Annotated in this window: 42 protein-coding genes, 3 tRNA genes and 1 other RNA gene (2 of these 46 cut by a window edge); 14 read left to right on the top strand and 32 right to left on the bottom strand. The window is 70.5% G+C overall.

Annotated features, from left to right (window positions below; all coding sequences use genetic code 11):
• On the bottom strand, nt 1-80 hold the 5' end (the start) of the coding sequence (locus QSV35_RS17045) for a ZIP family metal transporter (RefSeq protein ID WP_286290025.1). The gene continues 727 nt to the left of window position 1, outside the view; 80 of the gene's 807 nt are visible here — the first part of the coding sequence; the start codon lies at nt 78-80; the stop codon falls past the left edge of the window.
• A 147-nt stretch (nt 81-227) separates the two neighbouring features.
• Between QSV35_RS17045 and QSV35_RS17040 the strand changes: the two genes are divergently transcribed.
• Nucleotides 228-659 (top strand): SRPBCC family protein, encoded by a 432-nt coding sequence (locus QSV35_RS17040; RefSeq protein WP_286290024.1) that lies wholly within the window; start codon nt 228-230, stop codon nt 657-659.
• Here the strand turns inward: QSV35_RS17040 and QSV35_RS17035 are convergent.
• Nucleotides 637-1,221, bottom strand: a complete 585-nt coding sequence (locus tag QSV35_RS17035) for an isochorismatase family protein (protein WP_286290023.1) — start codon at nt 1,219-1,221, stop codon at nt 637-639. The genes QSV35_RS17040 and QSV35_RS17035 overlap by 23 nt on opposite strands.
• A 36-nt stretch (nt 1,222-1,257) precedes the next feature.
• Between QSV35_RS17035 and QSV35_RS17030 the strand changes: the two genes are divergently transcribed.
• Nucleotides 1,258-2,247: an EamA family transporter gene (locus QSV35_RS17030; protein ID WP_286290022.1), complete on the top strand. Its 990-nt coding sequence runs from the start codon at nt 1,258-1,260 to the stop codon at nt 2,245-2,247.
• 40 nt (nt 2,248-2,287) lie between these two features.
• Here QSV35_RS17030 and QSV35_RS17025 read toward each other — a convergent pair whose 3' ends face one another.
• Nucleotides 2,288-5,455 (bottom strand): MFS transporter, encoded by a 3,168-nt coding sequence (locus QSV35_RS17025; RefSeq protein ID WP_286290021.1) that lies wholly within the window; start codon nt 5,453-5,455, stop codon nt 2,288-2,290.
• Nucleotides 5,456-5,568: 113 nt separating this feature from the next.
• Here QSV35_RS17025 and QSV35_RS17020 point away from each other — a divergent pair, with 113 nt between their 5' ends.
• Nucleotides 5,569-6,528, top strand: a complete 960-nt coding sequence (locus QSV35_RS17020) for a hypothetical protein (RefSeq protein WP_286290019.1) — start codon at nt 5,569-5,571, stop codon at nt 6,526-6,528.
• A gap of 65 nt (nt 6,529-6,593) precedes the next feature.
• On the opposite strand, the gene QSV35_RS17015 is transcribed toward QSV35_RS17020, so the two are convergent.
• Nucleotides 6,594-10,361, bottom strand: coding sequence for an AAA family ATPase (locus QSV35_RS17015; protein WP_286290018.1), 3,768 nt, complete (start codon nt 10,359-10,361; stop codon nt 6,594-6,596).
• A gap of 73 nt (nt 10,362-10,434) precedes the next feature.
• On the opposite strand from QSV35_RS17015, the gene QSV35_RS17010 reads away from it, so the two are divergent.
• Nucleotides 10,435-13,314, top strand: coding sequence for a helix-turn-helix transcriptional regulator (locus QSV35_RS17010; protein WP_286290017.1), 2,880 nt, complete (start codon nt 10,435-10,437; stop codon nt 13,312-13,314).
• Nucleotides 13,315-13,514: 200 nt separating this feature from the next.
• Here QSV35_RS17010 and QSV35_RS17005 read toward each other — a convergent pair.
• From QSV35_RS17005 to QSV35_RS16960, 10 genes are all read right to left on the bottom strand, one after another.
• Nucleotides 13,515-13,587 (bottom strand) — tRNA-Thr (locus tag QSV35_RS17005).
• Nucleotides 13,588-13,662: 75 nt separating this feature from the next.
• The gene (locus QSV35_RS17000) at nt 13,663-15,210 is read right to left on the bottom strand and encodes an alpha/beta hydrolase (RefSeq protein WP_286290016.1); all 1,548 of its coding nucleotides are present in this window, start codon (nt 15,208-15,210) and stop codon (nt 13,663-13,665) included.
• Nucleotides 15,207-16,367 carry a DNA polymerase III subunit delta' gene (locus QSV35_RS16995; protein ID WP_286290015.1) on the bottom strand — a complete coding sequence of 387 codons (1,161 nt, stop codon included), beginning with the start codon at nt 16,365-16,367 and terminating at the stop codon, nt 15,207-15,209. The genes QSV35_RS17000 and QSV35_RS16995 overlap by 4 nt, the downstream gene beginning before the upstream one ends.
• Before the next feature lie 24 nt (nt 16,368-16,391).
• On the bottom strand, nt 16,392-17,021 hold the full coding sequence (gene tmk, locus QSV35_RS16990) for a dTMP kinase (protein WP_286290014.1): 630 nt from the start codon (nt 17,019-17,021) through the stop codon (nt 16,392-16,394).
• Complete coding sequence (gene topA, locus QSV35_RS16985; RefSeq protein WP_286290013.1) at nt 17,018-19,738, bottom strand: type I DNA topoisomerase; 2,721 nt, start codon at nt 19,736-19,738, stop codon at nt 17,018-17,020. Before topA ends, tmk begins: the two co-directional genes overlap by 4 nt.
• A gap of 82 nt (nt 19,739-19,820) precedes the next feature.
• Nucleotides 19,821-20,156: a helicase gene (locus QSV35_RS16980; protein WP_286290012.1), complete on the bottom strand. Its 336-nt coding sequence runs from the start codon at nt 20,154-20,156 to the stop codon at nt 19,821-19,823.
• 3 nt (nt 20,157-20,159) lie between these two features.
• On the bottom strand, nt 20,160-20,612 hold the full coding sequence (locus tag QSV35_RS16975) for a TadE family type IV pilus minor pilin (RefSeq protein ID WP_286290011.1): 453 nt from the start codon (nt 20,610-20,612) through the stop codon (nt 20,160-20,162).
• A 7-nt stretch (nt 20,613-20,619) separates the two neighbouring features.
• Nucleotides 20,620-20,832 carry a DUF4244 domain-containing protein gene (locus tag QSV35_RS16970; protein WP_286290010.1) on the bottom strand — a complete coding sequence of 71 codons (213 nt, stop codon included), beginning with the start codon at nt 20,830-20,832 and terminating at the stop codon, nt 20,620-20,622.
• Nucleotides 20,833-20,987: 155 nt separating this feature from the next.
• The gene (locus tag QSV35_RS16965; protein ID WP_286290009.1) at nt 20,988-21,935 is read right to left on the bottom strand and encodes a pilus assembly protein TadB; all 948 of its coding nucleotides are present in this window, start codon (nt 21,933-21,935) and stop codon (nt 20,988-20,990) included.
• On the bottom strand, nt 21,923-23,083 hold the full coding sequence (locus tag QSV35_RS16960; protein WP_286290008.1) for a TadA family conjugal transfer-associated ATPase: 1,161 nt from the start codon (nt 23,081-23,083) through the stop codon (nt 21,923-21,925). Before QSV35_RS16960 ends, QSV35_RS16965 begins: the two co-directional genes overlap by 13 nt.
• Nucleotides 23,084-23,513: 430 nt before the next feature.
• Here QSV35_RS16960 and acs point away from each other — a divergent pair, with 430 nt between their 5' ends.
• The gene (gene acs, locus QSV35_RS16955) at nt 23,514-25,487 is read left to right on the top strand and encodes an acetate--CoA ligase (protein ID WP_286290007.1); all 1,974 of its coding nucleotides are present in this window, start codon (nt 23,514-23,516) and stop codon (nt 25,485-25,487) included.
• A 160-nt stretch (nt 25,488-25,647) separates the two neighbouring features.
• Here acs and QSV35_RS16950 read toward each other — a convergent pair whose 3' ends face one another.
• Nucleotides 25,648-26,118 carry a RidA family protein gene (locus QSV35_RS16950; protein ID WP_286290006.1) on the bottom strand — a complete coding sequence of 157 codons (471 nt, stop codon included), beginning with the start codon at nt 26,116-26,118 and terminating at the stop codon, nt 25,648-25,650.
• Nucleotides 26,119-26,120: 2 nt separating this feature from the next.
• The gene (locus tag QSV35_RS16945) at nt 26,121-26,336 is read right to left on the bottom strand and encodes a Sp36 family protein (protein ID WP_286290005.1); all 216 of its coding nucleotides are present in this window, start codon (nt 26,334-26,336) and stop codon (nt 26,121-26,123) included.
• Nucleotides 26,337-26,433: 97 nt separating this feature from the next.
• On the opposite strand from QSV35_RS16945, the gene QSV35_RS16940 reads away from it, so the two are divergent.
• The 5 genes from QSV35_RS16940 (at nt 26,434) to QSV35_RS16920 (ending at nt 33,467) form a co-directional block, all read left to right on the top strand.
• A complete protein-coding gene (locus QSV35_RS16940; RefSeq protein ID WP_286290004.1) occupies nt 26,434-29,142 on the top strand; it encodes a transglycosylase domain-containing protein in 2,709 nt (902 codons plus the stop codon).
• Nucleotides 29,142-30,071 carry a metallophosphoesterase gene (locus QSV35_RS16935; protein ID WP_286290003.1) on the top strand — a complete coding sequence of 310 codons (930 nt, stop codon included), beginning with the start codon at nt 29,142-29,144 and terminating at the stop codon, nt 30,069-30,071. Before QSV35_RS16940 ends, QSV35_RS16935 begins: the two co-directional genes overlap by 1 nt.
• A gap of 81 nt (nt 30,072-30,152) precedes the next feature.
• Nucleotides 30,153-32,492: a transglycosylase domain-containing protein gene (locus QSV35_RS16930; RefSeq protein WP_286290002.1), complete on the top strand. Its 2,340-nt coding sequence runs from the start codon at nt 30,153-30,155 to the stop codon at nt 32,490-32,492.
• A gap of 95 nt (nt 32,493-32,587) precedes the next feature.
• Nucleotides 32,588-32,661 (top strand) — tRNA-Pro (locus tag QSV35_RS16925).
• A 56-nt stretch (nt 32,662-32,717) separates the two neighbouring features.
• Nucleotides 32,718-33,467, top strand: a complete 750-nt coding sequence (locus QSV35_RS16920) for an HAD-IIB family hydrolase (protein WP_286290001.1) — start codon at nt 32,718-32,720, stop codon at nt 33,465-33,467.
• 94 nt (nt 33,468-33,561) lie between these two features.
• On the opposite strand, the gene QSV35_RS16915 is transcribed toward QSV35_RS16920, so the two are convergent.
• The 14 genes from QSV35_RS16915 to ffs form a co-directional block, all read right to left on the bottom strand.
• Complete coding sequence (locus QSV35_RS16915; protein ID WP_286289999.1) at nt 33,562-34,857, bottom strand: alpha-hydroxy acid oxidase; 1,296 nt, start codon at nt 34,855-34,857, stop codon at nt 33,562-33,564.
• Between the two features lie 11 nt (nt 34,858-34,868).
• The gene (locus tag QSV35_RS16910; protein WP_286289998.1) at nt 34,869-35,591 is read right to left on the bottom strand and encodes a FadR/GntR family transcriptional regulator; all 723 of its coding nucleotides are present in this window, start codon (nt 35,589-35,591) and stop codon (nt 34,869-34,871) included.
• Nucleotides 35,592-35,765: 174 nt separating this feature from the next.
• Nucleotides 35,766-36,398, bottom strand: coding sequence for a thymidine kinase (locus QSV35_RS16905; RefSeq protein WP_286289997.1), 633 nt, complete (start codon nt 36,396-36,398; stop codon nt 35,766-35,768).
• Nucleotides 36,399-36,419: 21 nt separating this feature from the next.
• Nucleotides 36,420-37,877, bottom strand: coding sequence for a malate dehydrogenase (quinone) (gene mqo, locus QSV35_RS16900; protein ID WP_286289996.1), 1,458 nt, complete (start codon nt 37,875-37,877; stop codon nt 36,420-36,422).
• A gap of 87 nt (nt 37,878-37,964) precedes the next feature.
• Nucleotides 37,965-39,035 carry an aspartate-semialdehyde dehydrogenase gene (locus tag QSV35_RS16895; protein ID WP_286289995.1) on the bottom strand — a complete coding sequence of 357 codons (1,071 nt, stop codon included), beginning with the start codon at nt 39,033-39,035 and terminating at the stop codon, nt 37,965-37,967.
• Between the two features lie 117 nt (nt 39,036-39,152).
• A complete protein-coding gene (locus QSV35_RS16890) occupies nt 39,153-40,436 on the bottom strand; it encodes an aspartate kinase (protein WP_286289994.1) in 1,284 nt (427 codons plus the stop codon).
• Between the two features lie 98 nt (nt 40,437-40,534).
• Nucleotides 40,535-41,473 carry a DMT family transporter gene (locus QSV35_RS16885; RefSeq protein WP_286289993.1) on the bottom strand — a complete coding sequence of 313 codons (939 nt, stop codon included), beginning with the start codon at nt 41,471-41,473 and terminating at the stop codon, nt 40,535-40,537.
• Complete coding sequence (recR, locus tag QSV35_RS16880; protein WP_286289992.1) at nt 41,470-42,063, bottom strand: recombination mediator RecR; 594 nt, start codon at nt 42,061-42,063, stop codon at nt 41,470-41,472. Before recR ends, QSV35_RS16885 begins: the two co-directional genes overlap by 4 nt.
• Nucleotides 42,063-44,420, bottom strand: a complete 2,358-nt coding sequence (locus QSV35_RS16875; protein WP_286289991.1) for a DNA polymerase III subunit gamma and tau — start codon at nt 44,418-44,420, stop codon at nt 42,063-42,065. Before QSV35_RS16875 ends, recR begins: the two co-directional genes overlap by 1 nt.
• A gap of 44 nt (nt 44,421-44,464) precedes the next feature.
• Nucleotides 44,465-46,978, bottom strand: a complete 2,514-nt coding sequence (locus tag QSV35_RS16870) for a glycoside hydrolase family 65 protein (protein ID WP_286289990.1) — start codon at nt 46,976-46,978, stop codon at nt 44,465-44,467.
• Nucleotides 46,979-47,000: 22 nt separating this feature from the next.
• Nucleotides 47,001-47,732 (bottom strand): HAD family hydrolase, encoded by a 732-nt coding sequence (locus QSV35_RS16865; RefSeq protein ID WP_286289989.1) that lies wholly within the window; start codon nt 47,730-47,732, stop codon nt 47,001-47,003.
• A 96-nt stretch (nt 47,733-47,828) separates the two neighbouring features.
• Complete coding sequence (locus QSV35_RS16860; protein WP_286289988.1) at nt 47,829-49,061, bottom strand: acetate/propionate family kinase; 1,233 nt, start codon at nt 49,059-49,061, stop codon at nt 47,829-47,831.
• Nucleotides 49,058-51,184: a phosphate acetyltransferase gene (gene pta, locus QSV35_RS16855; RefSeq protein ID WP_286289987.1), complete on the bottom strand. Its 2,127-nt coding sequence runs from the start codon at nt 51,182-51,184 to the stop codon at nt 49,058-49,060. Before pta ends, QSV35_RS16860 begins: the two co-directional genes overlap by 4 nt.
• 76 nt (nt 51,185-51,260) lie before the next feature.
• Nucleotides 51,261-51,357, bottom strand: an RNA gene (ffs, locus tag QSV35_RS16850) — signal recognition particle sRNA small type.
• An 84-nt stretch (nt 51,358-51,441) separates the two neighbouring features.
• On the opposite strand from ffs, the gene QSV35_RS16845 reads away from it, so the two are divergent.
• The 4 genes from QSV35_RS16845 (at nt 51,442) to QSV35_RS16830 (ending at nt 56,223) form a co-directional block, all read left to right on the top strand.
• A complete protein-coding gene (locus tag QSV35_RS16845; protein WP_286289986.1) occupies nt 51,442-52,437 on the top strand; it encodes an AAA family ATPase in 996 nt (331 codons plus the stop codon).
• Between the two features lie 17 nt (nt 52,438-52,454).
• Entirely contained in the window at nt 52,455-53,690 is a 1,236-nt protein-coding gene (locus tag QSV35_RS16840) for a DUF58 domain-containing protein (RefSeq protein ID WP_286289985.1), read from the top strand.
• Nucleotides 53,677-56,052 carry a transglutaminase TgpA family protein gene (locus QSV35_RS16835; RefSeq protein WP_286289984.1) on the top strand — a complete coding sequence of 792 codons (2,376 nt, stop codon included), beginning with the start codon at nt 53,677-53,679 and terminating at the stop codon, nt 56,050-56,052. Before QSV35_RS16840 ends, QSV35_RS16835 begins: the two co-directional genes overlap by 14 nt.
• Nucleotides 56,053-56,135: 83 nt before the next feature.
• Nucleotides 56,136-56,223 (top strand) — tRNA-Ser (locus QSV35_RS16830).
• Nucleotides 56,224-56,352: 129 nt separating this feature from the next.
• Here the strand turns inward: QSV35_RS16830 and QSV35_RS16825 are convergent.
• Nucleotides 56,353-56,769 (bottom strand): arsenate reductase ArsC, encoded by a 417-nt coding sequence (locus QSV35_RS16825; RefSeq protein ID WP_286289983.1) that lies wholly within the window; start codon nt 56,767-56,769, stop codon nt 56,353-56,355.
• Between the two features lie 316 nt (nt 56,770-57,085).
• Nucleotides 57,086-57,671 carry the end of an FAD-dependent oxidoreductase gene (locus tag QSV35_RS16820; protein WP_286289982.1) on the bottom strand. 728 nt of this gene lie beyond the right edge of the window, so 586 of the gene's 1,314 nt are visible here — the last part of the coding sequence; its start codon lies beyond the right edge, outside the window; the stop codon is at nt 57,086-57,088.

Genomic DNA, 57,671 nt, shown 5'->3' with positions numbered 1-57,671 from the left:
TTGATCCGTGCCAGCGGCATCCCCAGGACGATGGTGGCGCCGGCGAGGAAGCCGAGCAGCAGGACGGTGGGCAGGGGCATGACGAAGAGGCTCCTATCGGGTTAGGCGAGGCTAAGCATAGTCGCCGTCGCCATGTGCCTCCGACCGCGGTCACACAGGTTTACGCGCGGGCTCCGGGAGAGCACAATGAGCACGATCGCCACCACACCCGAGCCGGAGGAGACCCCATGCTGCACGACGAGAACACGGTCGTGATCGATCGTCCCGCCGAGGACGTGTACGACTTCCTCGTCGACGGCCTCAACGGCCCGGAATGGCGCACGGGAATCCGTTCGATCGCACTGCGGTCCGGCACGATCGGCGCCGTCGGCACCGAATACGCGCAGGAACTGGCGGGGCCCGGCGGGCGCAGCGTCGCAGGCGACTATCGGATCACCCGTGCCGACCGACCCTCGCGCATCGAGTTCGAGGTCATCGCGGGCCCGCTGCGTCCGAAGGGGACCTACACGCTCGACGCAGAAGGCGGCGGCACGAGCGTGACGTTCGCCCTGGACGCGCAGCCGTCGGGCTTCATGCGGCTGATGTCGGGCACCATCCGCAAGACGATGGCAGCCGAGGTGGGCGCGCTCGGCGCGCTCAAGCAGGTGCTGGAGAGCTGACGAGCTCCGCCCCCGCGTGCGCGAGCTCCGCGAGCGCGGCTTCGCTCGAGGCGGGTGCCACGCCCGCGACGAGATCCGTCAGGATGCGCACGTGCCTGCCGTGCGCGATCGCATCCAGCGCCGAGGCCCGCACGCAGTAATCGGTCGCGATGCCGGCGACGTCGACGTCCACGATGCCGTGCGCATCCAGGAGCTCCTCGACCTTCTCCCCCGCATCCGTCGTGCCTTCGAAGAGGGAGTATGCGGGCACGCCCTGCCCCTTCTTGACGTGGTGCGTCACGGCCGACGCGTCGAACCCGGGGTCGTATTCGGCACCCGGCGTGCCGGCCACGCAGTGGACCGGCCACGAGTCGACGAAGTCAGGGGCCTCGGAGAAGTGACCGCCGTTGTCGTTCGCGCCGTCGTGCCAGTCGCGTGACGCGATGATGAGGTCGTAGTCGCCGGCGTGGCCCGCGAGGAGACGCGTGAGGCCTTCCGCGACGGCGTCGCCGCCCTCGACGCCGAGCGCGCCGCCCTCGGTGAAGTCGTTCTGGACGTCGACGATGAACAGTGCCTTGCCCATGCCTCGAGCGTATGCCTCCCGTAGGCTGGTGCGGTCATGTTCGCAGCGAGCCTCGCCTTCGTCGGCGCCATCGTGTACGGCTCCGCGGATTTCTTCGGGGGGCTGGCCGCCAAGCGCCTGCGGTCGATCGTCGTCACCGCCGTCGCAGCGCTCTCCGGGCTCGTCGGCCTCATTGTCGCGTTCCTCTTCCTGAACGCGGTCGCGCCCGCCGACGCCGGCGCCTGGAACGCGGCCGACACGCTCTGGGGCGTTCTGTCCGGACTCATCGGCATCGTGTCGATCGTCCTCCTCTACGGGTGCCTCGCGATCGGCCCGATGAGCATCCTGTCGCCGCTCGCCGCGGTGCTGTCGGCGATCGTGCCGGTGCTGTGGGGCCTCCTGGTCGGCGGCGAGACCCTCGGCCCTCTCGGCTACGTCGGCCTCGGCGTCGCGCTCGTGGCGGTCGTGCTCGTCGGCTTCATCCCGGGCGAGAAGGTCGTGCGCCCGAGCCTGCGGGGACTTCTCATGGCGATCGGCTCGGGCATCGCGATCGGCGCCTTCATGATCACGATCGATCAGACGCACGCCTCGAGCGGCATCACGCCCCTCATCGCGAACCGCGCCACGAACGGCCTCGTCACCGCCCTCATCGTCATCGGCTCGATCGTCGTCGCCGTGCGCCGCGGCAGGCCGGTGGCATCCGTCTTCCCCGCCCAGGGGGCTCTCCTCGGCGCGACGCCGTCCGGACGTGCCGATCTCGAGCACGCGACCGAGTCGGGGCCTATCGCGGTGCTCGCCCCGCCTACCGTGGTCCCGGCGTCCGCGTGGTGGCTCGCGATCGCCTGCGGCGTGCTGGACGCCACCGCCAACACGGTCATGCTCGTCGCCCTGCACAGCGGCGACCTGTCGGTCGTGTCCGCACTCACCGCACTGTATCCGGCCGGCACGATCCTCCTGGCGGCGATCGTGCTGCGCGAACGGATCGCGCTCGTGCAGTGGATCGGACTCGCCCTGGCCATCTCCGCGGGCGTCCTTCTCGCCGTCTGACGACCAAGGGCGCGGTCTGCTGACCGTTCTGCGGACCGTCTCAGTCGGCCGCGAACAGCTCCCCGCCGGTCTGCTCGAGAAGCGCACGTGCCGCCGCACGGCCCGACTCCACGAGCGTGTCGTACTGATGGAACTCCAGGAGGCCGACCCCCATCGAACGCGGCGTGACGACCCATGCGCCGAGCTTCTGCGCCTCCGCGGCCCCGCCGCCCCCGATCATGAGGGTGCGCAGCATCGTCTCGCCGAGCGCCGGCACGCGGACCGGCCGTGGCGGCTCACCCGGCGCGGACGTGCGCTGCCCGCCGCTCATCGAGATGTTCACCGCGACGATCGGGCCCTCATCCCGCTCGGTGAGCGTGTCGACGGGGAGGTTGTCCAGCACGCCGCCGTCCACGAGCAGCCGGCCCTCGCTCGGGACCGGGGCGAACAGGATGGGGAGCCGGGAGGACGCCTTGATCGCATCCACCATGGGCCCGCTGCGGTGCACGACAGACATGCGCGTGAGGAGATCGGTGCTGACGCAGCGGAATCCGCGCGGAAGATCCTGGATGCGATGGTCGCCGTAGCTCCGCGCGAGGGAGCGCTGTGCTCGATGGCCGCGCGCGAGAGAATGCCGTGGCACTCCGTAGTCGCTGAGGATGTCCTCGCGGACGAACTCGCGGTAGATCGCGTCGCCGAGCTCCCCGGCGGTGCCACCCATGGCGTAGTACCCGGCGATGACGGCGCCCATGCTCGCTCCGGCGAGGCGATCGACGCGGATGCCGGCATCCTCGAACTCCAGCAGCACGCCGATGTGGGTGATGGCGCGCGCTCCCCCGCCGCCGCACACGAGCGCGACCGATCGTCCGCTCAGGCGATCCTCGAGCCCGCGGAGATCGTCCGCTCCGCTGACGCGCCACGCATCGACGGCGTCCGCCCAGGCGCTGCGCGCCGCGCGCGATGGCGAGCCGACGAGCACGAGCTCGGGACGGCCCGCCATCGGCCGGAGGGATGCCGGTGGGGCCTCCCCAGAGAGCCCCACCAGCACCACCGTGTCGGCTTCCCGCGCACAGCGGGAAGCCCATTCCTCGTCGTCCCCTGAAGCGACGAGGAAGACCAGCCGGTTCTCCGCCTCGGCGCGGTCGACCTGCTCGGCGGAGTGCGCACCGCGAAGAACAGCCACGCGCAGCCGGCCCGCCAGGCCGCGCTCGAGCGCAGCGGCGACCGCATCCACATGCCCCGCGGCGCCGATGCCTGCCGCGAGCACCGCCACGAGGCTCGGCCGCGTCGGCACCGGCGCGGTCGCAGGACTCGCGTCGGCGAGCTGGTGGGCGAGGGCCGTGACGAGCGCGGCGAGGGCCGCTGCATCCTCCCCGATCGCCTCCTCCAGGAGTGCGCGGGAGATCTCGAGGACCTCGCAGTCGCGCCGCGCGCGCACGGATGCCGAGCGGACACCCTGTGTGAACAGTGCCAGCTCCCCCACGACAGATCCCGGACCCAGCTCGCGCACGGCGCGGTCGCCGATGACGACCTCGGCGCGCCCGGCGAGGAGCACGAACATCGAGTCCGCGGCGTCACCGTGGCGCAGCAGCCATTCCCCCGCGGCGAGGGACCGCTGCGGAGCGCTCTCCAGGAGCCGTTCGCGCGTCGCGGACGGCAGCTGCGCGAACAGCGATTCCTCGGCAGGGCGCACGGTGCGCCGCAGCACGACGGGAGGCGACGACACCGCCTCGCCTGCGTGCGCCGGATCCGCCGCGACGAGGTCCGCAGCGCTGTCGTCGAAGTGGCGGATGCGACCCATGAACAGCGTGATGACGGCGGCCGCGGCGAACGCGATGATGCTCATCGTCCAGCCGTTGCGCAGGTCGTCCACCACCGTGAGCATGGTCGGCGTGCCGAGGATCACGACGAGGATCGCCACCCCGATCGTGCCGCCGATCTGGCGGGCGCTGGAGATGACGGCGGAGGCCGTGCCGTACTTGCCGCCCGGCTGCGATTCGAGCGTCGAGGCCGCGAGCAGCGGCAGCGTGGCGCCCACGCCGACGCCGCTGATGATCTGGCCGGTGAGCCACGGCCCCCAGAAGTCGGGCTCGGTGCCGACCATCGTGACGTACCAGACGTACCCCAGCGCCCATACGACGAATCCCGCGGCGATGATCCAGCGGTAGCCGACCCGCGCCGCGATGGGCTCGAGCACCGCGGCGACGATCGCAGCCACGACGGCGCCCGGAACGAGGGCGAGCCCCGCCTCAAGCACCGAGTACTGCCACACGTACTGCAGCCACAGGACGTTCGTCAGCATGTATCCGAAGAATCCGACGCCGGCGACGAGGGTCGCGATGTTGGCGACGAGGAACGGCCGGTTGCGCATCATCGCCATGTCCAGCACGGGCGCCGGATGCTTCGTCGAACTCAGGATGAAGGCGGCGAAGAGCAGGACCGCACCGCCCACGACGACCCACAGGATGACGCTGCCCGCGCCCCACTCGGAGCCCTTGATGATCGCAAGGGTCGTGAGCCCGAGCGCGCCGGAGAGGAGCGTCGCGCCGAGGAGGTCCGGCATCCGCCGCCGCCCCGGCGCCCGGCTGTTGACGAGCTGATGTCGCCCCAGCCACCACGCGACGATGCCGAGCGGGATGTTGATCCAGAACGCCCAGCGCCATCCGCCGGCCTCGACGAGCGCGCCGCCGATCGGCGGACCGAGCCCGGAGGCGACGGCGGCCGCGGCGGCCCAGAGTCCGACGGCTCGGGCGCGCTTGCCCGGCTCTGCGCCGTCGATGACGACGGCGAGGGATGCGGGGACGATCATCGCCGCGCCGAGCGCCTGCACGACGCGGGCGCCGATGAGGACGACGATGTCCGGAGCCAGCGCGCACACGGCCGACGACGCCGTGAACAGGACGATGCCGATGAGGTAGAGCCGACGGCGGCCCACGACATCCCCGAGCCGGCCGAAGACGATCATGAACGACGCGAAGACGATGTTGTAGGCGTTCAGCACCCAGGAGATGGTCGAGATCGACTCATCCGGGAACGATGAGCGGATGCTGGGGAACGCGATGTTGACGATCGTCGCGTCGAGGAAGGCGAGCAGCGCGCCGAAGGAGGCGACGAGCAGCACGGTCCGGCCCGGGATGCGGCCGCGGCGGACGGCCGCGCGGCGCGACGGCGCATCGCCCGGTCTGCGGTCCGACTCGGCAATGGCGTCCATCGGGGGCTGAATGGCCATGCCGCCAGGATGTGCGCACGGAGAATCCGGAAACCTCAGTGAACTCACGGATCTTTTCTGCGGAGCAGAGATGAATGCTGGAGTCATCGTTCGATGTCGCGAGGAGTTCCGCCATGTCCGTTCACCTGCGCCGGGTCATCCGCTCGCTCATCGCCGTCGCAGCCCTGACGCTCGCCTGCGTCGTCGCCCCGGCGGCCGCTGAGGCCGCGCCACCGCCGACGCCCACATCGATGACCGTCGTCGCACAGACGGATCCCGCGATCGCCGCGCAGCTGGCAGGCGTGCCGTCGCAGGCGCTTCCCAGCGTGCTCACCGCCGCCGGGAAGCCATTCCAGCTCGTGATCGCGCTGTGGATCGGGAGCACCCCGGCGTCGTACTCGACGGCGATGACGGTCAACCTCACCGCCTCGACGGGGCCCGGTCAGCTGAGCGTGACGCAGATCGTCATTCCGGCCGGCGCCACGGGCGCAACCGTCTCCGAGTCGTACTCGGCGGCCACGACGTCACTCCAGGTCACGGCGACCACGGGGACGAAGAAGGCGCCGCTCATCGCCACCACGGGCGCCTTCCCGGTCGAGAAGAACCTCGCAGTGTTCAGCGGCCAGTCCTCCTCGCTCACGGGCGGGACGGCGGGCGCGGACGGCGCGGGCTGCACGACGGTCACGCCGGCGCAGCCGATGTGCGGCATCCTCTCCCTGCCGAAGGGCGCCAACGGCAGCGTCGCACTCTCGCTGGGGCTGTGCCCGGCGGGGCAGCCGTGTTCGAAGGGCGCGCTCGTCACGCAGTTCATCGCGAACATGGACGGCCTGTACACCCGGACCGCCCCCGCGAAGATGACGATCATCTGCGACAAGTCGCTCTGCGGTCAGGCCGGCGTCAACAAGTTCAGCGCCGTGTGGTCGCAGTCGGCGACCGGTGCCCTCGCCGTCGTGCAGCCGTGCCCGTCGAAGGGCGTGATCGGCGCCTCCCAGAACTTCTGCACCGACTACGTCCAGAGCACCCGCGACAACGCGGGCGACCTGCTTCTCGTGGTGCTGTTCCTGAACGACCTGCGGGGCGCGGTGGGAGGCTGAGTGCCCACGACTCGCAACGGCCGCTGGGGCGATGCGCCCCGGCGGCCGTTGTCTGAGCGCCCGGCTCACGCCCTCACGCCGAGATCCGCCAGCACCAGGCGCGACTCCGCCCGGAGCGCGCCGTCGTCCGTTGCATCTGCCAGTGCCAGGCGCAATAGCGCCGGCTCATAGCCTCCATGCGTGCCCGCCGTGCGAGCGAGCCCATCGCGGGCGGCCGCGGCCGCCTGCGCATTGCGTCCCTCGATCACGAGGGCCTGGGCTCGGATGCGATAGAGACGGGCGAGCACCTCCGCCGCCTTGACCTCCGCCTCGACGATCGTCGCATCGATCAGCGCGAGCGCGGCCGCGGTCTCGCCCGCTTCGGCCAGCGCATCCGCGCGCGCGGCGTCGACGAGTGCGACCTCGCCCACCAGATCCAGGTTCGTGAGCACGGTGCGCGCTTCGTCGAAGAGCGGCCACGCTGTGGATGAGCCGTCCGCGCCTGCTTCGGCGCGCGCCAGCTCACGCAGGACGAGCCCCACGAGTTCTTCGTCGTCGACTCGGCGGGCAAGCCGCAGAGCGGTGCCGAGAACGGGACGCGCTTCGGCATGCCGGCGCTGCGTGACCAGCATCTCCCCGTGGTTGTACAGCGCGTTCGCCGCGTTCGCGTCGTCTCCGAGGCGGTGGAAGCTCTCCGCGGCCCGCGCGAACGCGTCGATCGCTTCGTTCCAGCTGCCCGAGTTGTAGGCGTCGATGGCGAGATTGTTCAGCGTCAGCGCCTGGCCGCTGAGGTCGCCCAACTCCTCGAACAGCGAGAGCGCGAGCTGCCCGTAGGGCCGGTCCTCGTCGAGGGTGGACGCTCCGTACGCAAGATGCAATCCGTTGAACGCATGGGCGAGCAGTTCGCGATCGCCTGCCGCCTCCGCCCACTCGACGCTGCGGCGGCCCCAGCGGATCGCTTCGTCGTCGCGACGCTGGATGTGCAGGCAGAAGCCGTAACGGATCGACAGACGTGCGCGTACCGCGTCCGCCGCGGCGCCCGTCATCCCGTCCAGGAGGTGCAGAGCCCTCGTCAGCTGGGCGAGGGCCGCCCGGTAGCGCCCCAGACGCAGGGTGATGCGGGCCTCCTTGTACACGACCTCTGCCGTCTCGACGACTCCGAGGCTCCGCGTGCGGCGCGCTCGCCGAAGCGCGCTGATCGCACCGGTGGCATCACCGGCCATGTCGAGGCTCTCGCCGAGGGAGAGGTACGCGGCAGAGCGTCTCGCGAGGTCGATCCCGGGCAGGTGCGCTGCGCTGTCCAGGGCGCGCTCGAAGAACGCGGCCGCCTGGCCATAGGCGTACTTCGCGCGCGCGTCGTCGCCGGCGCGCAGCGAGTACGCCCACGCCTTGTCGTGATGGCCGGCCTCGTGGAAGTGCAGGCTCAGCAGTTCGGGGGATGCATCCCGGTCCTCGAGAGTCGTCGCGACGCGCGCGTGCAGATCCCGCCGCAGGCGGAACGGCAGACCGGCGTAGGCCACGTCGCGCACCATCGCATGCCGGAACTCGAGGCCGGCGGCATCCGCCTGCGCGCCGGCCGGGACCTCCACCGGGCGGACGAACTCGTCCAGGCGTTCCGCGATCTGTTCGATCGTGACGGTCTCGGGGGTGAGGCTGACGAGGATGCCGGGGTCGAACCGCGCGCCGAGCACCGCGGCGAGGCGCAGGAGAGCGCGGTCGGATGACGCGAGCCGGTCGATGTCGACGAGCAGCACCGCCTCGACCGAGTCCGGCAGCTCGCTCGTCTCGGACGCGCGCGCGCCCGCGGCGAGCGACGTGAGGAACAGGGGGTTGCCTGCGGCCCGCTCCACCATCGCCTCGAGGGTGTGACGGCTCGGCCGCGCGCCGCCGGCGGCGGCCTCCAGCAGCTCCAGCGCGCTCTCCGGCGCGATCGCCGCAAGAGCGATCCTGAGGTCGACCGGCTCGGACAGCTGCGGGACGAAGCCCACGGGGATCTCGCGCCGCGTGAGGACCATGCACCAGGGATGCCGATGCGACTCCGCCTCGAGCCGATGCAGCAGCGCGCCGGATGCCTCGTCCATGAGATGCGTGTCCTCGAACACGAGCAGGGTCGGATCCGTGAGGAGCGCCGCGAGCAGGTCGACGGTGATCTCCTCGATGCGGCCGCGACGGAAGCGCTCTTCGAGTTCGTCCACCTCACGCGTCGAGGGGATCTCGACATCGAGCACCACACCCAGGAGCGCGAGCCACGGCTCGAGCCTCGGCGCGGCCTCCTGCACCGTGTCCTGGATCCGCGTCTTGATGTCCGCCTCGGCATCCTGTGCGCCGACGCCGAGTACGCCGCGCAGGAGCGCGCCGACCGTCGAGTAGGGCGTGTTGCTCTCGTAGCTGCCCGACGTCGCGGAGAACACCTGCACGGCATCCGGGACCACGAGCTCGGCGACCAGCCGCGACTTGCCGATGCCCGGCTCGCCGACGATGTCGACGACAGAACCCTGTCCGTCGCGCGCCGCCGCGAGCGCGTCGCCCAGAAGCCTCAGCTCCTCACCACGGCCGACGAACCGGCTCTCGCGGGCGGCCGCGCGGCCGCGCACCTCCCGCACGACGACCGCGTGCACCGGGATCTTCTTGCCCTTCACCAAGAAGGGGGGCAGCGCGTCAGACTCGACGTCCACGTGTGCCTGCGCGACGACGAACTCCGTCGCGACGGCCTGGCCGGGGTGCGCACGGCCGAGGAGGCGCGCCGCGAGGTTCACGGCATCCCCCTTGATGGAGTAGGTGCGCCGCACCGCGGGACCGAGCTCGCCCGTGAAGACGTGGCCCGCGTTGACGCCCACCCGCACGGTGAGCGCTCCCTCATGGGCGGCGATCGCGAGAGCCGTGCGCAGCATCCGCTCGGCGTCTTGACCCGCGCTGCGCGGCGCCCCCGCCGTGAGCATGATCTTCCCGCCGTCCGCGGCGATGTCCGACTCGAAGAAGGTCACGCCGTGCTCGAGGCACGCGTGCTGCACCACGGCGACCAGGTCGTGCACGGCGGTCGCGGCCGCATCCTCTCCCTCCTCCGCGATCAGCCGGTCGATGCCCCCGAACTGGACGAACGCCACGGCGACGGGCCGGTGCTCCGGTTCCCCGCCGCCGGCTTCGAGGTGGACGCGGATCGCCGGCGGCAGGGTGCCGGCGACCGCGTCGTCGGCAGCCGCCCGTCCGGGACGGATGGGAGGCTCCGGCAGCGACCGCAGGAGGCGTGCGGACCGGCCCTCCACGTCGATCGACTCGCCGAGCACGCGCGCCGGGAGAAGCGAAGCCGTCTCCGGGGTGAGGAGGATGCGGCCCGCGGTGCACGTCGCCTCGACGGCGGCGAGGCGGCTGGCGGCCGGCCCCGTGACGATCAACTCGCGGTGGCTCGCCGGATCGCCCACGAGGAACACGTCGAACGCACCGCTGTGGATGCCGATCGACATGCGCAGCGGCGCGTGCACAGGCAGCGCCCGATCGCGCACGAGAGTGCGCAGGGCGGCCCGCATCCGGTGCGCCGCGCGCGCGGCGCGCGCCGCGTGGTCCTCATCTCGGAACAGGAGCAGCACCGCATCCCCGCCCCACTTCAAGAGGTCCGCGCCGTCGTCGAACGCGGGAGCCAGAAGCGTCGCGAAAGTCAGGTCAAGGGTGTCGCTGAGCAGCTCGGCGCCTTCCTTCCCCTGCCGCGCCAGCCGCTCGGTGAGCCGCGTGAAGCCGGAGATGTCGGCGAACACCATCGTCCCCTCGATGGTGCGGTGACGGAGGTCGGGCTCGTCCCGCATCCACTCCGCCGCGAGGCGGGGCGCGAACGGCGCGAGGGGACCTGGGTCAGGAGACATGTGCGGTGCCCCTCGGTAGACTCGGGCTCGGGGATGCTGGGGGGCCGCACTGGGGCGGCCGAGAGGCGGTGGCATGCAGACGCCTGTTCATGCCGGGCGGAGCACACGCGTGTTCCTCGGGCGAGACGCGGAGCTCGCCGTGCTCGCGGCTGCGCTCGACCGCGGCACGCAGGGCGCGCCACGGCGCGCTCCCCACGGCGACGACACGACGAACGGCCACGTCATCATGGTCCGCGGTGAGGCCGGGATCGGCAAGACCTCGCTCCTGGACGCGGCGATGCGGCGTGCGTATGGACGCCGCGTGCTGCAGGCGTCCGCCGACGTCATGGATCGGCGCCGGACGTACGGCATCCTGCTCGACGCGTTCGCACCCGTTCTCACCGACGACGACCGGCGCCTCGCCGCCGTACAGGACAAGTACGCCGTCGCGGAGCGCCTGCTGACGATCGTCGACGCCGTGGCGGTCGAGCCGACCGTGGTCGTCCTGGAGGACCTGCAGTGGGCGGACAAGAGCTCGCTCGCCCTGCTCACGCGGCTCAGCCACACCCTCGAACAGCTTCCGCTGCTGATCGTCGGGTCGATGCGGAGCCAGGCTCCCCGCGAGACGCCGCATGAGCTCGACCGTCTCCTCGTCGCGCTGAGCGATCGCGACCTGCTCACGACGATCGAGCTCGGAACCCTGCCCGCCGAAACGTGCGTCGCGATCGCCGAGTGCCTGGCGGGCGGACGGATCAGCGGAACGCTCGAGCGGTACGTCGGGACGGCAGGCGGCAACCCGCTGTTCCTCACAGAGATGATGCGGGCGCTGCTGCGCGACGGGGCGGTCACGATCGGCCCGCGCGGCGAAGCCCGGCTGGACGCCCCGGTGGGACCGTCGCCGTCGCTGGCGATGGTGATGATGCGACATCTCAGCCACCTGAGCTCTCCGAGCCGGGATCTGCTGCGCACGGCGGCGCTGCTCGGCACCCGCTTCTCCCTCTCTCAGCTGCGGGTGGTCGTCGATCAGCCGATGAGCGTCCTCGTGCCGATGCTGCAGGAGACGTTCGCGGCCGGGTTCCTGGAGGACGCCGAGCAGGACATGCTCGGCTTCCGGCACGAGCTGATCCAGGAGGTGCTGCTGCAGGACCTTCCCGCCCCCGTGCGCGCGGAGCTGCACCGGGAGATCGCGATCCGCCTGGAGGCGGCGGACGTCTCGCCGGCGACGGTCGCCGGACACCTGCTGCAGGCGCCGACGGACGCCCCCGACCTGCCCCGCATGCTGCGACTCGCGCAGCGCACGGCGGTGTCCGCGCCCGAGACCGCCGTCGAGCTCTGGAACCGCGTCATCGACGCGACCACGAGCGACGATCCGCTCAATACGCAGGCGGTCGCGGGTCTCGCGCGCGCCGCGCTCAGCTCGGGACGGGTGGTGGATGCCGCGGACCTCGCCGCCGTCGTGCTCCGCCGCGACGTGCCGCCCGAGTCGCTGGCGGGTGTGACGCGCACCCTCACGCAGTCCCTGCTTCTGCAGCATCGGCACGCCGATGCGCGCGATGCGGCCGACCGGTACGCCGCAGCCGAGGTGCTCGAGCCCTATGACCGCGCCACCCACCTGGCGTTCGCGGGCTGGCCGCGCATGATGCTCGGGGACGTCGACGGCGCGCTGCGCGTCGCGCGCGACGGCGCGGCGATGGCGGCCGCGACCGGCAACGTCGGCGCCGAGGTCATCGCCCTGAGCCTGCAGGGACAGATCGCGAACTGCCGAGGCGACCTGGATGCGGCCATCGTCGCGTTGACGGATGCCGCGGCGAAGGCCGATCGGCATCCCTCGCTCTCGACGCTCGAGACCTTCCCGCACGCCCTCCTGGCGGTCGCGCTGGCCGATGCCGGGCGCACCGACGCCATCGTCGAGCTCCTGCAGCACAGCCTCGAGCTGGCGGAGAACCTCGGCTACCGCACCGGGATGCTCGCCGCGCACTCGCTCGGCGCACAGGCGCGCAGCCGCACGGGCGCGCTCTCCGACCTCGCAGCTGAACTCGACGCGCACGGAGCGATGGTCGCGTCGATGGATGTGCGGCTCGATGCGCCGGTCCGCGGGATCCGTGCGTACGTCGTCGCCCATCAGCGGGGACCCGGCGCGGCTCTGGAATGGTCGGCCAGCCTCGACCCCGTCCCGGCCTGGTCGATGTGGGGCGGGCGCGGGCGGTCCTGGATCTGGCAGGGGGTCAGCCAGCGTCAGCGCGCTGCGGGTGACGACTCCGCGACCTTCGACGTGCTGTGGGAGGGGTGGCGGGAGCTTCGCGCGGTCCGTGCCGAGGTGGATGCCGCGGAGATCGCCCTCGACCTCGTCGATCTCGCGCGGTCGGTCGCGGGCGTGCACCCTTCGGCGCGCGCTGCGGCCGCGCAGCGCTCGCGCGAGGTCGTCGATGCCGTGGCGACACTGGCCGACCGGAACCCCGACGTGGCGCATCTGCGGGCGACGGCGCTCGCCGTCGAGGGGGTCAGCACGGATGACGCCGACCTCCTCCTGGAGGCGGCCGGCATGATGGCGACGACGCCCCGGCGTTTCGAGCACGCGCGGGTGTCGGAGCTCGCAGCCCTCGCCCTCCCCGTCGGACACGCCGACAGCAGGAGCCTCGCCGAAACGTCCCTGCGCGGGTACTCCGACGTCGGCGCCGATCACGACGTCATCCGCGCGCGGGCCGCGTTCCGCCGGAAGGGCATCGCCGTGCTCGCACCCCCGCGCGCGAGGCCTGCCACCGGATGGGAGTCGCTCACCCGCACCGAGGAGCGCATCGCGAGCCGCGTCGCCACCGGCGCCACCAACCCCGAGATCGCAGCGAACCTCTCGGTGTCGCGGCGCACGGTCGAGACGCATGTGTCAAACGTCCTCGCGAAGCTCGGTCTGCGCTCTCGCACGGAGCTCGCCGTCTTCGTCTCCCGACGCCTCGACGACGTCGGACAGGACGGCTAGGAGATCGATCCAGCCGCAGAACGGCACCGCCTCGCCGTGGTCGTCCACCCGACCGACCGGTGGATCCGTGCTGTCCACCCAGATCTCGATCCGCACCAAGCCAGCGTGCTCCCGGCCGCACCCGCGCGGATCCGTGAACTCACGGATCTTCGCCGTGAGGAACGACGAAGCCCCCTCCGGAGAGGGGGCTTCGTGGCCGGAGCCGCTTTGGGGAATCGAACCCCAGACCTATTCATTACGAGTGAATCGCTCTGCCGACTGAGCTAAAGCGGCGTGTGCTCCGCGCTGCGAGGCACGATCACCGATCTTACACGGCCGCAGCGCCGAGACGAAACCGAGCCGCGTCCGTCACCCGCAGCGCAGTCCGTTCTCGGGCGGGGTGCCTTTCAGGAGGTATTCGTCGATCGCGCTGTCCACGCACGTGTTGCCCTTGTTGTACCCCGTGTGGCCTTCGCCCACGCGCGTGACGAGCACGCCTGACGAGAGCTGCTTCGCGAGCGACACCGACCACGCGTACGGCGTCGCCGGGTCGTTCGTCGTGCCGACCACCACGATGGGCGCGGCTCCCTCAGCCGCGATCTTCTCGCGCACTCCGGAGGCGGGGTACGCCCAGGAGTCGCACGGGCTCGTGAAGACCCAGTACGGGGCGATGGTGGGCGCCTTCGCCTTCACGAGGGCGGAGGCGGCATCCTTCTCCGCCTGCGTGAAGTCGTCCGGATAGTCCATGCAGTTGTAGGCGTTGAACGCCTCCGTGGAGTTGTCGCTGTACGTGCCGTTCGCATTGCGGTTGTAGTAGAAGTCGACGAGCTGGAACGCCGTCGACGCGTCGCCGGACAGCGTGTCGGACAGTGCCTGCGTGAGATACGGCCAGCTGTCCTGCGAGTACAGCGCCGCCACGATGGCGGTCATGAGCGAGTCGGCGCCGAGGTAGCGGCCGTCGGAGTTCTTCAGGGGCTTCGCATCCACGCTCGCCAGCAGCGTGCCGAGGTCGGCCATCGCGTCGTCCGTGGTGCCGCGGAAGGGGCAGTTGTTCTGCTTCAGGCAGTCGGCCATGTACGCGCGCAGCGCCGATTCGAACCCGAGTGCCTGTGTCGTCGAGACGTCGAGCTCGGACACGGACGGGTCGATCGCACCGTCCAGGACGAAGCGGCCGACGCGCTTCGGGAACAGCTTCGCGTAGGTCGCCCCGAGGAATGTGCCGTACGAGTAGCCCAGGTAGTCGAGCTTCTTCTCGCCGAGCACAGCGCGCAGCACGTCCATGTCGCGGGCGGCGTTGTCCGTCGTGATGTACTGCAGCATGCCCGCGCTGTTCCTGTCGCACGCGTTCGCGAAGCCCTTGTTCGCGGCCGCCTGCTGCGCGTTCCACGCCGCGGACCCTCGCGTCCCGGTCGGGATGTCGAACAGGTAGGAGTCCATGGACTTGGCGTCGTAGCAGGCGACCGAGGTCGATCCGCCGACTCCGCGCGGGTCGAAGCCGATGACGTCGTACGCCTTCTCGATCGTGGGGTCGACGACCGCGCTCAGCGAGTCGCGCACGAACGAGACTCCGCTCGCTCCCGGCCCGCCCGGGTTCGTCAGCAGCGAGCCGATGCGCGTCGCGGACGGCGCACTGTGCCGGATGACGGAGATCTTCACGTCGCCCTTCGTCGGGTGGCTCCAGTCGAGAGGCACCTTCACGGTGGCGCAGTCCATGCCCTTGCCGCATCCCTTCCACTCGACCTTCTGCCCGTAGAACGGCAGCAGGTCGGCCGCGACGCCCTCGGTGTCGGGCGAAGCCGTGACGCCGGTGGTGGGACCTTGGTCGGTCGGGATCATCGCCGAGATGCACCCGGAGAGGGCGATGGATGCGGCGGCGAGGCCCGCGACGACGGCGAGCAGACGGGTTCGTGTTCTCACAGGGTCCTCCCGCTCGCGACGGTCACGAGCAGACTCTCGAGGGCAAGGGCGGGGGCGACGTTCTGCTCGAGGTTGCGGCGCGTGAGCGCGATCTTGTCGAGCACGGTCAGGGTGCGCTGCGGGCTCCAGTCGCGCGCGATGGTCTCGAGCTCGGGGGCGAGCTCGGCGTTCACGAGGTCGGCGCGCCCGTACTGCAGCACGACGATGTCGCGGAACATCGACTGCAGATCGGTGAGCACCCGGTCGATGCCGTCGCGCAGGCTCCGCGTCGCACGGCGCTTCTGCTCCTCTTCCAGCGCGTTCAGCTGGCCGCGCACCGCGGGCGGCACGGCGGCTCCCTCGGCGACGCCGACCATGCGCAGGAGCTCCGCGCGCTCGGCCTCGTTGCGTTCGAGGGTCAGCGCGTCGGCGTCGTCCTTCGCGGCCTTCGCGATCTCGCCGGCGACGTCGACGGCGTCGCCGACGCCACGCACGCGCAGGACGCCGCGCAGCGTGAGGTCGCGCCGGTCGCGGGCCGCGGCGTCCGTCGCCAGGCGCTGGGCCATGCCGATGTGCCGCTGTGCGTGGCGCGCGGACTGCTCGGCGATCACCGGGTCGGCGCCCGTGCGCTGCACGATGAGCGCGGCGACGTCGGCGACCTCGGGCTCACGCAGCCGCAGCGTGCGCACCCGCGAGCGGATCGTCGGCAGGAGGTCGGCGTCGCTCGGCGCGCACAGGACCCACACCGTGCGCTCCGGCGGCTCTTCGAGCGCCTTCAGCAGCACGTTGGAGGTGCGCTCGGCCATGCGATCGGCGTCCTCCATCACGATGACGCGGTACCGGCCGAGCGACGGCGCGAAGTACGACCGTTCGACGAGGGCGCGCGCGTCTTTGATCGAGATGATGACGCCCTCAGTGCGCAGTGCCGTGAGATCGGGGTGGACGCCGGTGAGCACCTGGTGCATCACGTGCTCGGCCGCCTCGTCGCCCGGCTCGGCGATGAGCGCCGCGGCGAACGCGTGCGCGAGCGTGGACCGGCCCGAGCCGGGCGGACCGGTGATCAGCCAGGCGTGCGTGAGGTTCGCGGGATCGGATGCGGCGGCCTGCAGCTGCGCGACCGCTTCCTCCTGCCCCCAGACATCGCCCCACGGCAACGTGGCGGGGGCGGTGACGTCCATGATGTCCACCCTAAACGGGGCCTCCTACACGCCCGATGTGAGCAAGGTCTCGATTCGGTCGCGGACGGCGGCCGCGAGGTCCTCGGGGGCACGGGACGCGTCGAGCACGAGGAAGCGCTCCGGCTCCGCGGCGGCGAGCGCGAGGAACGCCTCGCGCACACGCTCGTGGAACTCGGCCTTCTCCGCTTCGAGCCGGTCGAACGGCTTGTCGTCCGCGTCGAGCCGCAGGCGCGCGGCGTCGTGATCGAGGTCGAGGAGGACGGTGAGGTCGGGAAGCAGCCCCTCCGTCGCCCACAGCGACAGATCGCGCACCTCGGTCGCGTCGAGCACGCGTCCGGCGCCCTGGTAGGCGACGGACGAGTCGAGGTAGCGGTCCTGGATGACGACCTCCCCGCGGGCGAGCGCGGGCCGGACGACGGATGCGATGTGGTGGGCGCGGTCGGCGGCGTACAGCAGCGCCTCGGCCCGGGGCGCGACCTCGCCCCGGTGGTGCAGGACGATGTCGCGGATGAGGTTGCCGACCTCGGTCCCGCCGGGCTCCCGGGTGCGGACCACGGTGCGGCCGGCATCCACCAGCCATTCCTCGAGCAGGCGAGCCTGCGTCGACTTGCCGACCCCGTCGCCGCCCTCGAATGTGACGAAGAGGCCCGTCACTTCTTCGCGCTCTTGGCGGTCGTGGTCTTCCGCGTCGTCGTGCCGCGCGTCGTGCGCTTGGGCGCCGGGCCCTTCGCGCGCTTGTCCGCGAGCAGCTGCACAGCGCGCTCGAACGTGATCTCCATCGCGTCCTCGCCGCGCGGCACGGTCGCGTTCGTCGTGCCGTCCGTGACGTACGGGCCGAACCGGCCGTCCTTCAGCTTGATCGGCTTGCCGCTCTCCGGGTCGTTCTCGAACTCCTTGAGCGCGCTCGATGCCCGGCGTGCGCCGTACTTCGGCTCGGCGAGCTTGGCCAGCGCCTCCTCGAGCGTGACGGTGAAGATCTGGTCCTCGTTGTCGAGCGAGCGGGAGTCGGTGCCCTTCTTGATGTAGGCGCCGTAACGACCGTTCTGCACGGTGATCGGCTCGCCCGACTCCGGGTCGGCGCCGAGCGTGCGCGGCAGGTCGAGGAGCTTCAGCGCCGTCTCGAGGTCGACGGTGTCGACCGACATCGACTTGAAGAGAGAGGCGGTGCGCGGCTTCGGGGCCGCGGGCGCCTTCTTCGCGCCGCGCTTCTTCGGCGCCTCCTCGATCTCTCCGGTCGCGAGGTCGGCGGCATCCGGGTCGACCGGGTCCTCCTCCTGCACATACGGACCGAAGCGGCCGTCCTTGACGACGATGATCTTGCCGTTCTCCGGGTTCTCGCCGAGCACGCGGTCCCCCGCGACGGGGGCGTCGATGAGCTCCTGCGCGCGGGCCGCCGTCAGCTCGTCCGGAGCCAGATCGTCGGGCACGTTGACGCGGCGGGGCGCCGCCTCGGGGTTCGCCGGGTCCGCGACCTCGAGATAGGGGCCGTACTTGCCGAACCGCAGTGTCGCGATGTCGCTGATGCGTGTGGAGTTCAGTTCGCGCGCGTCGATCTCGCCGAGGTTGTCGACGACGTTGCGCAGGCCCACCTGCCCCTCGGAGCCGAAGTAGAAGTCCTTCAGCCACGCGACGCGCTGCTGCTCCCCACGGGCGATGGCGTCGAGGTCGTCCTCGAGGGCGGCGGTGAAGTCGTAGTCGACGAGGTCGGCGAAGTGCTGCTCGAGGAGGCGCACGACGCTGAAGGCCAGCCAGCTCGGGACGAGCGCCTGCCCCTTCTTCGTCACATAGCCGCGCTCGAGGATGACGTCGATGATGCTCGCGAAGGTCGACGGACGGCCGATGCCCTTCTCCTCCAGCGCCTTCACGAGGCTCGCCTCCGTGTAGCGGGGCTTCGGAGTGGTCGCGTGGCCCTTGGCCTCGACATCCCGCATCTTGATCTCATCGCCGACCGCGAGCGCCGGGAGCGACTGGTCGTCCGACTTGTCGGCGTCGCTGCGCTTCTCGTCCTTGCCCTCCTCGTACGCCTCGAGGAAGCCCTTGAAGGTGTACACGGTGCCGGATGCGGTGAACTCGGCGAGCTCGCCGGCGGCATCCACCGCGATCGTCACGGTCGTGGTCTCGTACTTCGCGTCGGACATCTGGCTGGCGACGGTGCGCTTCCAGATGAGGTCGTACAGCCGCTGTTCGTCGCGGTCCATCTGGCTCGCGAGCTGCGCCGGAGTGCGGAACTCCTCGCCCGAGGGGCGGATCGCCTCGTGCGCCTCCTGCGCGTTCTTGCTGTTGCTGCGGTACACCCGAGGGTTCAGCGGCACGGCCGCCGAACCGTAGAGCGCGACCGCCTGCGCACGCGCCGCCTGAACCGCCTGGGTGCTCAGCGCCGTCGAGTCGGTGCGCATATAGGTGATGAAGCCCTTCTCGTAGAGACGCTGGGCGACGCTCATCGCGTGCTTCGCGCTCATCGAGAGCTTGCGGCCGGCCTCCTGCTGCATGGTCGAGGTCGTGAACGGGGCGCGCGGGCTGCGGGTGCCCGGCTTCGCCTCGACGCTCGTGACCGATGCGGCGACCGCGGCCTCGACGGCGGCGGCGAGGGCCCGGGCGCGTTCCTCGTCGAGGACGAGCACGGCCTTCTTGAGGACGCCCGTGTCGTCGAAGTCCGTGCCGCGGGCGAGCGGCGCTCCGCCGAGGCGGGCGAGTCGCGCCGTGAAGGAGCTCTCCCCCTCCGGCCCCTGAGCCTGTCGAAGGGCCCGCGCCTCGAGGTCCCAGTAGCCGGCGGAGACGAACGCCATGCGCTCGCGCTCCCGGTCGACGACAAGGCGCGTCGCGGCGGACTGCACTCGTCCGGCCGAGGTGCCCTGCTGGACCTTCATCCACAGCACGGGCGAGACGTCCCACCCGTACAGGCGGTCGAGGATGCGGCGCGTCTCCTGCGCGTCGACGAGGGCGAGGTCGAGCTCGCGGGTGTGCTCCACGGCGTCGCGGATCGCATCCTTGGTGATCTCGTGGAAGACCATGCGCTTGACCGGGACCTTGGGCTTGAGCACCTCGAGGAGATGCCACGCGATGGCCTCGCCCTCGCGGTCCTCATCTGTCGCGAGGAGGACTTCGTCGGCGTCCTTGAGCGCGCGCTTCAGCTCGGCGACCGTCTTCGTCTTGCGGGCGTTGACGACGTAATAGGGGTCGAACCCGTTGTCGATGTCGATCGAGTACTTGCCGTACGCGGCCTTCTTGTCGGCCGGGATGTCCTTCTTGTCGGCCAGGTCGCGGATGTGGCCGACCGAGCTCAGCACCTCGTACCCGTCGCCCAGATAGCCCTGGATGGACTTCATCTTCGTGGGCGACTCGACGATGACGAGCTTCTTGCCTTGTGCCACGGGGTTCCCCTCTTCTGTCGAAGCACACCATACACACGAGTTCCTGAGAGCGGCACGCCCGTTCGCTCAGCGGGAACCGTCATCATCGCGCGCCGGGCGGGCCCGCGCGGGCCGAGGCCGTCGCGGCGAGGGCCCCGAACGGCACGCGGACCGACACGGTCGCGACGAGTCCGTCGACGACGCACGCGGTCAGCTGCGCCCCGGATGCCGCTGCCACGGCGCGGGCGTGATCGCACGGTGCGGCCCCGTCCGCCGATGGGACGGCGCCGGACGCGATGTCGGCCGCGGCGAGCGCGGCGGCATCGGCGGATGCGGCCGCTCGCTGACCACACGCGGCCGCCGCCCCCGCAGCGCCGAGCCCGAAGGCGAGCATCGCCGACGCCCCGAGGACTCCCGCGGCGAGCACCGTCCCGGCCACGACTCACCCGCCCTCGCCGGTCATCGCGGTCGCGCCGGCAGTCGTGTCCGCTCGGGAATCGATCGCCTCGTCGGCCCCGACCCCGGCCCCTGCCCTGGCCCCGGCCCTGGCCCCGACGTCGACGCCTTCCTCGACGTCGTCGAGAGCGCAGGCTCGGGCGCGGAGCGTGAACGGGACGAACGGCACCCCGGCGGGCGCCGTCGCGCTCACGCACACGACCTGATCGGAGCGCGAGACGGATGCCACTCCCCCGGCGTCGGCGACGAGCGCGGCGGCACGGTCGCCTTCGCCCCGGCCTGCGAGGCGGGCGGCATCGGCCACCGCATCCTGCAGGCGCACCTGGTGACCGCACGCGGACAGCGTCGCGGCTCCGATGGCGAGGACGATGATCGCCGCGGGCAGGGCGATCGCGAACTCGGCGGTGGCCGAGCCGCGGTCGCCCCGCCACGCGCTCATGCGATGCTCATGCAACGGTCAGCGCGCGGCGCACGAGATCGGTCAGGATGCCGCGCACCTCGTCGCTGCGCATGATCGCGACGAGGAGCCCGGCGAAGGCGACCGCCGCCATTGTGGCGACGGCATACTCCGCGGTCGCGGCTCCCGTGTCGTCGCCGAACAGTCGGGCCGCGCGTCGCCGGGTCAAGCGGACGGGGGCGGCGGGGTCGGTCTTGGTCATCAGCTTCATTCCTCTCTTCTGGGCACGGGTAGGGGTCTGGGCACGGGTAGGGGCCTGGGCACGGGTAGGGGTCTGGGCACGGGTGGGGGTCGGACACGAGCGGGGGTTGCGCTGTGCGCGGTGGCAGGGATCGGGCGATCGATCGTGAGCGCGACTCAGGGGCTCGACCCGATCGCCGGCACGTCGATACTGAGGCTCGGCACCGTCGAGCCGAGGACGCTCAGCAGCATGGGCGCGACCCCCAGCAGCAGGAAGGCGGGAAGCGTGCAGACTCCGAGCGGGATCAGCAGGCGCGACGCGAGCCGGGCGGCCCGCATCCGTCCTTCGGTGCGCGCGCTCAGCCGGGCGAGCGTGGCGGACGCCCGCAGGAGCTCGACCGCCGGCACGCCCGCCTCGCGGGAGAGCACGAGGATCTCGCCCTCGGGGTGGGCCGTACCCGCCGCCTTGTCGTCGGCTGCGGGTCTCGCACCACGTGCGTCCGCGACATCTGCATCCATCAGCGCGGCCTCGACGATCGTCGCGGCCCGCTCCACAGAGACGCCGCCGCGCAGGGCGATGGCGGTGAGCTCGGCGCGAAGTCCCGGGACGCCCGCCGGCATGGCCGCACCGCGCACGAGCTTCGCGGACCATCTCCTCGCTGCGACCATGCACAGGATTCCGGCGATCGCGCAGACCCACCCGCCGGGGCTCCCGATGAGAACCGCGACCGTGTCGAACCCGAGGAGCGCCCCGAGGCCGACCGCGACGAGCGGAAGCCAGGCCATGAGCCTCGCGGTGCCGGCCGGCTCCGCGAGCGTCACGCGCACCTGATCCGCGGTCTCCTGCGCGTCGCGCAGTGCCGAGGCGATCGCGCGAAGGCTGTCGGCGAGCGGCGCGCCGACCGCGGACGACACGTCCCACGCGGCCGCGACCGCGCGCCATGCGCCGCCTCTCGCCGCGATCGACGCCGGTGTCGGCGGCGCCGGCTGCGCGTCGCCGATCACGAAGGCCCACGCGCGGGCGGCCGGCACGCCCGCCTGCAGCAGCACCGCAAGCCGCAGGACCGCGTCGGCGGTCTCGGCATCGGAGGCGGGCGCCCGCCGACGATGGATCAATCGGGGCACGCCATCTCCTCGATCCCGAGCCGGTCTCCGTCGAGAACGGGCCGGCCCATGCCGACGAGCCGGCGTCGCCCGGCCGCATCCCGTCCCACATGCAGCACCTGGCCGATCCCGCTCACGACCTGACGGGCGAGCGCGCGATCGTCGAGGCCCGCGAGCGCGCCGAGCGCCTCCAGACGCGCCGGGACGTCGCGGATGCCGTTCGCGTGCACGGTGCCTGCTCCGCCGTCGTGTCCCGTGTTCAGCGCCGACAGCAGCTCGCGCACCTCTTCTCCGCGGCACTCGCCGACGACGAGGCGATCCGGCCGCATCCGGAGGGCCTCTCGGACGAGCCGGGCGAGTCCGATGCCGCCGACGCCCTCGAGGTTCGGCTGCCGGGCTTCGAGGCGCACGTGGTGGTCGTGATCGACGCGCAGCTCTGCGACGTCCTCGACCGTGACGATCCGATCGGCGGGCGCTGCGGCCGAGAGGAGGGCTCCGAGCAACGTCGTCTTTCCGGCCCCGGCGGCCCCCGTGACGAGCAGGTTCTCTCGCTCGTCGACGAGCCGACCCAGCAGCTGACGGGTGCGCGGACCGAACATGCCGCGACGTTCGAGTTCGTCGAGACTCGGCTGCGCGAGCCGCGGCACTCGCAGAGAGATGAGCGTGCCGTTCGCGGACACGGGAGGCAGCACGGCATGGACCCGCACCCCGCCATCGAGCCTGACGTCGACGCACGGCGAGCTGTCGTCGACATGACGGCCGCCGAGGGAGATGAGTGCGACGGCGAGCGCGCGCACCTCTTCTTCCGATGTGCGCCACCGCGCCTCCCGTTCGGCTCCGCGCCCCCGGTCCACGAACAGTCCGTCGGAACCGTTGACGAACACATCCGTGACCTCCGGATCGTCGAGGTACGCGGCAAGAGGGGCGAGTGAAGGGTGCCGCAGCTCAAGCCCGGGTTGCTCAGGGGCGCCCGACTCGGATTCGGGCGAGTCCGTCGCAGAGGCCGCATCCACCGTGACAGCACGCCGCGGCGTCGGAAGGAAGCCGAGCGCCGCAGGGAACAGATCGTCCGGGACCCGCCCAGGCGACGCGGGAGAAGGACCCAGCCAAGGGACGTCGACGGAAGGTCGGGACGCGGTGCGGGGTGCGACGACGAAGGGCGCAGACATGGCAACGACCGTACGGATGCGCCAGCGGACGCGGGCGGGCGCTGCCGGCATCCGTGGATGACGCGAGCACCGCGCGGACTGGGGAGGAACCCGTGGCGACGGCCCTCATGGGAGCGCGCCCAAAAATGGTGGGCGGCATCCCATGGGGGGAATGGGATGCCGCCACGCGCAGCACCCGATTCGGGGGGTTTGTCGGGGGCTGCAATGCCAGAATCGATGTTCGGCCGAGACCTGAGCTTACGCAACATCGCGCAACCTTCCAAACAATTTCTCAGGATCGGTGGTGATATATCGGCTATCGATCCGATGAGACGGCCACCCACTATCGGAGGTAGTCCCCCGACTGCCCTCGGGTTAGAGTGACCCCGTCGCCGCGCACGCCCTCGTCCGCGGCATCCCCCTGAGGTTCCGCCCGCGAAGGAGCGCGCTCATGAGCAGTCAGATCGACCATCTCCTGGACGAGGATCGGCGGTTCGCGCCTGACCCCGCGTTCACCGCCCAGGCCGTCGCCACCGCGGAGCTCTACGAGCGCGCGAAGGCCGACCGCCTCGGGTTCTGGGGTGACGAGGCGCGTGAACTGCTCACGTGGTCGAAGCCGTTCACCGAGGTCCTCGACTGGTCGAACCCGCCGTTCGCGAAGTGGTTCGCCGACGGCGAGCTCAACGTCGCCTACAACTGCCTCGACCGGCACGTCGAGGCGGGCAACGGCGACCGCGTGGCGCTCCTGTGGGAGGGCGAGCCGGGAGACTCCCGTCGCATCACCTATGCCGAGCTGACGGATGAGGTCAAGCGCGTCGCCAACGTCCTCGCGGGCCTCGGCGTCGGCGAGGGCGACCGCGTCGCGATCTATCTGCCGATGATCCCCGAGGCCGTCGCTGCGATGCTCGCCGTCGCGCGCGTCGGCGCCATCCACTCCGTCGTCTTCGGCGGGTTCTCCGCCGACAGCCTCCGCTCGCGCATCGACGACGCCGGCGCGAAGCTCGTCATCACCGCAGACGGCGGCTATCGCAAGGGCAAGGTGTCCGCGCTGAAGCCGGCCGTCGACCAGGCGCTCGCCGACCGCAACGGCTCCGGCGTTCAGGAGACGGTGGAGCATGTCCTCGTCGTCAAGCGCGGCGGCAACGACGTCGAGTGGACCGAGGGCCGCGACCTGTGGTGGCACGACGTGGTACCGGAGGCTCCCGCCGACCACGTCGCCCAGGGCTTCCCGGCGGAGAACCCGCTGTTCATCCTCTACACGTCCGGCACGACCGGGAAGCCCAAGGGCATCCTGCACACGTCCGGCGGCTACGCGACGCAGACGGCGTTCACGCACAAGAACGTGTTCGACCTGCATCCCGAATCGGACGTCTACTGGTGCACGGCCGACATCGGCTGGATCACGGGCCACTCCTACGTCGTGTACGGCCCACTCGCGAACGGCGCCACGCAGGTGCTGTACGAGGGCACCCCGGACGCGCCGCACCCGGGCCGCTGGTGGGAGATCGTCGAGAAATACGGCGTCACCGTCCTCTATACCGCGCCGACCGCCATCCGCTCGTTCATGAAGATCGGCCGCGCGGTGCCGCACAGGTTCGACCTGTCGAGCCTGCGGGTGCTCGGTTCGGTGGGCGAGCCGATCAACCCCGAGGCCTGGGTCTGGTACCGCAGCGTCATCGGCGCCGACCGCACCCCGGTCGTCGACACGTGGTGGCAGACCGAGACCGGCGCCATCATGGTCTCCGCCCTCCCCGGCATCACCGAGACGAAGCCGGGCTCGGCGCAGGTCGCGCTTCCGGGCATCTCCGTGGACGTCGTGGATGAGGAGGGCGCGCACGTCGGCAACGGCAACGGCGGTCTGCTCGTCATCACGGAGCCGTGGCCGAGCATGCTGCGCGGCATCTGGGGCGACCCGGAGCGCTTCGTCGAGACGTACTGGGAGAAGTTCGCCGACAAGGGCGGCTTCTACTTCGCCGGCGACGGGGCACGCCTCGACGAGGATGGCGACGTGTGGCTGCTGGGTCGCGTGGACGACGTCATGAACGTGTCCGGACACCGCCTGTCGACGGCGGAGATCGAGTCCGCCCTCGTCGCGCATGAGGCCACCGCGGAGGCGGCCGTCGTCGGCGCGTCCGACGAGACCACGGGTCAGGCGGTCGTCGCCTTCGTCATCATCAAGGAGAGCTACCTCGCCGAGCACGCGCCGGAGGGCCTCGCGAACGACCTGCGCCTGTGGGTCGGCGAGCAGATCGGCCCGATCGCCCGGCCCCGCGACGTCTACATCGTGGGCGAGCTGCCGAAGACGCGCTCGGGCAAGATCATGCGGCGCCTTCTCCGCGACGTCGCCGAGGGTCGGGAGGTCGGCGACACGACGACCCTCGCCGACACGGCCGTCATGTCGGTCATCTCCGCCCAGGTGAAGTAAGTCTCAGGTCGTTGAGCGACGGAGCGCCAGCGACCGAGACGAAACGCGGTGACCTCATGCGATCGGCTCACCGCGTTTCGTCTCGGTCGTTCCTCCCTCGCTCAACGACCCGCATATGAAGAATGCCCCGCAGATCTGCGGGGCATTCGTCATGTGAGGCTCAGACGGCGACGGTGAAGATCACCTCGACCTCGACCGGCGAGTCGAGCGGAAGCACCGGCACGCCGACGGCCGACCGGGCGTGCCGCCCGTCGTCGCCGAACACGTCGCCGAGCAGCTCGCTCGCGCCGTTGATGACGCTCGGCTGTCCGGTGAAGTCGGGGATGGATGCCACGAACCCGGTCACCTTGAGGACACCGGTGAGGTTGTCCACGCCGCCGACGGCAGCGGCGGCCGCCGCGATCGCGTTGAGCGCGGAAAGACGGGCGTACTCACGGGCATCGGTCGGCGGCACCTGGTTGTGCCCGTCGCCGACCTTGCCGGTCGCGGGGAGGACTCCGGCGACCATGGGGAGCTGGCCTGCGGTGTAGACGAGGTCGCCGTGCACCTTCGCGGGGACGTATGCACCGGCCGGCACGGCGACCGTCGGCAGGTCGATGCCGAGAGCGGCGAGGTTCTCCGAAACGGTCATGTTCAGTTCCCTTCGAACTGCGTGGCCGCCTGGGCCGCCGCATCCAGTCCGGCGTTCGCGGCGCCGCCGCCCACCGGGCGCTTGAAATACGCGACGAGTCCGCCCTCGGGGCCTGTCACGACCTGCACGAGCTCCCAGCCCTGCTTGCCCCAGTTGTTGAGGATCGCAGCCGTGTTGTGGATGAGGAGAGGAGTCGTGAGGTATTCCCACGTCGTCATGAGGGGCTCCTTGGGTTCGGTCCCCGAGCACGTCGAGGGGCGGGAATCGGGGCCGCACGTCAGTGATCGCACAGGTAGCTCCCCTACGATCGAGCCTATGCCTGATTGGAAACGCCCGGGTACAGGAGTGCTCGGAGGCCTGCTGGGCCTCGTCGGACTGAGCGCGGTCGCCGGCCTTCTCGTCACGACCGCGGTGACCCCCGCGATCGCCGTGACGGGGGCTGCGACCTCCAACGCCATCACGATGTTCGACAACCTGCCGACGACGCTCGACATCCAGCCGCTGATGCAGCCGACGACGCTGTACGCGAAGGATGCCAACACCGGCCAGTACACCGAGCTCGCAAAGTTCTACGACCAGAACCGGTCGGTCGTGACGTACGACCAGATCGCCCCGGTCATGTACGACGCACTGCTTTCCAGTGAAGACCCGCGCTACTACCAGCACGGCGGCATCGACATGCTCGGCACCGCGCGCGCGATCCTGTCGAACATCAAGGGCGGCGCGGACACGCAGGGCGGCTCGTCGATCAGCCAGCAGTACGTGAAGAACGTCCTCGTCCAGCAGTGCTACGCCACGGTGGACTCCAAGGAATTCAAGGGCGACGACAAGAAGGGCGTCTCGGCGGCCGACCAGAAGGCAGCAGCCCTCAACAAGTGCTACACGGATGCCACGAGCTCGACCGGCGCTTCGGGCATCGCGCGCAAGCTGCAGGAGATGCGCTACGCGATCGCCTTGGAGCAGAAGTACTCGAAGAAGGACATCCTTCTCGGCTACCTCAACATCGCGAACTTCGGCGGCACGACGTACGGCGTGGACGCCGCAGCACAGCGCTACTTCGGCGTCTCGGCGAAGGATCTGAACCTCTCGCAGGCCGCGACCCTCGCCGGCATGGTGAAGAACCCCAACACGTATCGACTCGACCGACCGGGCGGCACCTACACGGTGAAGGGCGTCGCGCACAACTCGGAGAAGGACGGCTACGCCGACACCAAGCTGCGCGAGGACTATGTCCTCGGGCGCATGAAGCACGACGGCAAGATCACCACGGCCCAGTACGACGAGGCGAGGAAAGCGCCGATCGTGCCGCACATCACCACCCCGAACGTCGGCTGCGATGCGGCTGGCAACGCCGCGTACTTCTGCGAGTACGTCGTCTCCGTCATCCGGACCGACAAGGCATTCGGCGCGGACGACAACGCGCGGAAGAACGCGCTCAGCCAGGGCGGCCTGAAGATCTACACGACGCTCGACTGGCGCCTCCAGAACGCGGCGAAGGCCTCGCTGACGAAGTACACGCCCGCGGCATCGGGCAATGACACGTGGAAGTTCGGCGCCGCGATCACCAACATCGAGAACTCGACGGGGCGCGTGCTCTCCATGGCGCAGAACACGAACTTCTCGAACGATCCGAACGGCACGGCGGACCAGACCGCGATCAACTACTCGGCCGACAACGCCTACGGCGGTTCATCGGGCTTCGCCCCCGGTTCGACCTTCAAGCTCTTCACGCTCCTCGACTGGCTCCAGAAGGGGCACTCGCTGCTCGACAGCGTGAACGGCTCCAACCGGTCGATCCCCATGGTCCCGAACTCGTGCCCGGGCCAGGGCGGCAAGTGGCTGCTCGGGAGCGACAAGATGCCCGGAAACTACAACCGCGAGGTGGGCTACGTCGGCACTCCGCTGAAGTTCACCTCCGACTCGCTCAACACCGGCTTCTACGCGATGGCCGAGAAGCTCGATCTGTGCGACATCGCGAACGAGGCCGTGACCCTCGGCGTCACGAACGCGAACGGCTCCCCCATCACGGCGAGTCCTTCGGGCAGGCCGATGGTGCTGAACTCCGTCATCGGCAACACGCAGGCCGTGTCGCCGCTGACGCTCGGCAACGCGTATGCCGCCGTCGCCAACGGCGGCACGCTGTGCAAGCCGCTGGTCATCGACAAGGTCACCGACTCGCAGGGCAAGGATCGCCCTGCTCCGGCGGCCGACTGCAAGCCGGTGCTCGATCCCGGAGTCGCCGCGACCGCGGCATACGCGCTGCAGGGCGTCATGCAGCACGGCACCGGTGTCGGCGGAAACCCGAACGACGGCACGCAGGTGATGGGCAAGACGGGTACCAACGAGGCGAACCAGAGCTGGCTGATCCAGTCGAGCACGGCGGTGACGACGTCCTTCTGGTCGGGTGTCGTCCAGGGCGAGACCCTTCCGGGCAGCTCGCAGCCGAACCCAGCGGCGAATGTCATGAAGCTGCGTTCCCCGGGGGGTGGCAGCGTATGGAACGCCCGTGGCGCCATCTCCAAGCCGGTGCAGCGCCTCGCCGACCAGCTGTATCCGGGCGCCAAGTTCCCGGCTCCCGCGGCGAACCTGATGAAGCCGACGCAGGTCGCCCTGCCGAACGTTGTGGGCATGACCCAGGATCAGGCCACGCAGACACTGCAGAATGCGGGCTTCACGGTCCAGGTCGGCGCGCCCGTGCCGTCCAACCTGCCCACGAACCAGGTCGCGGCGCAGAGTCCGGGCCCGGGCCAGACGGCGTCGGGCACGACCGTGACGATCTCGATGAGCACCGGCACCGCGGCGTCGACGATCCCGGCCGACCTCATCGGGAAGAAGTTGCAGGATGCCGTCAGCGAGCTGAAACAGGCGGGCTTCAACAACGTCAACCCGCAGTGCCAGACCTTCCCGGGTGGCAAGAACACCGTGATGGCCTCTGATCCGCCACCGGGGTCGAGCGCCGACCCGAACACCACCGTGACGCTCACGTACGTCTCCGACAAGTGCGGCGGCGGAGGCAACGGCTAGTGCCCACCCCCGCAGGTCGCACCGCCCTCACCGCTCTCGCAGCGGTGGGGGCGGTCGGCGTCGGCGCCGCGGTCTGGGGCATCGGCATCGAGCGTTATCTCTTCACGGTGCGCCGGCATGAGCTGCGCATCCTTCCCCCCGGCGCCGATCCGGTACGCGTGCTGCACATCTCCGACGCGCACATGGCGCCGTGGCAGCACCGCAAGCAGGCGTGGATCGCCTCCCTCGCGGCCCTCCGCCCCGACTTCGTCGTCAACACCGGCGACAACATGGGCCACGCGGCGGGACTCGAAGGCCTCCGCCGGGCATACGCGCCGCTGCGCGGCATCCCCGGCGTCTTCGTCCACGGGTCGAACGACCACGCCGCCCCGTCCCCGCGCAACCCCTTCAAGTACTTCTCCGGCCCGTCGAAGATCAAGCACCAGCCTGAGCCGCTCGATACGGGCGCCCTCGACTCGTTCCTGACCGACGACCTCGGCTGGCGCGACCTCAACAACACGGCGACGACGATGGATGCCGCGGGCCTGCGGATCGCAGCCTTCGGTGTGAGCGACGCCCACCGGGACTGGGACCGGCTCGAGGTGCTGCCGGGCGCGCTCGCCTCCCTCGATCGCTCCGAGGTCACGCTCACGCTCGGCGTCACGCACGCGCCGTACCAGCGCGTGCTGAACGACTTCATCGATCTCGGGGCCGACGCGATCTTCGCCGGCCACACGCACGGCGGGCAGGTCCGCATCCCCGGTTCGCCGAAGGCGCTCGTCGCGAACTGCGACATCCCGCTCGACCAGGCCCGCGGGCTCTCGACATGGGCGCACGGCGGACGCACCGTGCCGCTCAACGTGAGCGCCGGCATCGGCCACTCGATCTACGCGCCGGTGCGCTTCGGCTGCCGGCCCGAGGCGTCGCTCCTCACGCTCCTCCCCCGCTGATCCCGAGGCCTCCGCACCTTCTCACGCAACCGTGACCGGGTCATCCACCCGATCCGCAGAGTGCGGGCCTAGCGTCGAACTGTGTCCGGCAACATTCCGACGACGCGCAAGCGCCACTTCGGCGGAATCCTCGGGGGGATCATCGGCCTCGTCGCGCTGAGCGCTGTCGCCGGTCTCCTCCTCGCGATGACGCTCACGCCGGCCATCGCAACCGTGAGCACCGCGACCAGTACGGCGGTCAACGCGTTCGACAACCTGCCGAGCAACCTTCAGATCTCCCAGCTGCAGCTGCCCACCACGATCTACACGAAGAACCCGGACAACGGGCAATGGCAGGAGATGACGCGCTTCTACGACCAGAACCGCGTCCCCGTCGCGTGGGACCAGATCTCCCCCGTGATGTACGACGCGATCCTCGCCAGTGAGGATCCGCGCTACTTCCAGGAGGGCGGCGTCGACCTCATCGGCACGGCGCGCGCGCTGGTGTCGAACCTCAAGGGCCAGAGCAACACGCAGGGCGGCTCATCGATCAGCCAGCAGTACGTGAAGAACATCCTCGTGCAGGACTGCTACACGAAGGTGAACAACGAGAATCTGGACCAGAAGAAGAAGGATGCCGCACTCCAGGCGTGCTACACGGATGCGACCAACTCGAGCGGTGCGTCGGGCTACACCCGCAAGCTGCAGGAGATGCGGTACGCGATCGCACTGAGCCAGAAGTACTCGAAGAACGAGGTGCTCCTCGGCTACCTCAACATCGCGAACTTCGGCGGAACGACCTACGGCATCGAGGCCGCGGCGGAGCACTACTTCGGCGTGCATGCCAGCCAGCTGAATCTTGAACAGGCGGCGACCCTCGCCGGCATGGTGCAGAATCCGAACACGTTCCGGATCGACCAGCCGACCAACAAGACCAACGGCGATGCCAACCACTACGCCCAGACCAAGCAGCGCGAGGATTACGTGCTGGGACGGATGAAGACCCTCGGCAGGATCACCGATGCCCAGTACGCGCAGGCGCAGAAGGACCCGATCACGCCGCACGTGACGCCCGTCGTGACCGGATGTGCGAGCACCGCCGCGCCGTACTACTGCGCGTATGTGAAGTCGATCATCACGTCGGATCCGGCCTTCGGCGCCACGCAAGAGGATCGCGATCAAGCGCTTCGTCAGGGCGGCCTCAACATCTACACGACGCTCGACTGGCGGATGCAGAACGCGGCGCAGGCGACCGTGTCCCAGTACGCCCCGCAGTCGGAGCCGGGGTTCGGCTACGGCTCGGTGGCCGTCAACATCCAGCCGTCGACCGGCAACATCCTGTCCATCGCGCAGAACACGACCTATTCGGACACCAACACGGCCCCCGGGTACAGCTCGATCGTCTACGCCGGCGACCACGTGCAGGGTTCGACGGGCTTCCCCGCGGGTTCGTCATTCAAGCTCTTCACGCTGCTCGACTGGCTCGAGAAAGGGCACACGCTGAACGAGACGGTCGACGGGACCGTCCGCATCCACCATCGCCTCACAAACTCGTGCCAGGGCGATTGGATCAACTTCGCGAACACTCTCGTCGGGAACTACAGCCACGAGGCCGGCAGGATCGGCACCCCGCTCGAGTTCACCACGATCTCGCTGAACTCCGGCTACTTCGGAATGGCGGAGAAGCTCGACATGTGCGACGTCATGCACGATGCCTCGAAACTCGGCGTGACTCAGGCCAATGGCAAGGACATCGACATGCATAAGTCGCTCCTCGACGTCATCGGCATCAACCCGGTCTCGCCGATCGCGATGGCAGGCGCGTACGCGGCACTCGCCAACAACGGCGTCTTCTGCCAGCCGCGGGTCATCGAACGGGTCACCGACCCGCACGGCAAGGACCTGCCCATCCCGAAGAAGACGTGCACCCAAGTCGTCGACCCGGGGGTCGCCGCAACCGCCATCTACGCGTTCCAGTCGGTCATGCAGCACGGCACGGGCGTGAGCGGCAACCCGTTCGACGGCACGCCGGTGTTCGGCAAGACCGGCACGAACGAGGGCACGCAGATGTGGCTCATCCAGACGAGCACGGCGATGACCTCGCTCGTCTGGTCAGGGGTGACCTTCGGGAGCGAGAAGCTCGACCTGTACAACATCTACTATCGCGGCACGGCCCTCGCCAACATCCGCTTCCCGATGTCGAAGCAGCTCCAGACCCTGGCCGACCAGCTCTTCCCCGGCGGCCCTCTGCCGCCTCCGGTGCCTGCGCTTCTGAACGGGGCGCCACCGCCGCCCGCAGCCACGCCCGCGCCGAACCCCGGGGGCGGCAATGGAGGCGCGAATGGCGGCGGCGGCAACGGAGGTGGCGGCGGAGGTGGCAACCAGGGTGGCGGGGGAACCATCCCGAATCCGAATCCGAGCCCGACGCACAAGCACCACTGATCCGCTCCGGACGGGTCACGCGGCAGAACCACTGCATCCCTCGCGTTCGATTTCTGCTCACGCCCGAATGTCGGTTAGACTCGGAGGGTTGTCAGCGGGGTGTGGCGCAGCTTGGTAGCGCGCTTCGTTCGGGACGAAGAGGCCGCAGGTTCAAATCCTGTCACCCCGACATCAGAAGGGCTCCACCGCGAGGTGGGGCCCTTCGTTCAGACCGGAAGGATCTCCATGCCTCGTCTCGTCGCCTTCGATCTGGACGACACCCTCGCGCCCAGCAAGGCCGCGATCGACCCGCGCATGGGCGACCTGCTCGTCGCCCTCGCCGAGCGCGTCGACGTCGCGATCATCTCGGGCGGACAGCTTCAGCAGTTCCGCACGCAGGTGGTCGACCGGCTGCCGGAGGCCGCCGCATCCACCCTCTCCCGCATCCACCTGCTGCCGACGTGCGGCACCCAGTACTACCGGATCGGCGCCGACGGCGTCTCGACCGTCTACGCGCACGCCCTGACGGATACGGAGAAGACCGCGGCCTTGACGGCCGTCGAAGAGGAGGCGCGTCGCCTCGGCCTGTGGGAGTCGGAGACGTGGGGCCCCATCCTCGAGGACCGCGGCTCGCAGATCACGTTCTCGGCGCTCGGGCAGCAGGCGCCCATCGACGCGAAGACCGCGTGGGACCCGACCGGTGCGAAGAAGAGCGCACTGCGCGAGGCCGTCGCCGCGCGGGTCCCCGAGCTCGAGGTGCGCTCGGGCGGATCGACGTCGGTCGACATCACCCACCGCGGCATCGACAAGGCGTACGGGATGCAGCAGCTCGCCGAGGCGACTGGCATCCCGCTCGAGGAGATGCTGTTCGTCGGCGACCGGCTCGACCCGGACGGCAACGACTACCCCGTGCTCGCGCTCGGCGTGCCGTGCCAGGCCGTCGAGGGCTGGGAGGACACCGCGATGTTCCTCGAGGGCCTGATCCCCACTCTGTAGATCTTTCGGTCGCCGAGCCTGTCGAGGCGTCGCGGCGCGGTCGGGAGCAGGTACGACCCCTCGACAGGCTCGGGGACCGGGCAGGGCGGCTGCGTCAGCGCGGGGCGCGCGCCCGCGACGGGCGCGGTGCGGGTGTCTGCCCGAGCGGCACCAGCTGGGTGAGCTGGGTGACGTGGCGCGGTTCGAGCTCGGCGAGCGACGAGACGCCGAGCAGGCGCATGGTGCGGACGATCTCGCTGCGCAGGATCGCGATCGTGCGGTCGACCCCCTCGCGCCCGCCCGCCATCAGCCCGTACAGGTACGCCCGGCCGATGAGCGTGAATTTCGCGCCGAGGGCGACGGATGCCACGATGTCGGCGCCGTTCATGATGCCGGTGTCGACCATGACCGTCGCGTCCTTGCCGACCTCGCGGACGACTTGCGGCAGCAGGTGGAACGGGATGGGCGCCCGGTCGAGCTGGCGTCCGCCGTGGTTCGAGAGCACGATGCCGTCGACGCCGAGGTCAACGAGGCGCTTCGAGTCGGCGATGTTCTGCACGCCCTTGACGACGATCTTCCCGGGCCAGATCTCGCGGATGATCGCAAGGTCGTCGTAGCTGATCGTCGGGTCCATCGCCGCATCCAGCAGCTCCCCGACGGTGCCGCCCGTGGTCTTGAGGGACGCGAACTCGAGTTTCGGAGTCGTCAGGAAGTCGATCCACCACCACGGCCGCGGGATCGCGTTCACAATCGTGCCGAGGGTCAGCTGCGGCGGGATCGAGAACCCGTTGCGCTTGTCCCGCAGGCGCGCGCCGGCGATCGGCGTGTCCACGGTGAACATGAGGGTGTCGAACCCGGCGGCGGCGGCGCGGCGAGCCAGCCCGTACGAGATCTCCCGGTCGCGCATCACATAGAGCTGGAACCAGTTCCTCCCGGGAATCGGCCCCTGAGGCTCTCGAAGGGTCGTCGCTTTGACGCCCTCGATCGAGGTCGTCCCGAGCGTGGAGAGCGTGAACGGGATGCCGGCGGCCGCCGCCGCTCCGGCGCCCGCGACCTCGCCCTCGGTCTGCATGAGCCGCGTGAACCCGGTCGGCGCGATCCCGAACGGCAAAGCCGACGGGCCGCCGAGGATCTCCACCGACGTATCGACGTCGACCGCCGGACGCAGGATGTCGGGGTGGAACTCGATGTCGCGGAAAGCCTGCCGCGCCCGCGCGAGCGACAGCTCGCCCTCCGCCGCGCCATCGGTGTAGTCGAACGCGGCCTTGGGGGTGCGGCGCTTCGCGATGCGCCGCAGATCGTCGATCGTCAGCGCGGACTCGAGCCTGCGGCGCTTGAGGTTCAGGTCGGGCTTCTTGAACTGCATCAGCTCGAGGAGCTCGGCGGGATTCGGCAGCTGGCGGGTGACCATGGGGATGCCTTTCAGATGGGATTCGTGGTGCGCGCCACGGCCGTCGCGAGGCCTGTCTGCGCGTAGTAGCCGGTGATGTGGGCTTCGACGAGGCGACGGGCGGATGCCGCATCCCCTCGCTCGACGGCGGCGACGATCTCGCGATGCTCGCCGCGCAGGCGTTCCGCCGTCACATCCCACTCCGGGACGCGCTCGGCCCCCTCGCGGACGTAGGACTCGATCGCGGTGCGGAGCCCCGCCATCATCGCCGCGACGACGACATTGCCGGATGCTTCGGCGAGCCCCACATGCAGCTGCGCGTCGAGGGCGAGGAACTCGGCGGGAGTGAGGGATGCGGCATCCATCGCGTCCAGTACCTCGTGGACCGCGGTGAGATCGGGCTCGTCGTCGGCGAGGGCGCCGACGACGGCCGTCTCGAGGATGACACGCGTGCTCACGACGTCCTGCAGCGGGAAGCCCTGCGCCGCGACCTGGAGGCGCAGCAGCGCCGACATCCCACCTGAGGGCGTGGCGACGACGATCGCACCCGACGCGGGCCCCGACCCGGTCGCGGTGCGGATGAGCCCCATGACCTCGAGGACCCGCAGCGCTTCGCGCACGCTCGAGCGGCCGACCCCGAGGGAGGCGGCGAGCTCACGCTCGGGAGCCAGATGATCGCCCGGGCGGAGGCGTCCGTCGAGCAGATCGGACTCGATGTGCTCGAGCACGAGCTGCCAGGCCCGCGGTGCCGTCATCGCTCCTCCTTGCGTGGTCTGACCACAGGATAGCATGTGGTCAGACCACATGCGCGACGGGTCGTTGAGCGACGGAGCGAGTCCATACGCGACCTACCGTGTCTCGGAAGGTCATCGCGTTTCGTCTCGCTCGTTCCTCGCTCGCTCAACGACCGCAGATCATGCCCGCGGGGCTCAGCCGAGGCGACCGCCGGACTCGTGGAGGTAGCACTCCGCACACAGCGACTCGTACCTGGCCTCGACGCCGTCGATCGCGACCTGGTCGCCTTCGAAGACGAACCGACCGCCTACGACGCGCGCGTTGAAGAGAGCCTTGCGGCCGCAGCGGCAGATCGTCTTCAACTCCTCGACGGTGTGCGCGATGTCGAGGAGGCGTCGCGATCCGGGGAACGCGTGGGTGCGGAAGTCCGTGCGGATGCCGTAGGCCAATACCGGGATGCCGTCGAGCACCGCGATGCGCAGGAGGTCGTCGACCTGGTCCGCGGTGAGGAACTGCGCCTCGTCGATGAGCAGGCACGCGACCTCGGCGGGCGGGCGGCTGAGTCCGGCGAGCTCGTCATGGGTGTAGCGAACGCGCGCCTGGTGCTCGGCGAACAGGTCGCGGGCGACGTCATCCTGTCCGATCAGGAAGTCGACCTTGCGCGAGACACCCAGCCGGCTCTCGATCTGGTCGGCGCCCTTCGTGTCGATGAGCGGCTTCGCGAGCAGCACGCGCTGGCCGCGCTCCTCGTAGTTGTATGCGGCCTGCAGCAGTGCCGTGGACTTCCCGGAGTTCATCGCGCCGTAGCGGAAGTAGAGTTTGGCCACCCGCCGAGTCTACGGAACGGATCAGGCGGTGAGCTGCAGCTCCTTGGCGGTCTCCGCCATCGTCTCGCGAGCGAGCTCGGGGTCGGGGTTGAGGGGCTCGCCGAAGGTGGGGATGAGCTCCTTGAGCTTCGGCTCCCAGCCTGCGAAATCGTCGGGGAAGCACCGCTCGAGCAGGTCGAGCATGATCGGCACGGCCGTCGACGCCCCCGGCGATGCGCCGAGCAGACCCGCGATCGAGCCGTCCTTCGCTGCGACGACCTCGGTGCCGAACTGCAGCTTGCCGCCCTTCATGACCTGGGCGCGCTGGCCGGCCTGCAGCAGTTTCCAGTCCGCATCCTTCGCCGCCGGGACGAAGACCCGCAGGCTGTCGACCTTCTTGCGGTGCGTCTTCGCGAGCTCGCTGACGAGGTACTTGATGAGGGGGAAGTTCGTGAACGCGACCTTCAGCATGCTGCCGAGGTTGCTCGGGCGCACCTGGCCAACGATGTCCCACCACGACCCGTTCTTCAGGAACTTCGGGCTGAAGGTCGCGAACGGGCCGAACAGCACGGAGGTCTCACCATCCACGACGCGCGTGTCCAGGTGCGGCACCGACATGGGCGGCGCGCCGACGGATGCCTGGGAGTACACCTTCGCCTGGTGCTGACGGACGATCGCGGGGTCGCTCGTCATGAGCCACTGTCCGCCGATCGGGAAGCAGCCGTAGCCCTTGATCTCGTCGATGCCCGCGTTCTGCAGCAGCTTCAGCGCCCAGCCGCCCGCGCCGACGAACACGAAGCGCGCCTTGACGCGCCCCGGCGCGCGGCCGATCGAGTTGCGGTACTTGACGAGCCACGTGCCGTCGCCCTGCTTGGTGAGGCTGCGCACCTCGCGGTTCGTGACGACCTGGATGCCGTTGTCCTGCAGATTGTCGATGAGCTGATGGGTCAGGGCGCCGAAGTCGACATCGGTGCCGGCCGGCACGCGCGTCGCCGCGAACGGCTCGCCCTTGCGGCGCTTCTGCATCAGCAGCGGCGCCCACTTGTTGATGACGCGGGAGTCCTCGCTGTACTCGATGCCGGCGAACAGCGGCTGGTCGCGCAGCGTCTCGTAGCGCTTCTTCAGGTACGCGACATCCTTCTCGCCCTGCACGAAGGTCATGTGCGGCGTGGAGTTGATGAAGGTCTTCGGGGCGTCGAGGACGCCACGCTCGACGAGCGTCGACCACAACTGACGGCTCAGCTGGAACTGCTCGTTGATCGAGATCGCCTTGGCGGGGTCGACGGAGCCGTCGGGCGCCTGCGGCATGTAGTTCAGCTCGCACAGCGCCGCGTGACCGGTGCCTGCGTTGTTCCACGCGTTGGAGCTCTCCAGCGCGACGTCGTGCAGACGCTCGTAGACGGCGATCTTCCACTCCGGCTGGAGCTCGTGGATGAGCGTTCCCAAGGTGGCGCTCATGATGCCACCGCCGATGAGGAGGACGTCTACGGTTTCAGTCACCAGACAATTCTAGGCGTCCCGGCGAGGCCGCCCGGTTCGCCCCGACGGCCAGCGATCGTAGCCGCGGTCGCCGGGGCGTACATCGAGTCAGACGCGAGCGGACAGCTGTTCGCCGACGATCTCGGCGATCTGCACGGCGTTGAGCGCCGCGCCCTTGCGCAGGTTGTCGTTGCTGATGAACAGCACGAGGCCCTTGCCCTCCGGGGCCGACTGGTCGGCGCGGATGCGGCCCACGTAGCTGGGGTCGGTCCCTGCTGCCTGCAGCGGCGTCGGAACCTCCTCGAGCTTCACGCCGGGGGCCGAGGAGAGCACCTCGCGGGCGCGGTCGGGCGTGATGTCGCGCGCGAACTCGACGTTGATCGACAGCGAGTGGCCGGTGAGGACGGGGACGCGCACGCACGTGCCCGCGACGCGGAGCTCGGGCAGCTCGAGGATCTTGCGGCTCTCGTTGCGGAGCTTCTTCTCCTCGTCGGTCTCGTTGTCGCCGTCGTCGACGAGGTTGCCGGCGAACGGGATGACGTCGAATGCGATGGGAGCGATGTACTTGTCGGGCTGCGGGAAGTCGAGTGCGGCGCCGTCACGGGCGAGGCGCTCGACATCGCCCTGCGCGAGGACGCCCTCGAGCTGGCCGAGGAGCTCCTGGACGCCAGCGAGGCCCGAGCCGCTGACGGCCTGGTACGTGCTGATGATGAGGCGCTCGAGTCCGGCCTCGCCGTCGAGGACCTTCAGGATCGGCATCGCGGCCATCGTGGTGCAGTTGGGGTTCGCGATGATGCCCTTGCGCGCCTCGGCGATCGCGTGCGGGTTGACCTCGCTGACGACGAGCGGCACGTCGGGATCCATGCGCCACGCGCTCGAGTTGTCGACGACGATCGCACCGGCCTCCGCGAAGCGCGGGGCGTAGGTGCGGCTCCCGGTCGCGCCCGCGGAGAAGAGCGCGATGTCGATGCCGGCAAAGTCGGCGGTCGCGACATCCTCCACCGTGACGGCCTTGCCCTGGAAGACGACGTCCGACCCGGCGGAGCGGGCGGTCGCGAACGCGCGCAGCTCGCGCACCGGGTAGCCGCGCTCCTCCAGGATGTCGAGCATGGCGCCGCCGACCTGGCCGGTGGCGCCGACGACGGCGATGGAGAGTCCGGAATCGGAGATGCGGGTCATGGGAGGCTCCTCGGGGAGTCGCGGGCCGCGCGGCGCGGCGGATCGATGCGCCTGCGCTGGCGTTGTCGAGATTCTACCTGCGCCGCACAGGGCCTGGCCGCCGTGTGTCGAGGTGCGTCAGCGGCCGGTGCCGGCGTGGACGACGGCATCCGCGTCGCCGTCGAGACCGTACGCCGTGTGCACGACGCGCGCCGCCTCGGCGAGCTCGTCGCCGCGCACGACGACCGAGATGCGGATCTCGGACGTCGAGATCATCTCGATGTTCACGCCCGCGACGCTCAGCGCCTCGAACAGCGTCGCCGAGACGCCCGAGTGCGTGCGCATCCCGGCGCCCACGACCGACAGCTTGCCGATCTGGTCGTCGTGGACGAGGCTCTCGAAGCCGATCTCGGCCTGCTCGCCCGCGAGGGCCTTGAGGGCGGTGGATGCCTCGGACTTCGGCAGCGTGAACGAGATGTCGGTGCGACCGGTGGATGCCGCGGACACGTTCTGCACGATCATGTCGACGTTGGCGCCGGACTTCGCGACGACCTTGAAGATCTCGGCCGCCTTGCCCGGGACGTCCGGAACTCCGACGACGGTGACCTTGGCCTGCCCGAGGTCGGTGGCGACCCCGGCGACGATCGGCTCTTCCATGTGCTCTCCCTGTGCGAGAAGCTCGGCGCGGCGGCTGTCGATGACGAGAGTGCCTTCGCTCGAGCTGAACGTGGAACGCGCGTGGATGAGCACGCCGTGACGGCGTGCGTACTCCACAGCGCGGATGTAGAGGACCTTCGCCCCGTTGGCCGCGAGCTCGAGCATCTCCTCGCTAGAGATGCGGTCGAGCTTGCGCGCCTTCGGCACGACCCGCGGGTCGGCGGTGAAGATGCCGTCGACGTCGCTGTAGATCTCGCAGACGTCGGCCTCGAGGGCGGCGGCGAGCGCGACCGCGGTCGTGTCGGAGCCGCCGCGGCCGAGGGTGGTGATGTCGCGGGTGTCGCGGTTGAAGCCCTGGAAGCCCGCGACGATGACGATCGCGCCCTCGTCGAGCGCTTCGCGCAGGCGCACCGGGGTGACGTCGACGATGCGCGCGGCGCCGTGCGTGGCATCCGTGATCATGCCGGCCTGGCTGCCGGTGAACGAGCGGGCCTCGAAGCCCATCGAGTGGATCGCCATGGCGAGCAGGGCCATCGAGATGCGCTCGCCGCTGGAGAGCAGCATGTCGAGCTCGCGGGGCGCGGGGATCGGCGCGACCTGCCCGGCGAGGTCGAGCAGTTCATCCGTCGTGTCGCCCATGGCGCTCACGGCGACGACGACGTCGTGTCCGGCGCGGCGCGTGTCGACGATGCGCTTCGCGACGCGCTTGATGCTCTCGGCGTCGGCGACGGACGAGCCGCCGTACTTCTGGACGATCAGCGCCACAGTGGAACCCCCGGGGATCTCGGCGGTGGACGACGACCGCCGACCTCGATTCTACGGAAGCGGTCGCGCCGCTTTCGCCACGTGACGATCCCGCGTCGTCAGCTCCGCGGCAGCTCCGTCACGTCGGGGACCGGCGGCACCTCGGAGGCGGGCTTGGTGCGCAGCACTCCCCCGGTCGCGGCGAACCAGCACCCGATGAGCACGATCGGGAAGCCGATCAGGAGCGCCGGAGTGAGCGGCTCGCCCAGGATCAGGGACCCGAGGACGATGGCGACGACCGGGTTGACGTACGTGAACAGCGGCGCACGCGCCGGGCCGACCTGTTCGATGAGCGCGAAGAACGCGATGAACGCCAGGGCCGTGCAGAAGATCGCGAGGGCGAGGAGCGACAGCGCGCTCGGCACGCTGGGCGTCTGGTGCTGGGTGGCGATCCCGATCGGCAGATAGAAGAGGCCGACGGCGGCCAGCGAGATCGTCACCGATCCGAGCGCGGGCACCCCCTGCAGCTTGTGAGCCACGACGAACGGCGCGGTCGCGTAGCAGACGGCGACGAGCAGGACCTCGCCGATCGCGAGGAGCGCGCCCGGCCCGTCGGCGGAGAGCCCCGGGCCCACGACGATGATCGCCACACCGGCGAACCCGACGACGAGGCCGCCCAGGCGCAGGGGACGCAGCATCCCTCGATCGCCGCCGAAGAACGCGATGATCGCACCGAACAGCGGAACGGTGGCGACCAGGAGCCCGGTGAGGCCCGAGGGAATCGTCTTCTCGGCGTGGCCGAGGAGCAGGAAGGGACCCGCCATCTCGATCGCGCCGAACAGCAGCACCCACGGCCAGCGCTTCATCGCCGGCTTCAGCGCGCCCCGCTTGATCGCGAACGGCAGCAGGATGACGGCGCCGAGGAGCGTGCGGCCCGCGACCATGGCGGCGGGCGAGATCGTCTCGACCGTCACGCTGATGAACAGATACGGGATGCCCCACAGCAGCGCCATCGCGCCGTACAGCCACCACGCCCGCGCGCTGACGGTGTGCGTCATATGCTGCGCCGGCCCTCGAACGCGCGGCCGAGCGTCACCTCGTCGGCGTACTCGAGGTCGCCGCCGACCGGCAGTCCGGAGGCGAGGCGGGTGACACTGATCTCGAGCGTGTGCAGCAGTCGGCTGAGGTATGTGGCTGTCGCCTCGCCCTCGAGGTTGGGGTTCGTGGCGAGGATGACCTCCTGCACGGTGCCGTCGGCGAGCCGCTGCATGAGCTGTGTGATGCGCAGATCGTCGGGACCGATGCCGGCGATCGGGCTGATCGCGCCGCCGAGCACGTGATAGAGCCCGCGGAACTCGCGCGTGCGCTCGATGGCCGCGACATCCTTCGCGTCCTCGACGACGCAGATGAGGGTCTGGTTGCGGCGCGGGTCGCGGCAGATCGCGCAGCGCTCCTGCTCGGTGACGTTGCCGCAGATCTCGCAGAAGCGCACCTTCTCGCGCACCTCGCCGAGCAGCTTCGCCAACCGGGAGACATCGAAGCCCGGGGTCTGCAGGATGTGGAACGCGATGCGTTGAGCGGACTTGGGGCCGATACCGGGCAGGCGACCGAACTCGTCGATCAGATCCTGGACGATGCCGTCGTACATCAGGAGAACCTCGTCGGGGACTCGTAGGGCTCTTCACGGACGAAGGTGGCGCCGAGCACTTGGCGCACCACCGCCTCGCCGTAGCGCTGGACGCCGTCGTCGCGCGATGTGATCGTCGGCGCCAGGCGCGGGGCGACGGTCGGCGGGACATAGTCGTCGGGCGGGGGCGGCGGGGCGTCCTCGTCGTCGTACTCGGGCGGCTCCTCCATCGACGGCACGATGTCGCCGGCGGGGAGCACGTCGCCCTCGCGCGGGAGCGTCGCGGTCGCCGTCCGCGCGGTCGCCTCCTCGGGCTCGTCATCGACGGCGAGCGGGCTGGATGCGGGTGCGCTCTCGCCGCTCGAGGGGATGGGCGCGACGGCCCACTCCGTCACCGCCGCGGCGGCGGACGCGGATGCAGGGCGTCCGCCGGATTCGGCGCGATGCGCGGATGCGAGGCGGTCGGTGGATGCGGATGCCCGCTCGGGAGCCGCCGAACGTCCGGGAGCGCGGACGGCGCCGGACTCGGCGCCGGCGGGTCGCGACGACGCGCTGCGACCGCCGTCGCCCGCGGGGGCGGATCCCGCGGGACCGCCGGACGCCTGCGGAGCGGAGGACCCACCGGACCCACCACCCGACGGCTCGTCGTCCAGCCGGGCAAGGTACTTCACGGTCACCCCGAGCACGCCGCGGATCGCTGCGCGCAGGGCCTCGCTCGGCCCGCCGTCGGCGGGACGCTGCTTGAAGCGGTTGAGGTCGCTGGGGTTGCGGAAGGCCAGTGTCAGAACGTCGCCCTCGCCGACATCGGCGACGGCGGCTTCGGAGACCACGAGCCACGACGACCGGCTGATGCGCTCGAGGCGGGACAGGACATCGGGCCACGCCGCGCGGATGGCATCGAGCGTGAGCGGGCCGGCAGGCGCGGCGGGTGCTGCGGGGGCGGCTTCCTGCGAGGCCGGTTCTGCCGGGGCCACCTCGGCAGGCTGGGGCTCACTCCCTTGCGGGTCGTTGAGCGAGCGAAGCGAGTCGAAACGCGGTGAGCTTTCGACGTCAGCTTGCTGCGTTTCGTCTCGCTCGTTCCTCGCTCGCTCAACGACCGGGGGCACGGCTTGCTGCGTTTCGTCTCGCTCGTTCCTCGCTCGCTCAACGACGGGGGGCACGGTCTGCTGCGTTTCGTCTCGCTCGTTCCTCGCTCGCTCAATGACCGGGGGCTGGGCAGCGGCGGTGGGCGCCGCGGCGACGACGGGAGCGCCACCAACGCCAGCTCCCCCGTGCGCGAGGACCCGCGCGACCATGAGCTCGAGCTGCAGACGCGGCGACGTCGCGCCCGTCATCTCGTCGAGCGTGCCGATGACGAGATCGGCCGTGCGCGAGAGCCGCTCGGAGCCGAATGCGGCGGCCTGCCGCGTCATCCGCTCGAGCTCGTCGGCCGGAACCCCGCGCAGCACCCCCGCGGCGCCGGCCCCGGTCGCGGCGATGACGATGAGGTCGCGCAGCCGCTCGAGGAGGTCGTCGACGAAGCGCCGCGGATCCTGGCCGGTCTGCACGACCCGGTCGACGGCGCTGAAGGCGGCGGCCGCATCCTGACCCGCGAACGCCTCGATCACCGCATCCAGCAGTTCTCCCGGCGTGTAGCCGAGGAGCGCGACCGCGCGCTCGTTGCGGACGAGCACCTCGCCGTCGGTGGCATCGGACCCCGCGATGAGCTGGTCGAGGAGCGACAGCGTGTCACGCGGCGACCCGCCGCCGGCCCGCACGACGAGCGGCAGCACGCCGGGCTCGACCTTCACTCCCTCGGTCTCGCAGAGCTGCGCGACGTAGTCGAGCATGGCGCCGGGAGCCACGAGCCGGAACGGGTAGTGGTGCGTGCGCGAGCGGATCGTGCCGATGACCTTCTCGGGCTCGGTCGTCGCGAAGATGAACTTGACGTGGTCCGGCGGCTCCTCGACGAGCTTGAGCAGGGCGTTGAAGCCCTGCGGCGTCACCATGTGTGCCTCGTCGAGGATGAAGATCTTGTAGCGATCGCGCGCCGGCGCGAAGATCGCCCGCTCGCGCAGATCGCGGGCGTCGTCGACGCCGTTGTGGCTCGCCGCGTCGATCTCGACGACGTCGAGCGACCCGCCTCCCCCGCGGCCGAGTTCGATACAGCTGTCGCACTTTCCGCACGGCACGTCGGTCGGCCCCTCAGCGCAATTGAGGCACCGCGCGAGGATGCGCGCCGACGTCGTCTTGCCGCAGCCGCGCGGCCCGGAGAAGAGGTAGGCGTGGCCGACGCGGTTGCCGCGCAGCGCGGTCATCAGCGGCTCGGTCACCTGCGACTGGCCGATCATCTCGCCGAACGTCTCGGGACGGTAGCGGCGATACAGAGCGGTGGTCACCCGACCAGCCTACGGCGTGGGTCGGACACCGGAACCGACGGCGCTCACACGTGACCGTCGACGAGTCCCGGCTCCTCCTCGATGATCGGGATCGCCGACGTGATGGTCGGGATCGACGCCGACAGCAGGGTGCCGTCCTCTCGACGTGCCGACGAGAACCGGCGATGCGTCGGGCGTCCGGCGATGACGGGCCCCTGCCCTTCGAGCGGGACGGACACCGTGCCGTCTGCTTCGACGGTGTGCTCGACGCCGCGGACGTGGAAGGTCACCGGTCGGCCCGCGTCCGCCCGCACCACCAGCGCATCGCGGCGCAGCGTGACGTGCAGCGGCGTCCCGTGCCAGTGCATCGTGTACTCGAGGTCGTCCCATTCCTCGGGCAGACGCGGGTCGAACGACAGCTCGCCGTAGTGGTCGCGCATGCCGCCGAATCCGCTCACGAGCGCCGACCACACGCCTCCGGCGGAGGCGACGTGCACGCCGTCGGACGCGTTGTGGTGCAGGTCTGCGAGATCTACGAAGAGCGACTCCTGGAAGTACTCGAGCGCGAGATCCTGATAGCCGACCTCGCTCGCGAGGATCGACTGCACGACCGCGGACAGCGTCGAGTCGCCCGTCGTCAGCGGGTCGTAGTAGTCGAAGTCGGCGCGCTTCTGCTCGGGCGTGAAGTGGTTGCCCTGCAGGAACAGAGCAAGGACGACGTCGGCCTGCTTGAGCACCTGGTACCGGTAGATGACGAGCGGGTGGAAGTGCAGCAGCAGCGGCCGCTTGTCGGCGGGCGTGTGCTCGAGGTCCCACACCTCGCGCTCGAGGAACACCTCGTCCTGCGGGTGGATGCCAAGGGCCTCGCTGAACGGGATGTGCATCGCCTCGGCGGCCATCTCCCACGCGTCGGCCTCGGCCGGGTCGAGCTGCAGGCGGGTGACGAGCTTGCGGTACATCTCGCCGTCTTTCTCGGCGAGCTCCCGCACCGTGCGGGCGGCGTAGCGGAGGTTGAACCGCGCCATGACGTTCGTGAACATGTTGTCGTTCACGACCGTCGTGTACTCGTCAGGGCCGGTGACGCCGTGGATGTGGAACGTCCCCACGCCATCCACCTCGCGCCAGAACCCGAGCGTCGCCCAGAGGCGCGCGGTCTCGACGAGGATGTCGACACCCTCCGACTCCAGGAACTCCTCGTCGCCGCTCGCGCGCACGTACTTCCCGAGGGCATACGAGACGTCGGCGTTGATGTGGTACTGCGCGGTGCCGGCCGCGTAGTAGGCGGACGCCTCCTCCCCGTTGATCGTGCGCCACGGGAAGAGCGCCCCGGCCTCGTTCAGCATGGCCGCGCGCTTGCGGGCCGCGGGAAGCATGAGGTACCGCATCCGCAGCGCGTTGCGCGCCCAGAGCGGGGACGTGTAGGCGAGGAAGGGCAGGACGTAGATCTCGGTGTCCCAGAAATAGTGGCCGCTGTAGCCGGACCCGGTCATGCCCTTCGCTGGCACGCCCATGCTGTCGGCGCGCGCCGCCGCCTGTGCGAGCTGGAAGAGGCACCACCGCGTCGCCTGCTGGATCGCGGGCTGCCCGCCCACCCGCACGTCGGAGCGCGCCCAGAACGCGTCGAGCCACAGCCGCTGACGCCGGTAATGGTCGGCGACGCCCTCGACGGCCGCCCGGTCGAGGGTGCGCCGGCACCGGTCGACGAGCTCGCGCGGGGGCACGGCGCGCGACGTGTGGTACGCGACGAGCTTCACGACCCGCACCGGGACACCCGCCCGCGCCTGCACGCGGAAGACGTTCTTCGCGATGTCCGGCTCGATCTGCGTGCGCGCGGTGTACGCGTTCTCGGTCTCGATGATGTGGTCCGCCGCGACCGCGATCGTCATCCCCGACCGGGAGACGCGATAGCTGAGGGCCGAGCGCAGCCCGTCCTGCCAGAACTCCTGCGGCTGCAGCACGCGCTCGCGCAGCCGCTCCGCCTTGCGCGGATCGAACGTGGCACCGCCGGGGCCCGCGGCCGGGGACGAGCCGCCGTAGACGTCCTCGCCGTCCTGCCGGTTCACGAGCTGGCAGCTGATCGTCACGGGGGCGTCGGCGTTGAGGACGGTGACGTCCAGGCGCATGATCGCGAGGTGCCGCTCCTCGAACGACACGAGCCGGTCGTAGTCGACCCGCACCTCCTTGCCGGAGGGCGTGCGCCACAGGATGCGGCGGCGCAGGACGCCGTCGCGCATGTCCAGCGCGCGCTCGTACTCGAGGAGCTCGGCGACGTCGAGGGAGAGCGGCTCGTCATCGACGTACACCCGCATGACCTTGGCATCCGGCGCATCCACGATCGTCTGCCCGATCTCGGCGAGTCCGTACGCGTTCTCCGCGTGCTGGATCGCGAACGTCTCGTGGAACCCGTTGACGTAGGTCCCGTGCTCGAACGCGAGCCGGCCTTCCGGATGGTTGCCGCGCAGGCCCAGATAGCCGTTGCCGACGGCGAACAGGGTCTCGGTGACGCCGGCGTCCTCCTGCGAGAACGACGTCTCCACGAGACGCCATTCGTCGACGGGGAACCGATCGCGATCCATCATGGGGAGTGCCTTCCGGAGGGGTTCAGGAGACGAATTCGTCGAGGTCGGAGACGACTACGGTAGCGCCCGCGGCGGACAGCGCGTGCGCTCCGACGCCCCGGTCGACGCCCACGACCGCCGCGAAGCCGCCGGCGGCGACGGACCGCACGCCGCTGATGGCGTCTTCGACGCCGATGCAGCGGCTCGGCTCCACGCCGAGGAGCTTCGTCGCGTACAGGAAGATGTCGGGCGCGGGCTTCGAGGCGAGGTGCTCCCGGGCGGCCACGATGCCGTCCACGACGACCGGGAAGCGGTCGCGGATGCCGGCCGCCTGCAGCACCTCCTCCGCGTTCTTCGAGCTCGAGACGACAGCTGCGGGAGTCCCCGCCGCCGCGAGCGAGTCGAGCACGCGCAGGGAGCCCGGGTAGGGCGCGATGCCCTCTTCGCGCAGGATGCGGGCGAACTCCGCGTTCTTTCGGTTGCCGACGCCGCACACGGTCTTGACGTCCGGCGCGTCGGACGGATCGCCCCACTTGAGCTCCACGTCGCGCGAGCGCAGGACGCTGGCGACGCCCTCGTACCGCGTGCGGCCGTCGAGGTGCGCGTAGTAGTCGGCGTCGGTGTAGGCCGGCGTGATGTCCCACTCGGCGAACAGCCCCTCGAAGAGGGTGCGCCAGGCGCGCATGTGCACGTCGGCGGTGGGCGTGAGGACACCATCCAGATCGAACAGGACGGCGTCGGCTGCGGTCAGATCGGGCAGGTCGGCGCTGGTCACGAAGCCTCCAGGGCGGATCGGATGCGGACTGGATCTCGTCCTCCCAGGCTAACGGGCTCTCAGGGGCCTGTCTGCGCAGGAGCGGAACCGGCCCGATCAGGCGCGGTCGACCTCGAGGGTCTGCCGGGCGATCTCGAGCTCCTCGTTCGTCGGCACGACGAGGACGGTCACCGGCGAGGCATCCGTGGAGATGACGCGGATGCCGCGCTCGCGCGCAGCGTTGCGCTCCGCATCCACCTCGATTCCCGCGAATCCGAGGGTCTCGAGGGCCGCCGCGCGCACCGGCGCCGCGTTCTCGCCGACTCCGGCGGTGAAGGAGATGACGTCCACTCCCCCGAGCTGCGCGATGTAGGCGCCCGCGTAGGCGCGGAGGCGGTGGACGTACACGTCGAACGCGAGGGTGGATGCGGCATCCCCCCGCTCCCGGCCGGCGAGGACGTCGCGCATGTCCGACGCGCCGGACAGCCCCAGCAGGCCGCTGCGCGTGTTCACGAGCGCATCGAGGTCGTCGATCGTCATGCCGTCCCGGCGTGCGAGCTGGAAGAGGAGGGCAGGATCGATGTCGCCGGAGCGCGTGCCCATCACGAGCCCCTCGAGCGGCGTGAAGCCCATCGACGTGTCGACGGAGCGCCCCGCCTCGACGGCGGCGACCGACGCGCCGTTGCCGAGATGGAAGACGATCTGGCGCAGCTCAGACAGCGGCCGGCCCAGGAACGCCGCCGCGGCCTCGCTGACGAACTTGTGACTCGTGCCGTGGAATCCGTAGCGGCGGATGCGGTGGTGCGCGGCGAGGGCCGCGTCGATCGCGTAGGTGTAGGCGGCGGGCGCGAGCGTCTGATGGAACGCCGTGTCGAACACCGCGACATGCGGGATGGCGGGGAAGGCGGCGCGCGCGGCGAGGATGCCGGCGAGGTTCGCCGGATTGTGGAGCGGCGCGAGCACCGACAGCTCGTCGATGTTGATCTCGACGAGCGGCGTGATGAGCGTCGGCTCGAAGAACCGCGCCCCGCCGTGCACGACGCGGTGCCCCACCGCGACAGGGTCGAGCGCCGGCCCGTTGGTCGCGAACGCATCGAGCATCGCCCGGAAGGCTGCGTCGTGGTCGGGGACGGAAAGTTCCTCGCGGTACGTCGCATCGAGGAACGCGGCACCCTCCGACGACCCCCGGACGGTGTGCGCCAGCATCCCGATCCCGCCACCCGGGGCTGTCGAACCGCCCACGCCGATCCGCTCGATGAGTCCGGTCGCGAGCACGGCCTCGGCATCCATGTCGATCAGCTGGTACTTCAGCGACGACGAGCCGCTGTTGATGACGAGCACCGGGGTCATGCCGACGCCTCCTGCGCCTGGATGGCAGTGATCGCGATGGTGTTCACGATGTCGTCGACGAGGGCGCCGCGCGAGAGGTCGTTGATGGGCCGGTTGAGGCCTTGGAGCACGGGGCCGATCGCGATCGCACCGGCCGAGCGCTGCACGGCCTTGTACGTGTTGTTGCCGGTGTTGAGGTCGGGGAACACGAACACCGTCGCCCGTCCGGCCACTGCGGATCCCGGCAGCTTCGCCGCGGCGACCGCCGCATCCGCCGCCGCGTCGTACTGGATCGGCCCCTCGACCGGCAGCTCGGGAGCCCGCTCCCGCACGAGCGCTGTGGCCTCGCGCACCTTGTCGACGTCGGCGCCCGACCCGGACTCCCCCGTCGAGTACGACAGCATCGCCACGCGCGGCTCGATGCCGAACTGCTCGGCGGTCGCCGCCGACGACACGGCGATGTCCGCCAGCTGGACGGCGGTCGGATCGGGGATGACGGCGCAGTCGCCGTAGACGAGCACGCGGTCGGCGAGCGCCATGAGGAACACCGACGAGACGACCGACACCCCCGGGCGCGTCTTGATGATCTCGAACGCGGGACGGATGGTGTGCGCGGTCGTATGCGCGGCGCCCGACACCATGCCATCGGCGAGTCCGGAATGGACCATCATCGTGCCGAAGTACGAGACATCCGTCACCGTGTCGGCGGCGCGCTCGTACGTGACCCCCTTGTGCGCGCGCAGCTGCGCGTACTCGGCGGCGAAACGGTGGACCAGGACCGGATCGAACGGGCTCAGGACCTGCGCCGCCTTGATGTCGATGCCGAGCTCGAGCGCCCGGTGGCGCACCTCGATCTCCTCGCCGAGGATCGTCAGGTCCGCGATGCCGCGCGCGAGCACGGTGGCGGCGGCACGGAGGATGCGGTCGTCGTCCCCTTCGGGCAGCACGATGCGGCGGCGGTCGGCGCGGGCGCGCTCGATGAGGCCGTACTCGAACATGAGCGGCGTGACGACGCTCGCCCGCGCGAGGCCGAGGAGCCGCACGAGCTCGGCGGTGTCGACGTGGTCCTCGAACAGCTGCAGGGCCGTGTCGTACCGGCGCTGGGAGTCGGCGGCGAGCCGCCCGCGCGCGCCCATCACCCGCGTCGCCGTCTCGTATGTGCCGAGGTCGGTGGCGAGGATCGGGAGCGGCGAGACGAGGCCGTCGATGAGGCGCTCGATCTCGTCGGGCAGCTCGAACGGCCCGTTGAGGACGACGGCGGCCAGCGACGGGAAGGTGCCCGAGGCGTTGGCGAGGAGCGTCGCGAGGAGCACGTCGGCGCGATCGGCCGCGATGACGACGACGGCGCTGTCCTGCAGCCGCGGCAGTACGTTCACCATCGACATTCCCGCGATGACGACGCTGAGCACCTCACGGGTCAGGAGCTCCTGGTCGCCGCGCACGAAACGCGCGTCGAGCGCCCGCATGACCCCGCGCACCGATGGCGCGACGAGCATGCGGTCCTCCGGCAGCGCCCAGACGGGACGGTCCTGGGCGCCGGCGGCGACGACCGCGCTGACGGATGCCACGACCTCGTCCAGGCGGTCGGCGTCGGCGCGATTGACGACGACGGCGAGCAGCTGCGCCCGCTCGTGCGCGAGCTCGCCGAGTGCGAGGGCGGCGATCTGCCCCACTTCGGCGGGAGAGCGCGGGATGGTGGTCCCCAGCTGCTCCGGCACAGCACCCGACTGCGACCGCCCCCCGAGGACGAGCAGGACCGGCACGCCGAGATTCGCGGCGATGCGCGCGTTGTAGGCCAGCTCGGCCGGGCTCCCGACATCCGTGTAGTCGCTGCCGAGGACCACGACCGCGTCGCACTGCGCCTCGACGGCCTTGAACCGCTCGACGACGACCGCGAGCGCGGCTTCCGGGTCGGCGCGCACCTGGTCGTACGTGACGCCGACGCACAGCTCGTACGGCAGGTCGACGCCCGCGTGCTCGAGCAGCATCTCCAGGACGTAGTCGCGCTCGACCGTCGACCGCGCGATCGTACGGAAGACACCCACGCGCGGTGTCGCGCGGCTCAGCGCATCGAGCACGCCGAGCGCGATCGTGGACTTCCCCGAGTGACCTTCCGCCGACGTGATGAAGATGCTCTGCGCCACGGCCTCAGCCTACGCGCGGCCCCTTCCGGCCCACTCGGCGCGGGACCGGAAAAAGTCCAGGAAATAGTCCAGGAAAAAGAAAGACTCTCCGCGAACCCGGCAGAGCCCGGTTACCCTTGCTACGTTTCCGTCCTGGGGGAGTTGGCCTGGATGCCGCCTCGCGGAGAGCTTCTGACAGTCTACCCGGAGCCGAGCACCCCCGTTGACCAGCGGGATACGATCAAGAAACGAGCACAGTCGCTCGCCCGGGAGGGCTCATGGCAGGGACCTTGGACAGCACCGATCCGCTCACCGACGCCGCCTTCGCGGAGGCGACGAACGCGATCCTCGACGCCGTCGGCCGGGTGATCGACGGGAAGCCGGATGCGGTGCGCTTCGCCCTGACAGCCCTCCTCGCCGAGGGGCACCTCCTCATCGAGGACGTGCCGGGGGTCGGCAAGACGATGCTGGCGCGGGCGCTGGCGGCATCCGTGGATGCCACGGTCCGCCGCATCCAGTTCACCCCCGATCTCCTCCCCGGAGACGTGACCGGCGTGAGCGTCTACAACCCGGTCGAGCGCGAGTTCGAGTTCAAGCCCGGCGCCGTGTTCGCGAACATCGTGATCGCGGACGAGATCAACCGCTCGTCGCCCAAGACGCAGTCGGCGCTGCTGGAGGCGATGGAGGAGGGTCAGGTCACCGTCGACGGCCGGTCGCATCCCCTCGCCGAGCCGTTCCTCGTCGTCGCGACGCAGAACCCGCTGGAGATGGAGGGCACGTACGCCCTGCCGGAGGCGCAGCGCGACCGCTTCATGATGCGCATCTCGATGGGGTACCCGGATGCGGCCGCCGAAGCGCTCATGCTCCGTCAGCGCGACACCGTCAATCCGCTGGACGACATCCGGCCGGTCGTCTCCTCCGGCCAGGTGCTCGACCTCATCGCGTGGGTGCGCGCCGTGCACGTCTCCCCCGCCATCGAGGAGTACGCCGTCGCGCTCGCGCAGGCGACGCGCACGCATCCCGACCTGCGCCTGGGCGCGAGCCCCCGTGCGACGCTGCAGCTCGTGCGCGCCGCGAAGGTGCGCGCCGCGCTCGACGGGCGCGGCTTCGTCATCCCGGACGACATCACGGCGCTCCTCGTCCCCGTCTTCGCCCACCGCCTCATCGCGGCGCGCACCGCGGGCAGCGTGCGCACCCGGTCGGGCGACGCCATCGCGGACACGCTCGAGCAGATCGCCGCGTCGGTGCGCGTGCCGATCGCCTCGCGGCGGTGAGGCGCCGAGGAGGTCGCATGCGCCGTGCGTGGCCGCTGACGGGACGGGGAACGGGAGCCCTCGTCCTCGCGGTCGCGTGCTTCATCGGCGCAGGCCAACTGGGGATCATCGAGCTCGTCTACTTCGGCGTTCTCCTCATCGCCGTCGTGGGCGCCGGCTTCGCGACCCTCTATCTCGTACGGCACAGCGAGACCGTGACGCGCACGCTCGTCCCCGACATCCCGTCCGTCGGCGGCGAACTCCGCGTCCACGTGCACATGGAGGTGCGCTCGCCGCTGCCGAGCGCGGCCGGATCCTGGCGCGACGCGCTGCCGCGAGGTCTCGCGGGCGCCGCGGCGGGCGGACTGCCGGCGATCGGCTCTGGCCTTGCCGGCGGCGACCGCACCGTCGAGTTCGACTATCCGCTCACGGCGACCGAGCGCGGCGTGTACGCGCTCGGCCCGCTGTCGGTCACGACGGGCGACCCGTTCGGGCTCGCCCGCCGGGCGACCACCGTCGGCTCGACGACGCGCGTGACCGTCGCCCCCGCGATCGTCGAGCTGCCCCCGCTGTGGGATCCCGCGGGCGAGGCCGGCGGCACGAACCTGACCACGACGAGCCGGCTCGGCCAGGGCGCGGACAACCTGATCGCACGCCCGTACGTCTCCGGCGATTCGATGCGCCGCATCCACTGGCGGGCGACCGCCCACCGCGACACCCTCATGGTGCGCCAGGAGGAGCAGGAGTCGACCCCGCAGGCGACCGTGGTCCTCGACCGCGCCGCGGAGGTGTGGGGTCCCGGCGCGGCAGGCCGCCCCGGGGCCGACCCCGCGTTCGAGGTCGCGGTGACGGCGGCCGTGTCCACGGTGGCGCGGCTCGTGCGCGACGGCTATCACGTGGCGATCAGGGATGCCGACGGCACCGAGCTGTGGGATCCGATCCCCGGTGGCGACGGCGACGAGGTCGCCGCGATGGCGACGAGCTTCGCGACCCTCGTCGCAAAGCTCGACGACGGACGCCGCACTCCCGCGGACGCGACCGCCGGCCTCGACTTCGGAACCGGTCCGACCGTGCTCATCACCGGACAGACGGGACATCCGGCGATGCATGTCCCCGTGGGAAGCCCCGGGCTCCTCATCGGGATCGGCCCCGATCCGGACGCGTTCCGGGATGCGCAGGCCGCCGGATGGCGCGTCATCCCCGTTCCCCCCGGCGAGGACCTCCTCGAGTCGTGGGGCGTCGCACACCGGAGGGTCGGCCGTGTCCGCGCCTGATCAGTCGCGCCCCCGTTCCCTGTCGCAGTGGCGTCCGCGACCGGGCGACCTCGTGCTCGCCGGCGGCACGCTCGCCGCCCTGTTCGCCTCCCTGGTGCCGATCCTCCGGGTCATCAGCCTCGGCTGGTGGATGATCGTCGCGCTCGGCATCGCCGCCCTCATCCTCGCCACCGGCGTCTTCGCGCGCGGCATGCGCCTTCCGGCTGTCGGCGTGGCCGTCGCCGAGGTCGTGGTCTGGATCGCCGTGGTCACCGGGTTCTTCTTCGCCCCGACCGCGATCCTCCTCGTCATCCCGACGCGCGCGACGGTCGATGCGGCATCCACCGCCATCTCCTCGGCCCTGGAGCAGATCCAGTACGGGAGCGCGCCGCTGAGCCCCAACCTGGGCCTGTCGATCGTCATGGCCGCCCTGACCGGTCTCCTCGCGATCGTGTTCGACCACGTGGTCGTGACGGCTCGGATGCCGCTGCTCGCCGCCGTCGGCTTCATCGCGCTGTCGCTCGCGCCCGCGATCGCGGTGCCCGCGGACTTCGACCCGGCCGCCTTCGTCTTCCTCGCGATCTGCATCCTGTTCCTCATCCGAACCGATACGCAGCTGCGGCGCGAGCAGGCGGGCACCGTCCCCGGACCCGTCGCGCGATCGTGGGCGCAGACGGCTCCCCCGAAGCGCTCGGGCCCCTCCTGGGCCGCGCCGCGCGCGCCGAGCGCTCCACCCACGCGATCGAGCACGACCGCGATGGCCGCGGGGATCGGGGCGATCGGGCTCGTCGTCGCGCTCGTTCTGACTCCGCTCCTCCCCTCGCCGGGCGTGCATGCCGGATTCGGGAGCGCAGCCGTCACGATCGACGCGTCGCTGCGACTCGGCGACGACCTGCGCCGCCCTGTCGACACGGAAGTCCTGACCGTGAGGACGTCGGGGGCGGCTGCACCGTATCTGCGCGTCGCGACGCTGTCCGACTTCTCCGGCACCGATTGGCAGCCTGACGCCGGGCCCGTGTGGCCGGTGGAGCGCACCTCCAGCTTCGAGAAGGTCCAGGTCGACAAGGGCATCGCCCTCATGAAGACGACGACGACCGTCAACATCCTCAACCTGTCCACCCGCTGGCTACCCGTGCCCTATCCCGCCGTCGGGGTGGCCGACCTCGGCGCGGATTGGTCGGTCATGCGCGACAACCGCACGATCGTCGGCAGCGTCAACACGTCGGACGGCCAGGCGTACGAGGTGACGACGCAGGTGCCGAACCCCACGTCGGAGCAGATCCGGGCGTCCTCCGCGACGAGCGTCGACGGAGCAGCGGCGGACGAGCCGACCACGTCGACGCTGCCCGAGCCGGTCCCGGCCCTCATCGGCCAGCTCGCCCGCGAGGTCACAGCGGGGGCGGCGACCGACTACGACGCGCTCCTCGACCTCCAGGACTGGTTCCGCGGGCCCGACTTCACGTACTCGCTGACCGCGCCGCGCACCGGCGGCTTCGACACGTCGGGTCTCGCGTCGATCGACGCCTTCCTGCAGAAGAAGGAGGGCTACTGCATCCACTTCGCCTCCGCGTTCGCGGTCATGGCGAGGATCCTCGGGATGCACTCGCGCATCGTCGTCGGATACCTCCCCGGAATGGCGTCGGCGGCCGTGGGCGCGGACCCCGGGCTGTACACGGTGATGAGCTCGCAGCTGCACGCGTGGCCCGAGGTCTATTTCCAGGGCATCGGCTGGGTGCCGTTCGAGCCGACGAAGGGTCTCGGCACCCCGACGGCGTTCAACGCAGCGATCGCGAACGGCCCCGGCGCCGTCAACCGGCCGACGCCGACGTCGCCCTCGCAGTCGGCGACGCCGAAGCAGAACCTGGGCGGCAACAAGCTCGACGAGACGAACGCGAACAGGGGATCGGCCGCCGCCGCGGCGACCGTCAACCCGGCGCCGTGGATCGGCGCGGCCGTCGGCCTCCTCATCGCGGCGATGGTCCCCGGACTCATCGGACTCCTCCGCCGGCGGCGCCTGCTCGCGGCTGCGCACGAGGAGAACGCCGCCGCGGCGTGGACCTACCTGCAGGAGGCCGCCATCGACATCGGCATGTCCGTGCCCGCGAGCGAGTCGCCGCGCGCCTTCGCGGCCCGGCTGGGCGCGCTGGGCTTCGTGCATCCCGACCAGCTCGCGGTGCTCTTGAACGGCATCGAGCGCGCGTCCTACGGGCGCGGTGGCCTGCGCGGGCAGTGGCAGGGCGAGGCGATGGCGGATGCCGCAGCCTCCGTCCGCACCTCGCTCCTGTCGTCCCTCTCGCCGAGTGCGCGATGGCGGGCGCTCGTGGTGCCGCGGTCGCTGTTCGTCCGGCCGGGCTCCGTGTACGCGGGCGGCGCGGTGGCGTGAGGCGCGCTGCGCTGGGTTCGGTTGCCGATTCGTCGGCGCGGTTGGCGCACGGTAGGATGGTCGACGGCCCTCCGGGGCCGCCCGGAGGATTCGCCTAGTGGCCTATGGCGCACGCTTGGAAAGCGTGTTGGGTGCAAGCCCTCGGGGGTTCGAATCCCCCATCCTCCGCCACCGTTTCGCCTAGAAACCACTGGGATCGCGACCCCACTGAAAGTGGCGTGACACGCGTACTGGCACGGCTGAGCGGAAATCGGAGCCGTTGAAAGCTCGTTCTGCCTCTGCCTCTGCCTCTGCCCCGGCTCAGCTGGCCGCGTGGGCCATGATCAACTCGGCAAGCAGCTCCTCGACCCGTGCGCGGATCTCGTCGCGAATCGGGCGGACAGCCTCGATCGACTGGCCGGCCGGGTCGTCGAGCACCCAGTCCTCGTACCGCTTGCCGGGGAAGATCGGGCAAGCATCGCCGCATCCCATCGTGATGACGACGTCCGATTCGCGGACGGCATCCACCGTGAGGACCTTCGGCGTGTTTCCGGCGATGTCGATGCCTTCCTCGGCCATCGCCTGGATCGCGATCGGGTTGATCTCGTCTTTCGGCTCGGACCCCGCCGAGAGCACCTCGACGCGGTCCCCCGCGAACGCGCGGAGGAAGCCGGCGGCCATCTGCGAGCGGCCCGCGTTGTGCACGCACACGAACAGGACGGTGGGCTTGTCGGTCATTCGTGGAGTCGCTTTCTCTCGTGAGTCCGTGTTCGTAGTCGACGCCATTGACGATGCTGCGCCGTTCGATGAGGACGGTATCGCGCCACTGGCCGGCATGCGGGCCGAGCCCTGAGCGGGCGATCCGCTGCGGTCCGGCCCACGACGGCATCTCCAAGGTCGACCGCAACCAGGCGAGCAGCCGCGATCTTGCCGGCGTCGAACGCGTCCCAGGCCGGGGTGGCGACCACGAAGGTCGCCTCCCCATCCTCGATGCCCTGCGCGTGGATCGCCTCGACCGCCGGCCAGTCTGCCGGCGTCATCGCGCGAATCGTCGTCACGAGCAGCAGCTCGAGCCGCCAGCATCGCTCGTCGAGCACACGCCGGTCGCGGGCAGCACGAGCTCGACGTTCGACGCCGACGCCACGTCGCCCGCCAGCCACGCTGTCACCGAGCGGACCTGCTCGTACCCGGTCGCGAGCAGGAATGTCGGGGCCCGGCCGTAGGACTTCATGCCCACGATGAAGAACCCCTGCTCCGGTTGGGTCAGCTCCCGGAACCCGTGCGGCTCGACCGTGCCGCACGAGTGCACGTTCGGGTCGATCAGCGGCGCGAGCCGCTTGGGCGCTTCGACGATGTCATCCAGCTCGAGGCGGATCTCGCGGAGCATGTCGAGGTTCGGCCGGAACCCGGTCGCGTTGACGACGACGTCCGTCGTATGCGTGACAACCTCACCGCGGCGGTGGCCGACGAGTTCGACGCGGTCACCGGTGCGGCGTGCGCGGATGATCTCGAATCCGTCGACGAGGTCGATCTGACCGGTGGCAACGGCACGCTCGGTCCTGCTGCCGAGAGCTGCCCGGTCGATGAGCTCGTCATTCTCCGAGGACGACACGCGCACGGCCTTGGTGTTGCGGATCAGC

This window comes from Microbacterium candidum (genome assembly GCF_030315975.1).
Taxonomy (GTDB): Bacteria; Actinomycetota; Actinomycetes; order Actinomycetales; family Microbacteriaceae; genus Microbacterium; species Microbacterium candidum.
This window is presented reverse-complemented; position numbering and strand designations above follow the sequence as displayed.

Coding starts and splice junctions, on each gene's coding strand:
- QSV35_RS17040 (WP_286290024.1), top strand. CDS start 228: ATGCTGCACGACGAGAACACGGTCGTGATCGATCGTCCCGCCGAGGAC.
- QSV35_RS17035 (WP_286290023.1), bottom strand. CDS start 1,221: ATGGGCAAGGCACTGTTCATCGTCGACGTCCAGAACGACTTCACCGAG.
- QSV35_RS17030 (WP_286290022.1), top strand. CDS start 1,258: ATGTTCGCAGCGAGCCTCGCCTTCGTCGGCGCCATCGTGTACGGCTCC.
- QSV35_RS17025 (WP_286290021.1), bottom strand. CDS start 5,455: ATGGCCATTCAGCCCCCGATGGACGCCATTGCCGAGTCGGACCGCAGA.
- QSV35_RS17020 (WP_286290019.1), top strand. CDS start 5,569: ATGTCCGTTCACCTGCGCCGGGTCATCCGCTCGCTCATCGCCGTCGCA.
- QSV35_RS17015 (WP_286290018.1), bottom strand. CDS start 10,361: ATGTCTCCTGACCCAGGTCCCCTCGCGCCGTTCGCGCCCCGCCTCGCG.
- QSV35_RS17010 (WP_286290017.1), top strand. CDS start 10,435: ATGCAGACGCCTGTTCATGCCGGGCGGAGCACACGCGTGTTCCTCGGG.
- QSV35_RS16995 (WP_286290015.1), bottom strand. CDS start 16,367: ATGGACGTCACCGCCCCCGCCACGTTGCCGTGGGGCGATGTCTGGGGG.
- QSV35_RS16975 (WP_286290011.1), bottom strand. CDS start 20,612: ATGAGCGCGTGGCGGGGCGACCGCGGCTCGGCCACCGCCGAGTTCGCG.
- QSV35_RS16970 (WP_286290010.1), bottom strand. CDS start 20,832: ATGACCAAGACCGACCCCGCCGCCCCCGTCCGCTTGACCCGGCGACGC.
- QSV35_RS16960 (WP_286290008.1), bottom strand. CDS start 23,083: ATGTCTGCGCCCTTCGTCGTCGCACCCCGCACCGCGTCCCGACCTTCC.
- acs (WP_286290007.1), top strand. CDS start 23,514: ATGAGCAGTCAGATCGACCATCTCCTGGACGAGGATCGGCGGTTCGCG.
- QSV35_RS16950 (WP_286290006.1), bottom strand. CDS start 26,118: ATGACCGTTTCGGAGAACCTCGCCGCTCTCGGCATCGACCTGCCGACG.
- QSV35_RS16945 (WP_286290005.1), bottom strand. CDS start 26,336: ATGACGACGTGGGAATACCTCACGACTCCTCTCCTCATCCACAACACG.
- QSV35_RS16940 (WP_286290004.1), top strand. CDS start 26,434: ATGCCTGATTGGAAACGCCCGGGTACAGGAGTGCTCGGAGGCCTGCTG.
- QSV35_RS16920 (WP_286290001.1), top strand. CDS start 32,718: ATGCCTCGTCTCGTCGCCTTCGATCTGGACGACACCCTCGCGCCCAGC.
- QSV35_RS16915 (WP_286289999.1), bottom strand. CDS start 34,857: ATGGTCACCCGCCAGCTGCCGAATCCCGCCGAGCTCCTCGAGCTGATG.
- QSV35_RS16910 (WP_286289998.1), bottom strand. CDS start 35,591: ATGACGGCACCGCGGGCCTGGCAGCTCGTGCTCGAGCACATCGAGTCC.
- QSV35_RS16895 (WP_286289995.1), bottom strand. CDS start 39,035: ATGACCCGCATCTCCGATTCCGGACTCTCCATCGCCGTCGTCGGCGCC.
- QSV35_RS16885 (WP_286289993.1), bottom strand. CDS start 41,473: ATGACGCACACCGTCAGCGCGCGGGCGTGGTGGCTGTACGGCGCGATG.
- recR (WP_286289992.1), bottom strand. CDS start 42,063: ATGTACGACGGCATCGTCCAGGATCTGATCGACGAGTTCGGTCGCCTG.
- QSV35_RS16870 (WP_286289990.1), bottom strand. CDS start 46,978: ATGATGGATCGCGATCGGTTCCCCGTCGACGAATGGCGTCTCGTGGAG.
- QSV35_RS16860 (WP_286289988.1), bottom strand. CDS start 49,061: ATGACCCCGGTGCTCGTCATCAACAGCGGCTCGTCGTCGCTGAAGTAC.
- QSV35_RS16845 (WP_286289986.1), top strand. CDS start 51,442: ATGGCAGGGACCTTGGACAGCACCGATCCGCTCACCGACGCCGCCTTC.
- QSV35_RS16840 (WP_286289985.1), top strand. CDS start 52,455: ATGCGCCGTGCGTGGCCGCTGACGGGACGGGGAACGGGAGCCCTCGTC.
- QSV35_RS16825 (WP_286289983.1), bottom strand. CDS start 56,769: ATGACCGACAAGCCCACCGTCCTGTTCGTGTGCGTGCACAACGCGGGC.